Raw genomic sequence first — 57,671 nt, forward strand, 5'->3', positions numbered from 1 at the left:
ACGGATGATATCCAAGTAGGAAAGGGCTGGTTTGACAATCAGGAAATCCGCTCCTTCTTCGATGTCGGATTGAGCTTCACGAAGTGCTTCTCTTCTGTTCGCCGGATCCATTTGGTACGTTCTGCGGTCACCAAATTTCGGCGAGCTGTGGGCAGCATCCCTGAATGGTCCGTAGAAGCTGGAAGAGTACTTAACAGCGTAAGACATGATTGGCACATCAATGAAGCCTGCTTCGTCGAGGCCTTTTCTGATAGCTGCGACAAACCCGTCCATCATGTTGGAAGGTGCAATGATATCAGCACCTGCTTCAGCCTGGCTCACAGCAGTTTTGGCAAGAAGGTCGAGTGTCGGATCATTAAGGATCTTTCCGCCTTCCACAATTCCACAGTGCCCATGGCTGGTATACTGGCATAGACAGGTATCCGCCACAACGACCATTTCAGGATAGAGTTCTTTTACCAGGCGGGTTGCCTGCTGAACAATTCCATTTGCATCATAAGCACTTTTCCCAAGTTCATCTTTTTCTGCCGGTACACCGAACAGAATGATGGAGTTGATGCCAAGTCTGTTCAATTCATCCAATTCAGCTTGCAGGTAATCCATGGATATTTGATAGACACCAGGCATGGATGCAACTGGATTTTTTACATTCTCGCCTTCAACAACGAAAAGCGGGTAAATTAAATCTTCCGTCCTCAAGAAGTTTTCGCGGACCATCGCTCTCATGTTTTCTGACTGGCGAAGGCGGCGGTGACGATTGAATTTTAAATCTGTCATGCTTATTCCTCCCTTTTATCTTTTAAAGTAAAGTAGCCGGCTAACCCCTCTATCATCTCTTCAACTGTATACTTTTCTGGTACAATTTGTACAGCCAGACCATATTGGTCCGCTGCCTCCTTGGTTACGGGGCCGATACAAGCGGCTGTCAGGCCTTCAAGGGCATACTCCAGATGGTGTTCCCTGACAATCTTCATGAACCTCTTTACGGTCGAAGGGCTTGTAAACGTAATGGCAGCCAGTTCTCTGTCTTGAAGTAAGGTAATCAATTTTCTTACATGGTCTTTCGGAAAAAAGGTTTCATAGGTGATCCATTCATCAATGGTTATTCCCTTTTCCTTAAAACGAACGGCTATTGTATCCTTCGCCAAATTTCCTTTTGAAAGAAGGACCTTTCCAACTTCACTGACTTGTTCAAGGAACTCTTCAGAAAAGTTGACTGCGGAATACAATTCCGGCACAAAATCCGCTTGTATCCCATACTCTTTTAGTGCATCACAAGTCTTTTCCCCTACTGCAGCAAACTTGGTCCGGCTTCCAGCAAGAGTAAGATGGTGCTCCTTCAATCTATCAAAAAAGAAGTGAACGCCGTTTTTGCTAGTAAAAAAAATCCAGTCATAGGATTTCAGCTTGTCTACATATGTACTTTCCATTTCATCTTCAAAAGGCCTGAATGAAATCAGCGGAACGATTTGGGGGATACCGCCATATTTCCTGATGGTATCCGCCATTATATCCGCAGCCTTTGCTTCTCTAGTCACTAAGATCTCTCTGCCTCTTAGCGGTAAAGAGGGATCCATTACTGATCAAGCTCCTCTTTCACCTTATCAATAAGGGCTTTGGCACCTCTTTCGGTCAAAAGTGCCGCCGCTTCCCGGCCTACCTGTACTGGATCAGCGCCTGTTACGGTCTCTTTATAAATATCTTTTCCGTCAGGTGATGCTACCAGTACAGTAAGTTCTACATCTTCATTCTCAAGGAGCTCAGCGTAGCCTGCAATCGGCACCTGGCATCCGCCTTCCATCTTATGAAGGAACGTACGCTCAGCAGTAACCGTCTTAGTAACCTCTGCAGAAGCAAACTTGCTCAGCAGTCCAAGAAGCTCGTTGTCATCCTCACGGCACTCAATGGATAATGCCCCTTGCCCGACTGCCGGAACGCAGAACTCAGGTGCAAGAAATTCTGTTACGACATTGGATGTCCACCCCATACGGGACAATCCGGCCGCTGCCAAAATGATGGCATCATAATCTTCCGTTTCAAGCTTTGACAGACGTGTATCGATATTTCCCCGAATCCACTTTATCTCCAAGTCAGGTCGCTGGGCGAGGATTTGTGCCCCTCTTCTCAAGCTGCTTGTCCCCACAACCGCTCCTGCAGGAAGGTCGCTTAGCTTGATGTGATTTTTGGAAATGAAAGCATCACGATGGTCTTCCCTTTCAGGAATGCAGCCGATGCACAAACCTTCAGGCAGTACTGCTGGCATATCTTTCATGCTATGTACCGCCATATCGATTTCCTTGTCCAGCATCGCTTGTTCAATTTCTTTTACAAACAATCCTTTTCCTCCGACTTTGGACAGTGTGACATCCAGGATCTGATCTCCTTTGGTGACAATTTCCTTGACTTCGAAATCGAAAGAAGGGTCTAATTCTTTTAATTGACTGATGACCCAATTAGTTTGTGTTAATGCAAGCTTGCTACGACGTGAACCTACTATAATTTTTCGCATTACGAACCTCCTAAGCTTATGAATACCAGAAATGGAATGATGAAAGACGGCTGACAAGAAGAAAGTTAATTAATATAACCAGAAAGGCGCCAGTATTTAAAAACGCCAGGCTCTTACCATAAACCTCTTTACGTATACGCAGATATAAAAAGATGCTGTAAATAATCAACACTATGAATGATCCTATTATCTTCGGATCGTACCAGAGAAAATCAGGCAGTTTGATGTACGCCCATTGCAGGCCGAGTATCAAACTCAACAACAGCATGGCGACACCAATCGCATTTAAAATGTAAGCCATCTTCTCCAGTTTCGACAAATCACTGATCCTCCATAACCTTGGCCCCCATTTTTTCTGTTTGAGGAGCTTATACTGCAAAAGGTAAAGAAGGGAAAATACAAAGGACAATGAAAATGCCCCGTATGAAAGGATGGCCATGGTTATATGAATCAACAGCAGCTCAGAGACAAGCTGCTCAGCCATTGCATTGGATTCTACTTGTACCGGCGCAAATGTATGGATGGCCATGATGATGAATCCAAGCACATTTGTGAAGAATACCGTGAAATCCACACGCAGGACCCGGTTGATCGCCAGAGATAAGGTGATCAACACCCACGCATAAAAATACAGTCCCTCGAAAATGGTGAGGACCGGAAATCTTCCTGTTTTCATCATATAAAGAAACAAAAAGATTGTTTGAAGGACCCAAACAATCGCAAGAAGCCAGAAGGCAAACATATTTGCCTTCCGGTTTTTGTTTAAGAAATCTATGAAATAAAACAGAATGCTGATAGCGTACAGAACAATCATCAGTTCATGCAGCCTTGTCATCGTTAGTTCAAACATAGACAACACCCTCGCTTATGATTGAAAAGAAGGCTGGAGTTTAGGTGCCGGAACTGCCTGCTTTTCTTTCCCCTTACTCTCAAGTGCTTCTGCCGGTGGCTGCAATTGTTCTTCGATATTGAAGATTTTGATGAATAGATCCAGCTTTTCCTGTCCATCAGGCAGTGCCGCTAATTCCTTTGCCTGCAGGATTGGATCTTTCAATAACTGGTTGATGATACTCTTTGTATGTTTGTTCAAAATTTTACGTTCCCGGTCAGACAGATCAGGCATCTTTCTCTCAATGCTCTCCATCGTCTGTCCTTGGATCGTTAATGCTTTCTCTCTAAGCGCTGAAATCACCGGCACGACACCAAGCATATTGAGCCAGTCTTTGAAAGCTACAATTTCAGCTTCAATCATGATTCCAATCGCTTCAGCCGCTTTTTGTCTCTCAGCCATATTCGCCTGGACAATGCCTTCCATGTCATCTATATCGTAAAGGAAGGCACTTTCAAGATTCTCGATTTCAGGATCGATATCCCTTGGTACCGCAATATCCACCATGAACAACGGACGGCCTTTTCTCATGCGTTCAACCAGGACCATCTGATCTTTGGTAATAACATAATCCTTGGCCCCAGTAGAGCTGATCAGAATATCAGCTTCAACTAACGCACATTGAAGCTCTTGCAATGTTTTGGCATTTCCATTGAACTTTTCAGCCAAATCCACGGCTTTTTCAAACGTACGATTGATAACGGTAACCTTTGTGGCACCACTTCCGTGCAAGTTCTTGATTGCAAGCTCTCCCATTTTGCCAGCCCCGAGAATGAGGACATGCTTACCACTTAAGTCACCAAAGATTTTCTTGGCAAGTTCAACAGCTGCGTAGCTGACAGAAACAGCGTTAGAGCCAATCTCTGTTTCCGAGTGGGCTTTCTTAGCCAGCGTAACAGCCTGCTTGAATAAGTGGTTAAAAACCGTTCCCGTTGTTTTGGATTCCTGTGAAGCCAGGAAGCTGGTCCTGATCTGGCCAAGGATCTGCGTCTCCCCGACAACCATGGAATTCAATCCGCAGGTTACATTAAACAAGTGCTCAACAGCACCATCCTGCTCATATATGAACAAATAAGGAGAAAACTCCTCTTTATCAAGCTCAAACCATTGTGATAAAAATTCTTTAATATAATAACGACCTGTATGAAGCTGATCGACGACCGCATATACTTCCGTTCTGTTGCATGTAGAAACGATCACATTCTCAAGGATACTCTTCTTACCCTTCAGTGTTTCCATCGCTGTTTGCAGGTCTGCTTCATTAAAAGATAAACGTTCACGGATCTCGACAGGGGCCGTTTTGTAATTTAAACCGACTACGATAATGTGCATGATAGAAATGACACCCCCAAATTAATCATTGACTCTAGTATAACATGTACGATAAATTTCCTATCCAAATAAATGTGAACATAAGATGAAACCTGTGGTACCATTAAGTGTAAAGACGGCTCTTTCAGGTCCGACAGGCGTTGATTCTTTCACCAGATGAGGACGTTCTTTGTCCTCGGCTGGTGAAAGAATAACGACCCGAGGACCTAGCCGTCTGCACCGGATAGATTAAAAGTGGAGCTGGCTCGTCCAGCCCCGACAGGCGTTGGCAGGCCGGCAGATGAGGATGCACTTTATCCTCAACTGACGGTATGCAACGACCCGAGGGGCTAGCCAGCGGAACTGGATAGCGATTAAGTGTAAAGACGGCTCTTTCAGGCCCGACAGGCGTTGATGCCTTTCCACAGATGAGGACGGTCTTTGTCCTCGGCTGTGGAAAGCATAACGACCCGAGGGACTAGCCGACGGAACTGGATAGTGATTAAGTATTAAGCAGCTCAAAATGAGCCGGAAATCCTATATGTTTTATACCCCATATTCAAACAGTTATATAATATTTTTACATAATCTTATTCTTTTCGACACACTTTCCTATGTTAGATTAACAAATTGAACCCTAATATTCAAGTTTACAATTTGGAGGGACGCATGAAAGGACAACGACTTTTTCCAGGAATGATCCTGATAGGATTCGGTATTTATTTTTATCTTCAACAATCCAGCATTCCAGTTTTCAGAGAGTTTTACACCTGGCCTACTTTACTGATCATAGTTGGAGCTGCTTTTCTGACTCAAGGGTACAAAGGGAGAGATTATGAATCCATTCTTCCCGGTACCATTCTCACCGGTTTCGGCATGCATTTCCATATAAGCAGCAATGTCGCAATCTGGCCGGATCATATAGGTGTATTCATTCTCATTATTTCACTTGGATTTCTGCTTCGTTATCAAAAAACGGGTAATGGCTTGTTTCAAGGAGTCCTCTTCCTTATTCTAGCTATAATCCTTTTATTTTATGATAAAGTTTTGAAGTGGCTTGGCATTCTGCAAGGAGGCGTGGATGTCATAAAGGACTTTTGGCCGCTCATCATTGTCCTGATCGGGATTTATCTGCTATTCATTAAGAAGAAGTAAAAAAGAACCGGGCGTCCGGTTCCTTTTTGTTTACCTATAGAATGGAATCAAGAAATTCTTGAGTTCGCTGCTCTTTGGGATTCCCGAACAACTCTTCGGGAGGACCTACTTCCACGATTTTTCCATCATGCATATATATGACCCAGTCGGCCACTTCACGGGCAAATCCCATTTCGTGTGTGACTACAACCATCGTCATCCCTTCAAGCGCGAGTTCTTTCATAGTGGAAAGGACCTCACCGACCAACTCGGGATCGAGGGCGGAAGTCGGTTCATCAAACAACATGATATCCGGCTTCATCGCAAGTGCCCTGGCAATGGCGACACGCTGCTTCTGTCCACCGGAAAGCTTGGAAGGATAAACATCGGCTTTGTCTTCCAGCCCGACTTTCCTTAACAACATCATTGCTTCTTCTTTTGCCTTGCTTTTCTGTATTTTCTTAACTTGCACAGGAGCTTCCATTACATTTTCCAGAACCGTCTTATGCGGAAAAAGAAAGAAATGCTGAAATACCATTCCTACTTTTGACCTGACTTCATTCAAATCATGGGTACCTCTGTTCACTTCTTCCCCTTCGATGATAATCTTGCCGCTGTCTTTTATTTCAAGGAAGTTAAGGCATCTCAGCAAGGTGCTTTTTCCTGAACCACTGGCACCGATAAGACAAACCACATCGCTCTCTTTTACTTTCATATCTATATCTTTCAGCACGTGAAGATCGCCAAAGGACTTATTCAGTTTTTCAACTTTTATCATTTCCTGACTCAAATTAATCCCTCCATCTGTTTTGGAAGTCAGTTCCTTAATCACTTAAAGACATGCGCTTTTCTACAAGGTTAACCACCATAGTGAAGAAAAGTACTAATACAAGATAGTAAACCGCTACTATTAATAGATACGTCATATAATCAAAGTTGTTTGAACCAAGTGTAGTCGCTACACTGAAGAGTTCGAACATGCCGATGAAAGATGCCAATGAAGAATCCTTCAGGGCAATGATGAATTGATTGCCCAATGGAGGAAGCGCTCGGCGGAAAGCCTGCGGAAGAATGATTCTTCTCATTGTCAGACCGTTCGACATTCCCAGGGAACGTCCCGCTTCCATCTGGCCCTTGTCGATTGACTGGATTGTGCCCCTGAATATCTCAGCAATATAAGCTCCATTATGGAAAGCCAGTCCAAGTACCACCGACCAAAAACCGGAAATTTCTAAATATTCCGTCAGTCCGAAATAAAAGATAAATATTTGAACAATCAGCGGTGTTCCACGCACCACAAATATATAGATATCAGCAATAATTTCCAGAACTTTAACTTTTGATATTTTTAAAAAGGCAAAAAACAAGCCTATGAATATGGCAATGAATACAGATACCACGGTAAGTTGAAATGTCAAGAGCATTCCTTGGAGGAACACGTCTATAGTATCTATGAATGTTTCAAATATAGTCACCTTTTTCCCTCCTATATCTTTATTTATCTGCTTACACTTGATTTTGAAACGAAATTCTTCTGTAAACGGTAATTGGATGCTTCATTCAAACTACTTTTTTGTCTGCTGCTTATGTAAAAGCTTTAACAGGAAAGAGAAATGAATCCCTATGAGGATTTTGTTCAAGAAAACACTACAGCAGTTTTAAAAGAGGTTTTTGAGATAAAAAAAGCGAATGCGCTAAAAAATTGCACATCCGCCCTAAAATTGATGATGCTTATTCTTCTCCCTCAGGGTCAGTTGTAATGTCTTCTCCGAAATATTCTTGACTGATTTCTTCAAGTGTACCGTCTTCTCTAAGTGCCTCCAATGCTTCATTGATGGCTTCAAGAAGCTCCTCATTGTCTTGGGAAACGGCAATCGCTTGTTCACTTCGGCCCAGAAGTTCTCTTGCCTCAATTTCCAAACCTGCACCGATTGCTTCCTTACCTGTAACAAAATCAGTGATGACCGCATCATGCTTCCCTTTGCTCAGGGCTTCAAGTGCCACAACATCACTATCATAAGTTTTTATATTATCCGTTGCTTCACCAGCTGTCTCCGCATAAGTAGAGCCTTTTGATACAGCAACTTCCATTCCTTCCAGATCAGCCATTGTTTCAACATCACTATCCGGACGCACAAAAATCTGTGGACCTGAGTAATAATATGGTGTAGAGAAATCTACCTTCTCAGCTCGTTCATCTGTAATGGTATGACTTGCCACTGCTGCATCAAAACGGCCTGCCTGCACCCCTTCAACTATACCTGCAAACTTAAACTTCTGTTGTTCAGGGTCAAGTCCCAATTCCTCGGCAACCGCTTCAGCGACGTCAATATCAAAGCCTGTCATTTGTCCATCTCCGCCTGTATAACTAAAAGGCTTGAACTCCCCTGATGCGGCAAAGGTAAATTTGCCTTCATCGACTAAATCCAATCCGCTGTCTGATGCACTTCCAGAACCGTTGTCATCGGTTCCGCACCCTGTAATTAAAATGGCTGATAATGATAATGCTGCAAAACTAACTAATTTCTTCATTTTTCTGTAATGGCCCCCTTCAATTCTTTTTAAACTTATGTATTATGCTAACAAACTAATGGATGATTCACAAAATTCAAATTTACTGATAACTCTGCAAAAACCTTTGAATCAAGGGTTTACATCAAGTAAGCCCATCTTTTCATTGAAATCCATAAATTTGCCGGCACATCCTTAGTTTTCCTTTTCCCCTGCTGAATAATTTTAAACATCAGAATAGTAATTTAATTGTTAATCTTGCAATTTAACTTCTTCATCGTTCTATTAATCCTTTAATTAACTGGAAAATCAGGCTGTTTTCATATGAGTTGGTTCCCGCTTCAAATCATATGGAGACTTGGAGGCTTGATTTCCGCTAGTCTTATAAAATGTCTTAAGCATTCCGCTTCAATCGATGCTCCCTACACAAAAGGTTATAAAAGCATTTTTAGAAAAGAGACAAACAGTAGGAGAGCAAGTTTTTTTGAATGAAAACAGTTTTCAACATGCCTTGCAAATCGAGACACTTCTCCTGAACCACTTTTTGCTCCTGAAGTGTCTCTTATAACTCTCCTATGCTACACTTCAACTTCTTTTTGCTCTCGAAGTGTCTCTTACAACTCTCCTATGCTACACTTCAACCTCTTTTGCTCTCGAAGTGTCTCTTACAACTCTCCTATACTACACTTCAACCTCTTTTTGCTCCTGAAGTGTCTCTTACAACTCTCTTATGCTACATTTCAACCTCTTTTGCTCCTGAAGTGTCTCTTACAACTCTCCTTTGCTACACTTCAACCTCTTTTTGCTCCTGAAGTGTCTCTTACAACTCTCCTTTGCTACACTTCAACCTCTTTTGTCTCCTGAAGTGTCTCTTACAACTCTCCTATGCTACACTTCAACCTCTTTTGCTCTCGAAGTATCTTTAGAACTCTCCTATGCTACACTTCAACCTCTTTTTGCTCTCGAAGTATCTTATAGAACTCTCCTATGCTACACTTCAACCTCTTTTTGCTCCTGAAGTGTCTCTTACAACTCTCCTATGCTACACTTCAACCTCTTTTGCTCCTGAAGTGTCTCTTACAACTCTCCTATGCTACACTTCAACCTCTTTTTGCTCCTGAAGTGTCTCTTACAACTCTCCCATATGACACTTTAGCCTGTTTGTTTCTCCCGAAGTGTCTTATAGAAGTGCCTTATGAGATACTTGGACCTCATTTGACGTCCATAAAAACCCATAAAAAAAAGAGAACACCCGGCTTGGCGGATATTCTCAATTCCTATTTACCTTCTTGCATTAAGAGCTGCCCAGACCTGGTCCTTGCCCAAGCCAGTTTCGGATGAGAAGAGTATCACTTCATCTCCCTCTACTATATCCAGCCCTTCTTTTGTCGCTTTCAAATGCTTCTGCCACTTTCCTTTAGGAATCTTATCAGCTTTGGTGGCAATGATGACACAGCGAATCCCGTGATGTTTTAAGAATTCATACATCATAATATCATCCTGTGTTGGAGGATGGCGCAAGTCCACAATTTGAATGACTGCTTTAAGCTGTTCTCTCATTGTGATATACGTCTCAATCATTCTTCCCCATGCTTCACGCTCTGATTTTGATACTTTGGCAAATCCATAACCGGGAACATCCACAAAGTAGATGCTTTCTTCTATCTTATAGAAGTTCAGGGTCTGGGTCTTTCCGGGCTTGGATGAAATCCTTGCCATACTCTTACGGCCGATCATTTTGTTGATAAAGGATGACTTTCCGACGTTGGAGCGGCCTGCCAGAGCAAACTCGGGCAGATAATCTCCCGGGTACTGCTCTGGTCTTACTGCACTGATTACAAGTTCGACATTATTTACTTTCACTTCTCTCACCTACTAAAGCTGTTTCTAATACTTCTTCTATATGGGAAACCAGAACGAACTTCAGATCCTTTCTGACACTCGCCGGTATATCATCTATATCCTTTTCATTGTCTTTCGGTATGATGATTGTTCTTAGGCCGGCACGATGCGCACTAAGGGATTTTTCCTTCAATCCGCCAATTGGGAGAACACGTCCACGCAGGGTGATTTCCCCTGTCATGCCGACTTCACGTTTGATTTTCCGTCCTGTTAAGGCTGAAACCAAAGCTGTGGCAATCGTGATTCCCGCAGAAGGGCCGTCTTTAGGAACTGCTCCTTCCGGCACGTGGATATGAACATCATATTTCTCATGAAAATTTTCTTCTAAATTCAGATCGGCTGCTTGGGACCTTACATAACTGAATGCCGCTTGAGCCGACTCTTTCATGACATCTCCAAGCTTACCTGTCAACACCAGCTTCCCTTTTCCTGGAGACAGAGATACTTCTATTTGCAAGGTATCTCCTCCAACAGATGTATAAGCCAATCCGGTGGCAACGCCTACTTGGTCTTCTGATTCAGCCTGCCCATAACGGAATTTCTTCTTGCCAAGGAAATCTTCAATATTTCTTTCCGTGATGACAACTTTCTTCCTCTCGCCGGAAACGATCACCTTTGCGGTCTTGCGGCATAATGTCGCCAGCTGGCGTTCCAAGCCCCTGACTCCTGCCTCTCTTGTATAATAACGGACAACCGCCTGTACCGCGTCTTCTCTGACTTGCAGCTGTGATTTGGTTAATCCGTTTTCCTTGATTTGCTTTGGAAGCAGATGATCTTTGGCGATGTTGATTTTCTCCAGTTCCGTATACCCTGCAATCGTGATGATTTCCATTCTGTCCCTCAATGGACCCGGAATTGTGGAAAGGTCATTGGCTGTTGCAAGGAACATGACTTTGGAAAGATCATAGGTTTCCTCTATATAGTGGTCGCTGAAATTGGAATTCTGTTCTGGATCCAGTACTTCCAGCATGGCTGAAGATGGATCTCCCCGGAAATCGCTGGACATTTTATCGATTTCATCGAGAAGGAAGACTGGGTTGATGGTCCCCGCTTTCTTCATGCCCTGTATGATTCTGCCCGGCATGGCGCCAACATAAGTCCGTCGATGTCCACGTATTTCTGATTCATCACGCACGCCGCCAAGGGACACTCGCACAAAATGCCTGCCAAGAGATTCTGCGACTGATTTTGCCAGGCTTGTTTTACCCACACCCGGTGGTCCGGCAAGGCAAAGGATCGGTCCGCGGAGAGATTGAGTAAGCTTTTGAACAGCCAAATATTCCAGTACGCGCTCTTTCACTTTTTCCAGTCCGAAATGGTCCCTGTTCAGGATTTCCTCCGCTTTGATAATATCAAGGTCATCCTCAGTCTGGGCAGACCATGGAAGAGAGACCAGCCACTCGATATAGTTTCTGATTACTGCACTTTCAGCAGAGCTTGTAGGGACTTTTTCGTAGCGTCCCAGTTCCTTCAATACCGTCTTTTCAATTGCTTCCGGCATGTCGGCTTCTGCTATCCGCTGGGTCAGTTCTTCAATTTCACCGGTTTTGCCTTCTTTATCACCGAGTTCTTTCTGGATGGCTTTCATCTGCTCTCTCAAATAGTACTCTTTTTGAGTACGTTCCATCGAGCGCTTCACACGCTGTCCGATTTTCTTTTCCAGGTTCAAAACTTCTTTTTCATTATTGATCGTCTGGATGACCAGCTGTAATCTTTCTTTGATATCGAGCGTTTCAAGAACCTTTTGTTTTTCCTTCATTTTCAAAGGAAGATGCGATGCGACTATATCGGCAAGCCTTCCAGGTTCATCAATATCTGAAACAGTTGAATACGTTTCAGCAGAAACTTTCTTGGAAAGCTTTATGTACTGCTCGAAATAGTTCAGGAGCGTCCTCATTAACGCCTCTGTCTCAGATTCTTTATCCTCGATGTCTTCATGGGTGAAGATGTTCACCTCATAGAACTTTTCTTCATTGGTGAAATTATTGATTTCCGCTCTTTGGATTCCTTCCACCAGTACCCGGATCGTCCCATTGGGAAGCTTAAGCATTTGCTTTACCTTGGTCAGCGTTCCCATTTCATAGAAGTCTTCGACGCCTGGTTCATCTATATTCATATCTTTTTGAGTTGTCAAAAATATATATTGGTCATCTACCATGGCTTTTTCAAGCGCCTGGACTGACCGGTCACGCCCTACGTCTAAATGCAGGACCATCGTTGGATAAACAAGCAGACCTCTTAATGGAAGGAGGGGAAGAGTTAATTCTTTTTGTTTTGCCATAAATACACCTCCAAATATTCTTGCCCTTTTAAATCTCATAAGTCTTTGTACAATTCTATCTTATTTATAAATAGGTGTCCATTCTAGAGTGGATGGATCACTTTTAAAGGAAACCCTGTTAATCAAGGGTTCCAGCCTTCCGTTCCCGGTTCCAACGCCCCGGGTTATGGAAAAGGCTCCCTTATCTGGCCGGCAGCCTCAATGCCCTGCTGTGATGGTGAACATGATTATACTCATTCTAAACATATAAAAATCCAAGAGGGCGGGCTGAAACATACCCTCCCTCTTATTGTACAGGTAAGAATGATCACATTCATGAATTATGCTTAAGATATACTCTGCGTATTCCTCTAAGAAGAATAACTTAAACTGATAATTGATCACCTGATTTATACACTTTTTTTGTTCGCTTCTTCATTATATGTTATTTCTTCATCTGTTTTCTCTTTATCAAGCGCAATATTGAAAACTTCTTTCAAATGTTTGACAGGATAGACTTCTATTCCTTCGATTTCCTGAAGGAGTGCACCCATATTTTCATGCGGAATGACAGCAGCGCCTGCCCCTGCCAGTTTGGCCGCTTTCACTTTCGGATAAACTCCTCCAACGGGTTTGACAAAGCCATGGATACTGATTTCACCCGTTAAGGCGATATCCGATCTTACCGGAATCCGATAGATGGCTGAATAGATTCCCGTTGCCATGGCAATACCAGCGGAAGGTCCATCGACAGGAATGCCTCCCGGGAAATTCACATGAATATCAAACTGATCGGCAGGAACGCCCATCGAGCGCAAAACAGTAAGAACATTTTCAATTGATCCTTTTGCCATACTCTTTCTTCTGATGGATTTCCCTTTATCTCCAATGCTTTCTTCTTCAACGATTCCGGTAACATTGATACTGCCTTTTTCTGCTGCAGGAATGACTGAGACCTCGATTTCAAGCAGCGATCCCGTATTAGGTCCAGTAACCGCAAGGCCATTCACGAGACCAATAGCAGATTTTTCGTTGATTTTCCGGTCCATTCTTGGCGAGAGCTGACTGGATTGGATCATCCATTCGATATCTTTATCATCGATGAACTCCCTGTTTTCCGTGATGGCAAGACCCGCGACGATCTGCACCATATTAACCGCTTCACGGCCGTTACGGGCATAAGAAGCAAGAAGTTCCACGCCTTCCTTGCTGATGGAGATATTCACTTTGTCAGATGCATTTTCTGCAACTTTTATAACCTCTTCTTTGTTTAGTTCCCTGAAAAACACTTCCATACACCTTGACCTGATTGCAGGGGGAATTTCACTCGGCGTCCTTGTGGTTGCACCAATCAGCCTGAAGTCTGCCGGCAGGCCATTTTTGAATATATCGTGGATATGTGTAGGTATTTGTGTATTCTCTTCACTATAGTAGGCACTTTCTAAAAAAACTTTACGATCCTCCAGGACTTTCAACAGCTTATTCATTTGGATTGGATGCAGTTCACCTATTTCGTCGATAAATAGGACTCCGCCATGTGCATTGGTGACAGCTCCCTGCTTTGGCTGCGGAATGCCAGCCTGCCCCATAGCTCCTGCTCCCTGGTAAATCGGGTCATGAACAGAGCCGATCAATGGATCAGCAATCCCTCTTTCATCAAACCTTGCCGTCGTGGCATCTAATTCCACAAAAACCGAAGACTTTCTAAATGGTGATTGAAATTGTTCTTTCGCCTCTTGTAAAACAAGGCGTGCCGCTGCCGTCTTCCCGACACCTGGCGGACCATAAATGATCACATGCTGCGGGTTTGGACCGCATAGCGCAGCTTTGAGTGACTTGATTCCATCCTCCTGGCCGACAATATCTTTGAAGCTTTGCGGCCTTACCTTTTCCGAAAGTGGTTCTGAGAGTGAAATGGAACGCATTTTTCTTAGCTGCTCCATTTCTTTTTTTGATTCACGATCAATCGAAACCTTCTGGGTCCGCTGACTTTTTAATAAGTTCCAAAAGTATAAACCGATGACCACCCCGAAAAACAGTTGGATGATCAATGCAATTCCTGTCCAACTCATGCCTTTCCCTCCAGTAATAACTAGTTGTTAAGGGTAGTATCTCCTCGAGTTTGGAGGAATAAACAAGTTTTTCTAGGGTTAGGTAATTTGAAGAGATTACATTTATTGTAAAGGCAGATTCATGAGTGCTTTGATTTTCGATCCAGGGGAACGACTAAGCGGGGGTTCAATTGCCCGATGCTCCCGCAGGTGGTCGATTCCCTTCCACTTCAATCACCATTTATTTTCTTCTTTTTAAAAGACTGCTTTCGCAAAGATTGTTGCTGTTATAAAAGTAATGGATTTCCGCTCCATTCGCGCGACTCCGCGGGGCGGGCGTTGAAGTAAAAGCGGAAGCGGCCGTTCAGCGACGTACAGATTTTAGGACTCTCGCATGAGATAAAGGAATCACGAAGAGCTTAGGCGATTCGATGATGACTTATCGCAAGGAGAGAGACCGAAATAGCCGAGGAGGCTCATCCAGCTCCAGCGGCCAGCGACTAGCAGGTACGTAACCTTGGTCTCACCTGTCCCGCTAGTCCCGCAGGAGATCGCACGCCTTCCGCTCCAATCCTTATACGTTAAAAGTGGGGGAATTAACTAGCAATCCAAAGCAACAATCTTTTAGAAAGGCTGTTTTTTCATAAATTTTTGCTTTAATAAAATTCCACTTACCGGATCCCCTCTGAGTTCGGAATTTTTCTCTCTAAACAGGCAGATCAGCTCTTTTCTATGTTATTCCCGCTTAATTCTTGCGACCGTTTCCAAAATTTATACGAAATAGCAACAAAGTTTACGAACAGAGCCTTTATCTTAATTAACCAAATAACTTGCTGTTTAATTTATCTCAATCTTAAGTTATAAAGCAGGAGGTAAGGCTTAGCTGAATCATCTCCATCTCCAATGTATATAAATACAAAAAATCCTCCCTGTGCTAACAGGGAGGACCTTTTTTTGCTTATGCGGATGTTTTTTCTTCGTCGTTTCCTTTGATAACTGTACCGTCTTCCAGCAGAAGCTTTGGAGCTTCATTATCGGTAACCGTGCCTGGAGTGATGATACATTTCTTGATATCTTCTCTTGATGGAAGGTCAAACATAACCTCAAGCATGATGGTCTCGATGATTGAACGAAGACCGCGGGCACCTGTTTTGCGCTCAATCGCTTTATTGGCGATTTCTCTAAGTGCATCTTCTTCAAATTCCAATTCCACCTGATCGAGTTCAAGCATTTTTTGATACTGCTTAACCAGTGCGTTCTTTGGTTTTGTCAGGATTTCCACAAGAGCATCCTCATCAAGTGGTGTAAGACTTGAAATAACCGGCAGACGTCCTATGAACTCAGGAATCAAGCCGAATTTCAATAAGTCTTCAGGAACAACCTTTGCCAATAATGCTTTATCATTATCCACATTGACCGTTTTCGGATCGGAACCGAAGCCGATGACTTTTTGTCCCAAACGTCTCTTCACAATTTGTTCGATTCCATCAAATGCTCCGCCGCAGATGAACAGAATATTGGAAGTGTCAATTTGGATGAATTCCTGGTGCGGATGCTTTCTTCCACCTTGAGGGGGAACGCTGGCAACCGTACCTTCCAAAATTTTAAGCAAGGCCTGCTGAACACCTTCACCAGATACATCCCGTGTGATTGAAGGGTTCTCAGATTTTCTGGCCACTTTATCGATTTCATCGATATAGATGATGCCGCGCTCTGCTTTTTCCACATCATAATCAGCAGACTGGATCAATTTCAATAGGATGTTTTCTACGTCTTCTCCGACATATCCGGCTTCTGTCAGTGAAGTAGCATCCGCAATGGCAAATGGTACATTAAGTATGCGCGCCAAAGTCTGGGCAAGGAGCGTTTTACCGCTACCTGTCGGCCCGATCATGGCGATATTACTTTTTGATAATTCAACATCATCCACTTTGCTGTTCGAATTGATACGTTTGTAATGGTTATAAACAGCTACCGCCAGGGATTTCTTCGCCTGTTCCTGGCCGATCACGTATTCATCGAGGATTTCGCGGATTTCCTTTGGTTTCGGAACATCCTTGAATTCAACTTCTTCTTCCGTTCCAAGCTCTTCTTCCACGATCTCGGTACAAAGCTCGATGCATTCATCACATATATAAACACCCGGTCCTGCTACAAGCTTCCGGACCTGATCTTGTGTCTTACCACAAAAAGAACATTTCAATTGTCCTTTTTCATCGTTAAATTTAAACAATGAAATTCACCCCTTATAAAAAGCTATGTCGTTTCAAAAAATCAAGTTATGTATTGCATTTTATCATACTATATGTCCGGAAAGGAAATTAAACGATTTAACCAAATTTACGCCCGCTTATTAAGCTTTATCCAAAAAACGTCCATTCTATTCCTGATTTCGCGATTATGTAAATGGAATGTAAATGTTCCGGCTTTTTACCTAAGGAAAACACCGGTGCCGTTTTTCTTGGATGATACGTTAAAAAGGCTGTTGAATTCCAGTCCATCCATCCTTGCTAAGTTAAGTATAAGCTTCAAAAGAGACAGAGGGAAAAATTTCTTATTTTATAAAACAAGGCACGATTAAACTCGCGCCTTGTTTCTATAATTATTATTATGCAACAGTCTTGCTGTTATCAACAAGAACTTCTACTGCTTTACGGATTTTAAGATCTGTTTTCAGGTTATCAAGACCGCCAAGAGCCTGCTTGATGTTATCTGCAGCCATATTGTACTGCTCAGCTAATTTATTAACTTCCTCTTCAGCTTCCTCATCGGAAATTTCAAGGTTTTCTGCTTCAGCGATAGCTTCAAGAGTCAAGTTAGTGCGCACGCGCTTAGCTGCATCTTCTTTCATTTGACCGCGAAGATCTTCTTCTTTCTGTCCAGAGAACTGGAAGTAAAGGTCAAGGTTCATACCTTGCATTTGCAGGCGCTGTTCGAACTCCTGCATCATGCGGTCAACTTCCGTGTCAATCATTGCATCCGGAACGTCCACTTCTGTATTTTCAGAAGCTTTTTCTACCAATGTGTCACGAAGTGTTTGGTCTGCTTCGTTTTTCTTGGATTCTTCAAGACGCTTCTGGATTTTCTCTTTTAATTCTGCAAGAGTTTCAACTTCTTCATCCGCATCTTTTGCGAATTCATCGTCAAGCTCAGGAAGTTCTTTCGCTTTGATTTCATGAAGCTTCGTTTTGAATACAGCAGGCTTGCCAGCAAGCTCGGCAGCATGGTATTCTTCAGGGAAATTAACTTCGACTTCTTTTTCAGCGCCAGTTTCAAGGCCGATTAGTTGCTCTTCGAAACCTGGGATGAATGATCCTGAACCAAGTTCAAGTGAATAGTTCTCAGCTTTTCCGCCTTCGAAAGCTTCTCCGTCAACGAATCCTTCAAAGTCGATAACGACTGTATCGCCGTTCTCAGCTGCTCCTTCTTCTTTGACAGCAAGCTCAGCTTGTTTTTCCTGAAGTGATTTCAATTCGTTCTCAACATCTTCAGAAGTAACTTCTGTGTCCATTTTCTCTACTTCAAGCCCTTTGTATTCACCAAGTTTAACTTCTGGTTTAACAGTGACTGTAGCAGTGAAAATAAGCTCTTTGCCTTTTTCCATTTGCTCGATGTCAATTTCCGGGCGATCCACTGGCTGGATTCCAGTTTCTTCAACAGCTTTTGCATAAGCTTCAGGAAGAATTACATCCAATGCATCCTGGTAAAGAGATTCCACACCAAAACGTTTTTCGAACATTCCGCGAGGCATTTTCCCTTTACGGAAACCAGGTACGTTAACTTGCTTAACCACTTTCTTGAATGCAGCGTCCAAACCATTGTGCACTGTATCTGCATCTACTTCAATCGTAAGAACCCCTTGGTTCCCTTCTTGCTTTTCCCATTTAGCAGACATACTATTCCCTCCAACAATCTATAATTGATTATAGTTAATACAAAATAAATATTTAGATAGGTTTGCTCATGTATCAAAAGCACTATCTCTTCGAATATGAAAAAACTTCACATTGCAACCATTATATTATAACATATGAAATCCTTCTTTCAACTCATAGCACTAAAAACGAGTTTCCTATATTTGTTTTATAGGACCGGAGAGGAAACCCCTTCCAATTCGATGATGTACTCTTTAATGGATTTCAAATCATTTTCTGCATCAGCCGCTCTGTCTTCCAATCCCATTGCAAAAAGATCTTCTCCATATAGATCCAATCCAAAGGCAAGGTAAGCCAGCGCAGTATTATCAACCGGCCACTCCATTTCCAGTGGGTACAACAGAAAGCTGTGCCGGGTGAATGTTTCAATTACCTGCTGCTGCAGAGAAGGATTTCTCTGCGCAATCAATTCATCTATTTCTTCTGTCACTTCTTTGAATCGGCTGGTCTCAAAAACATCTTCCAAGCTTGCCGGCACACAAGTCATGCTTTGCCCGAATTTTCTGATTCCGACTTCTTCGTTAAAACCATGCTCTCTCAGAACATTGACAATCATTGTCTGGATAAAAGGATGCGCAGTTTCATTATCCAGCACCTCAAGCAGCTCTGTCAGATAAGGACGGATATTTCGGTTTACAAGCTCGGCCAAGATAAGCGTCTGCTCTTGAATTTCTTTTCCTTCCAGAATTTTTTCGTCTGCTGAAGGATGAGAAATCCCGCTGTCTTCATGAGATGGAGCTTCTTTTCCATTCAGCACCCTTCTGCTGAAAGATAATAGCTTGCTGAAGTGCTCTTCTTTCTCAAAAGGCACTTCTTTCTCATCAAACAAGGCACTAATAGTACCCACAACTTCTTTATGTTCATTCAACTGTATAAGGATCATTAAATACAATTCTACAACCTTAAAGTAGTCTCCGATTCCTTCTAAAAGGAGTTCCTTGCAAATTTCTTTCGCCCGCCGGTAGCTTTTGTTCTCATAAAGGGCGAGAACGAATGCGGCACCAACCTCACCGTCTTCCGGATCTATTTCATATGCCTGCCCAAACAAATCTGCTGCCTGGTCCAGCCTGCTGTTCTGGAGCGCATCCAGCCCCTTTTCGAAAAGCCGCTCTTTCAACCGCGGGAATTGAACGATGTTATCATCTTTATTTCCTTTATTCATCAAGGTTACCGCCCTACTCCATTTAATGATTTCAGTTTAGCAAAACTGCAGGGAATAAACAAAGGACAGAGGAGGTTATTTTGAAAAAGATCTTATCCTTGCGCCGCTTTAGGTAACCCTCGCTGACTCTTATTACCTTAATTGGGCAGCTAGACAGTTTCTTGGTTACCTTTTCTGACTCTCCTCACCTTATTTGGACAGCCAGGCTCTTCATTGGTGACCTTATGATTCCAGGAACGGCTGGTTCACCGCTCCCCATAAAATTGTAAACCAGCAGAGGGAGCCGGCTATTCGTTAATGCAGCAAAACAGCACCAAAAGAAACCCCTTCATCCATTTAAGTTTAAGGATCAAGGGGTTTCAAACGACGGTTTCAAAACCGTAATATGTAGTTTAAATGGCGTCCCAGGAGAGATTCGAACTCCCGACCGTACGCTTAGAAGGCGTATGCTCTATCCGGCTGAGCTACTGGGACTTGTTTCAGCGACAATATTTATTATATTTGAATAACAAATGAAAGTCAACACTTTTAAGTAACTTTTATAAAAATTTTATTGCCAGCTTTTTTAAAAATAGAAGGCGGTTCATTGCCGCCTTCTTATTATACAAAGAACGTCTGTGATAAATCAACAACCTCTTGATGATTATGATTGAAAAATTTTACCGAGGTGGATTCTTTTTCTGTTTCAATGAGCGCGTAGGTTCTTTCCTTTCGTCCCCTGGGCAGAAGAATGCTGCCAGGATTCACGAACAGTACATCCTCTATCTTCTCTGCCCCCAACTGATGAGAATGACCAAAAAAGACAATTTTGGCGCCATTTTCCTTCGCTAAATAATTGAGGTTCATCAACGTCATTTTAACGTTGTACAGATGACCATGAGTGGCGAGTATCCTCGTACCGTCAATCTCTTCTATAAGCACTTCCGGATAGGAAGGATCCATATCACAGTTACCGCGTACCGCAAGATATCCCTCCATTGCCGGGTCACTTGCTTTCAGTTCTGAATCTCCGCAATGTACAAATCCATCCACTTTCCCTTTATATGTGCTGTATAAATCCGTAATTTCCGTGTCGGAACCATGGCTGTCACTTACAACAATCAGCCTCAAAGTGAATCACCTGACAATTCTTCCAGATCATCTTCAAATTGTTTCAGCGCTTTTCCTCTGTGGCTGATCGATGACTTCTCTTCTGAGGTTAACTCGGCCATCGCTCTATCTTTCTCTTCCACAAAAAAGATGGGATCATAACCAAATCCATTCGTGCCGCGGCGCTCGTCCAGGATCTTCCCTTCACAAGCCCCTGAGTAGGTCCGCGTTTCTCTGTCAGGGCCGGCTATGGCAAGCACACAGTAAAATCGTGCGGTTCTCTCATTATAAGGAACTCCCTTCAATTCAGTGAGCACTTTATCCATATTGTCATTGTCATCCTTTGCCTCACCTGCATACCGCGCTGAATACACACCAGGACGTCCGTCAAGTGCATCAATGATCAAACCGGAATCATCTGCGATGACGATTTCATTCAAAACCGCAGATGCTTCTTCCGCTTTCAGTACAGCATTCTCTTCAAAGGTCTCACCTGTTTCTTCAATATCCTGGAAATCAGGGAAATCAAGCAAGGTCAGCACATCATACCCCTTTGGGGACAACATCCGCTCAAACTCCTTAGCTTTTCCATTGTTTTTTGTCGCGATTATTACTTTTCTTTTCATCATGAACCACCTCTCACTGTAAGTAGTCTTTTATTTTACAGCAGCAGGACCCAACAAGTTCCATGAGCCCTTTGCTCGCAAAAAGATAAGAGGCAGTCTCGGCTGCCTCTTATCTTGATTACTTATAGTATATCAAAAATTGTTCTATTAAAAACTAATCGTGTTTACATTTTCGGGACGAGTCACCGGTTCACTCAAAGTTTCCCCTTTTTCATTCACCAGTTCACCTTCGCCGTTTACCATGACTGCGACACTCTCAATTCCTTCCTGCTCGGTCAGGGATAAGACCAGAGAGTTCATAAAGTGCTCAGAGACAATTTTCTCTTCGAAGCTGCCATAAACCGCCTCGTTGAAATTAAGCGTCACTTGCCCATCATCCTTTACGGAAGGCTCATCCAATAAGGCTACCCCCGTAAAATCGCTGAGAAGATTCTTCTGATAACCCGGACCCTCGATAAGCTGCTGGACGACTGCTTCCACTTTATTATCCACTTTATTGCTGACCCGTTTAGTTACTGGCACATAATAGGTGTTATCGTCTTTTTGAGAGACAAAGTAGACAGTTACCGGATGGGTGTCGGTTAAGTCGGCAATCCCCGATGTGTCGACATTGATGCCTACTTTTCTGGATAATCCTTTCTCATCGATCGGAGTCCCGTTGACCGGCATCTCTGTCAACTCATATCCATTCACGCGGAGTTCAACTTTTTCAACTGACTCGAATTGTGTAAGTGTCCAGGTAACCGACTGGAGGATTTTCATCTCATCTTCAGGCTGATAATTTTGGAACTCGCTTGAAAAGTCGGCAACAGCCGTTCCGTCTTTAATGTTCACACTGATTTCAGTGCCTGCTGGCAGCACAGGACGAAAACCGTTAGGAAGCAAGTTTTGGACAGGTCCATCCGCTACAAGATAATCCAATGCCTGCTTAGCGACACTTTCTGTTTTCGGAAGAGCTAACGTCTGAGACACAACGTATCCGTCAGAATCAATCAAATATAATTCTGTCATAACATTTTCCGCTGCTTCCTCAGTTGAAGTGGAAGAAGTTACTTCGCCTTCAGCATTCTCTTCAGCCACATCCACTTTCTCGCCTTCTTCTAAGTACGATACATCAGATGGCGGATCAATCTTCGCTTTTTCGTCTCCACCTAATAATCCGCACCCTGACAGGTAAACGGACGAAGCTACCACTGTAAGCACAATCGCTGCTTTTGATTTCTTTGACATGGGGGAACCCTCCTCAGACAGTTTGTACTATATGTATACGAGCCCTTTTTGAAAATAGACCGAAAAAAAGGATAGAAATTTACAAGCCCGATATTTTTGAGAAGGGTTCGGTTACATATTTTACAGATGAGGAAGCGGGCTTTTCACGTTACCATCCGATACACCCATCAGCTGTCTGGATTCCTAGTTTTATGCTGTTTAAATCGCACTTTTACTGCATCAACTTCTTCATTTCTTTTTTCATGCTGTTTAACCCGCCTGTTTACTGCATCAACCTCTCCCACCTCTGCTTTTCATGCTGTTTAACTCCTCTGTTTACTGCATCAACCTTTCCCATCTCTGCTTTTCATGCTGTTTAAAACGTCCTTTTACTGCATCAACCTCTCCCATCTCTGCTTTTCATGCTGTTTAAAACGCCCTTTTACTGCATCAACCTCTCCCACTTCTGCTTTTCATGCTGTTTAACTCCTCTGTTTACTGCATCAACCTTTCCCATCTCTGCTTTTCATGCTGTTTAACTCCTCTGTTTACTGCATCAACCTCTCCCACCTCTGCATTTCATGCTGTTTAACCTGACCTTTTACTGCATCAGCTTCTCAGACCCCTAAACTACATGCTGCTTAAATCACTTTTTCAACGCACAAACCAATCCAATTTCTAATCCCATGCTGTATAGCCTCAGTTTTACACCGGAAAGTCAGAGTACTTATCTTCTAAGCTATCAGCCAACAAAAAAACCACCCTTCATGGGATCAGTTTCCCAAAAGGATGGTCTTCGTATCAATATGGTCGAGCTGCAGCCAGTCTTGAGCGATTTTTGAAAATATACGAGATGAACCCGTGGTGAAAAATGTATGCTGTGGAGCCTTCTTCTGTTTATTTAGCATCCCCTGATAATCCAGGATGGCACTCACTTCACTTGCTGTTTCATCTCCTGAATTGATGACTTTTACGTCTTGTCCCATCACGATTTGGATGATTTTTTGCAGGAGGGGGTAATGGGTGCATCCAAGGATTAGTGTATCGATTGGTTCTTCTTTTATCCCTGCGAGCGTTTCATATACGATATCCACTGCCCACTTGCTGTCATACTCACCGCTCTCAACTAGCGGAACAAATTTGGGACATGCAAGGGATGTCACTTGCATAGAGTCGTTGATTGAATGGATCGCCTTGTCATATGCTTTACTGTTCACAGTCCCAACAGTTCCCAGCACACCGATCCTGCCATTTTGGCTGTGTCTTAAGGCAGCTCTCGCCCCAGGCTGTATAACGCCGACCACAGGGATAGGAAGCATGTCCTGGAGTTCTTCCAGCACTACAGCTGTGGCCGTGTTGCAAGCGATAACAAGCATTTTGATGTTGTAGTTCATCAAAAAAGCAGACATCTCCCAGGTGAACTTTTTTACTTCTTCTGCTGTCCTCGGTCCATAGGGGCAGCGGGCGGTATCTCCTAAATAAAAAATCGTCTCATTAGGGAGCTGGCGCATGACTTCCTTAGCTACCGTCAATCCTCCGACACCTGAGTCAATGATTCCTATAGGTTGATTCACAAAAATTTTCCCTCATTTTCATTTCATTTCTTGATGCAGTTTAGAAAGATTCCCATTCAAAGCTTTGATTTCATCACTGGAGAAGTTTTTAAGAATCTGCTGCAAGTATTGCTGCCTTTTCTCAATTACCTCTTCGATGATCCTTTCTCCTTCATGGAGCAGGTGGATTCTCACAACACGCCGGTCTTTATTATCCTTAACTCTTTCTACCAGCTCTGTTTTTTCCATCCTGTCAACCAGGTCGGTAGTAGTGCTGCATGCCAGGAACATTTTGGTGGAAAGTTCCCCGATTGTCATGTCGCCGCCTTCGAACAGCCATTGCAATGCAACGAATTGCGGAGGTGTAATCGTGTATTGGCTGAGGATCTCTCTTCCTTTTTGCTTGATAATAGATGATATGTAACGCAAATCCTTCTCAATATCGGCAAAGACTTCCATATCCTGCGGTTTGTTATTCATTATTGACACTCCTATCAATACCATTTCGTACGAAGTTATATACTTAGCATTGTCCCTGTTTTTTCGACATTTATCAAGTAACTTTTTCAGGTAAATACCTTTCCTTGCTTTTGTTGCTGTTTTAGACAAATATTTAATGAATGCTCTAAGGGCAAGAAAAGATATCTGAACCTAATTAAAACCGGCTGTCCAGTAAGGGCAGCCGGCTAATTTTAAAGCTTGAGTTCCCCCATGCGAAGAAGCTCTACAACAGCTTGAGAACGCCCCTTCACTCCAAGCTTTTGCATGGCGTTGGAAATGTGGTTTCGAACTGTCTTCTCGCTAATGAAAAGTTCACCAGCGATATCTTTAGTCGTTTTGTCCTGGACTAGCAGCTCGAACACTTCTTTTTCTCTTTTGGTAAGCAACGGTTTGTGTGCAAATTCATTGTCCTTCAATTATGGTAACCCTCCTTGCCTTCGCCAGCTTTAAACCGCGGGGATGGGTATTGTCGGTCGTCACGATATCATATGTGAACCATTGGTGTAGAGTGACATAGAGGAGGCTTTAATTAGCAAAAATAGGCAAGGTTATTTTTCAAGTAGAGACATGGGGTTTCCACTATTATTCACACCGTCTGACCGCTTCTATCAATCAACAGCTTTTGGATAAATGATTGGTGTTTGATAATTTCGCCTTCATCTCATCTGTCCAAGGTACTCCCTTTCCTGTCCCCTTGGATATCTGCACCATCGTTCCTCTGCCAGTAAAGCATACCCTGTCACGTTCATCCATTCCCATATAATGAAGATCAACCGAGGATGATCCAATCTTATTAGCATTCACATATACCCGTATCGTTTGATCAAAGTATACCTGTCTTAAGAAATCGCATTGAAGATCTGCTACTACCGGAATTGTGTCATTCTCCGGCTTTACCCAGTCCTGCATGAATCCTTTACTCTTAAAAAATTCAATCCTTGCTTCTTCAAAATAAGTGAATGGAACCGTATTATTTAAGTGGCCAAACATATCAGTTTCTGAGAATCTGACTTTTATCTCATTAAAAAATTCAAATTGGCCTTTCCACTGCTCCATATCTTCAATATATGTAATTCTCATGGTTTTGCCCCTCCTATACTTTGATTGTTTCCAATTAGTAAAACATAGTCTATTTGCTTAAATAAAGCAAAAATGAATGAATGTTCATTCTTTTCTTACTATTATATATTTTTCTGCTTCAAGAAAAAAGATTTTTGTTCCATTTTTACCATATAAGATCACTTCCACAGATGAATCTATTGATCTTGCAGAACAAGGGACATTCCTAGTGAAACTTTAAAACCATTCACTTCTGACCGCCAGCAGGGTACATCTAAATCACTAAAAATATAAATGATGTACCTCGAATAGTGAGCGAGGTACATCAAATGCATTAAAAAAGCGGCCGCTCCCCCCTCCGCCTTCCCTGGTCTCGTCCACTTTAAGGCTATTTCATCTACTGAAAGAAATACACAAAGCCCCTGGTACATTTCACCCAGGGATGCTGGATTTTCAACATAAAAACCCCCGCAAGCTCTATGCCTGCAGGGGTTGGGTTGATCGATAATTAAACCATATTGTCGCTTCCGAAGAAGTTCTTGAACATTTGGAAAGATGTATCACGGTTTAATGCTGCGATGGAAGTTGTCAAAGGAATTCCTTTAGGACAGGATTGCACACAGTTTTGTGAGTTTCCACAGTTCGCAAGCCCTCCATCTCCCATGATACTTTCCAGGCGCTCGTCCTTGTTCATTGCACCCGTTGGATGGGCATTGAACAGGCGGACCTGTGAAAGTGGTGCCGGTCCAATGAAATCTGATTTCGAGTTCACGTTAGGACAAGCCTCCAGGCAGACACCGCAAGTCATACATTTTGAAAGTTCGTACGCCCATTGACGTTTCTTCTCAGGCATACGAGGTCCAGGACCAAGATCGTATGTTCCATCAATCGGCACCCAGGCCTTGACCTTTTTCAGTGAATCGAACATTCTGCTTCGGTCGACCACAAGGTCACGAACAACAGGGAATGTTTTCATTGGCGCCAGACGGATCGGCTGTTCCAGCTTGTCGACAAGCGCAGTACAAGATTGGCGCGGCTTGCCATTGATGACCATTGAACATGCTCCGCATACTTCCTCAAGGCAGTTCATGTCCCAGTTGATCGGAGTCGTCATTTCGCCTTTTACGTTCACAGGATTTCTGCGGATTTCCATCAAAGCGGAAATGACGTTCATGTTCGGGCGGTAAGCCAGTTCGAATTCTTCTGTATAAGATTCAGTATCAGGGCTGTCTTGACGAGTAATGATAAAGCGTACTGTTTTATTTTCACTCATCTTTATTTACCCCCTTTTTCTTAGTGTAGTCGCGCTTACGCGGCGGAATCAACGATGTGTCTACCTCTTCGTAATGGAATTCTGGTGAGTTGGCTTCTGCATTGTATTTCGCCATAGTCGTTTTCAGGAATTTTTCATCATTTCGGTCCGGGAAGTCCGGTTTATAATGGGCTCCACGGCTTTCATCACGCTGAAGGGCACCAATCGTAATGACACGTGCAAGCTGAAGCATATTGTGCAGCTGGCGGGTGAACATTGCACCTTGGTTACTCCATTTTTGGGTATCATTGATATTGATGTTTTTATAGCGCTCCATCAATTCAAGGATTTTTTCATCCGTTTCTTTCAGTTTATCATTGTAACGGACCACTGTAACGTTATCAGTCATCCACTCACCAAGTTCTTTGTGGATCACATAAGCATTTTCAGTTCCATCCAAGGAAAGGATATCGTTCCATTTTTCTTCTTCCTGCTGAACATGTCTTTCAAATAAGGAAGAAGGAAGTTCATCCACACTCTTCTCCAGGCCGCTCATATATTTGATTGCGTTAGGTCCTGCAACCATTCCGCCAAAGATGGCAGAAAGAAGGGAGTTTGCCCCAAGACGGTTTCCACCGTGCTGTGAATAATCACATTCGCCGGCAGCGAACAATCCAGGAATATTAGTCATTTGATCATAATCTACCCACAGGCCGCCCATTGAATAATGTACGGCAGGGAAAATTTTCATAGGGACTTTGCGTGGATCGTCTCCCATGAATTTCTCATAGATTTCAATGATGCCGCCAAGTTTAATGTCCAGTTCTTTAGGGTCTTTATGGGAAAGATCCAGGTAAACCATGTTCTCTCCGTTAATGCCCAGCTTCTGGTTCACGCAGACATCAAAGATTTCACGCGTCGCGATGTCACGAGGGACAAGGTTTCCGTAAGCAGGATATTTTTCCTCAAGGAAGTACCATGGCTTGCCGTCCTTATAAGTCCAAACCCTGCCGCCTTCACCACGGGCAGATTCACTCATGAGGCGAAGCTTGTCATCCCCTGGAATGGCTGTCGGGTGAATTTGGATGAATTCTCCGTTTGCATAATATGCACCCTGCTGATAAACGATCGACGCAGCAGATCCTGTGTTGATGACAGAGTTAGTGGATTTACCGAAGATAATCCCAGGACCTCCCGTTGCCATGATCACTGCATCTGCAGGGAATGATTTAATTTCCATTGTCTTAAGATCCTGTGCAACTATTCCGCGGGCCACTCCTTCGTCATCAATGATGACACCAAGGAACTCCCAGCCTTCGTACTTATTGACAAGTCCAGCCACTTCATGGCGTCGAACCTGTTCATCCAGAGCATATAACAACTGCTGTCCTGTTGTCGCACCAGCGAAAGCTGTTCGGTGATGCTGTGTCCCTCCGAAGCGGCGGAAGTCCAAGAGTCCTTCCGGCGTACGGTTGAACATAACGCCCATACGGTCAAGCAGGTGAATGATTCCCGGTGCAGCTTCCGTCATAGCTTTGACTGGAGGCTGGTTAGCAAGGAAATCTCCTCCGTAAACGGTGTCATCGAAATGTTCCCAAGGAGAATCTCCTTCACCTTTCGTATTTACCGCTCCGTTGATTCCGCCCTGTGCGCAGACAGAGTGAGAACGCTTCACTGGCACTAATGAAAATAAATCGACCGGCGCTCCTGCTTCTGCTGCTTTTATTGTAGCCATCAAGCCGGCTAAACCGCCGCCGACTACAATGATTTTTCCTTTACTCATCTAGACTCACTCCTTCTCCTACAAAAATACCAATATCCGAGTCTTGTAAAATCTGAATCCAAGTTACCTTATTAATGAATTAAACGAACGCATATAGTGATCTGATTCCCACATAGGAAAGAGCAAAGAAAATCCCGATTGTAACATAAGTAGCGATTACTTGGGAACGAGGAGAAACTGTGATTCCCCAGCTCACAAGGAAAGACCACAAACCGTTAGCAAAGTGGAAAATAGTAGAGATGACACCAATAATGTAGAAGCCCATCATAAATGGGTTGGATAGGATGTTCTCCATCATTTGAAAGTTAACTTCTGCTCCGAATGCAGCTGCAACCCTTGTTTCCCATACATGCCACGTTATGAATACCAGCGTGATGACGCCCGATATCCGTTGAAGCAGGAACATCCAGTTACGGAAATAACCGTATTTGCTCACATTGTTCTTTGCTGTGAACGCTATATATAAACCATAAATAGCATGAAACAGCAATGGAAGAAAAATGATGAATGTTTCAAGTACGTACCGGAAAGGTAAACTCTCCATAAAGTGTGCTGCATTATTAAATGCTTCTGCGCCCCGTGTGGCAAAATGGTTTACTACTAAGTGCTGAATCAAGAATATCCCTACTGGAATGACACCTAGCAAAGAGTGAAGCCTGCGTAAATTATACTCACGATTTCCAGCCATGATATACCCCCCTTAATGATGAAAAAATGCATAAAATAAAATCTTGCCAATACTATTAAAGGTATGAACCTTCTGCAAATTTTCATATTATAACAAAAATGTGACATGTTCATTTTACTCCCATGTTAGAGGTGCGTCAAGAAAACGTATACATAAAATTCAGTGATATCGCAAAAATATTTTTAATATATTGATAATATTACTTTGTTGATAAATCTGGCTGAACAGGTACCTTATATAGGGTGAGCAAACTGCGGAAAAATGAAAAAGATGAATAATCATTATGCCGGTAAAACATTCCATCTATACTATTTTTGCTTTAGCGATTTATATTTTACCCTCACCTTGTTTATAATAGATTAATAGAAGATTGTTGATGCACTGGAATTTTTTAAAAATCGACAGAAACAGCAGGAATACTTTTACTATTCAGTGGAAAATAATCAGATAATAACTCTCTTAATTTGAGCAGGTAGAGAGCCTTATAGAAAGAGGGGATAATTTTGGAAAGCAGCAATGAACAAAAAAGCGGGGAAATGGAAGACGTTCCCTTGTTTGGGTACGAATTGATGAGGGATATCCTTCTTCCTGAGATTTTGGGCAAACATACGACAGACATCCTCTACTGGGGCGGCAAAAGCCTTGCAAGGAGATTTCCTCTTGTCTCATTGGAAGAAACCGAAGCATTCTTCCGGGAAGCAGGATGGGGCAAGCTGAGCCTTGCTGATGATAAAAAAGACGAACAAATTTTCACTTTATCCGGACCATTCGTTGAAAGAAGGCTGTCACTCAAAACGGATGTTTCCTTCAAGATGGAAGCAGGCTTTCTAGCAGAACAAGTTCAGTCACAAAAGAAGGCTGTCACTGAAGCGGCTGAAGAAATCCATAAGAGATCCAAAACGGTCAAATTTATCGTCCGGACTGATTCCAAGGATAAAATAGAATAGTTTAAGAGTGATAAAAGAGGCTGGGACAAAACCTTATAAAAAGCTCTTCAAAAGAATGTGTCTGAGTATAAAGAAAGGATTTCCGCTCCAGGTGCACGACTCCGCGGGGCGGGCGCTGAGCCTCCTCGGCTTTGCCTGTGGGGTCTCACCTGTCCCGCTAGTCCCGCAGGAGGTCGCACACCTTCCGCTCCAATCCGCCTACGATCAGGAACTGGCGGATAACCTAATCTAAAAAATAACATCTTTAAGGTAAGAGCCTAATAACAAAAATGAACCGCATGAGATCAAGTATATAACCTTAATCTCATGCGGTTTTATTTTCGATGATTTCTACTTGCATCATTTAGTTTTCTACTTTTGTCCCAGCCTCTTTTTGTGATTTATTTGATTGAAACCTTCTGCGGCTCTTGTGCTTTATCAAGATTAAATTCGGTATGAAGCACCTCCGCAGCTGTCAGCATCTGCGCTTCGTCGACCACAGCTGAAACCTTGATCTCGGATGTACTTACCATTTTGATTGGAATCTGATTGTTGGCCAATACTTCAAACATCTGAGCAGCTACACCCGGATTGGATATCATACCAGAACCCACGATGGACACTTTAGCCAGGCCGCTTTCATGTTCAATGCTGCTGAAACCAAGTTCCTCGCGATTATTTTGAAGCACTTCGATTGTGTCCTCCAAGGATTCCCTTTTAATGGAGAAAGAGAGATTGATTCTGCCTGTTTCTGTTTTGCTCTGTATAATGATATCCACATTGATGTGATTTTTGGCAAGAGTGGTAAAAATGGAAGACAGGCCTGTGATTTCATTCTGCAGCCCTAATACAGTCACCCTGATAATTTCTTCTTCAAATGCTACTCCTCGAACTATCAATCCTGTTTCCATTGAAACTTCCTCCTCAATAATTGTACCTTCTTGTTTATCCATGCTTGATCTCACTACCAGCGGAACACCATGATTCTTGGCAAATTCAACTGCCCTCGGATGCAGGACTCCCGCCCCAAGATTAGCAAGCTCCAGCATTTCGTCATAAGCTACGGATGAAAGCTTACGGGCATTCTTCAGATATCGCGGATCCGAAGTGTAAACTCCATCCACATCTGTATAAATATCGCATCGATCTGCATTTAATGCAGCGGCAAGAGCTACAGCTGTCGTATCGGAACCGCCGCGTCCCAAGGTAGTAATCTCCTTGTTCTCTGCCATTCCCTGAAATCCTGCTGCCACCACAATACGATTGTCTCTAAGGTTTTTGCGGACTCTGTCTGTATTTATGTTTGTAATCCGGGCATTACCATGGATGCTTTCCGTTTCGATGCCGGCCTGCCAGCCTGTCATAGAGACTGCCTCATACCCTGATTCAAGCAGCACCATGGTCAGCAAAGAAATGGTGATTTGTTCCCCGGTAGTAAGGAGCATATCCATTTCACGTTTGCTCGGCTTTGCAGAAGCCTGATAAGCCAAATGAACAAGCCCATCCGTCGTTTTCCCCATAGCTGACACCACAACTACAACATCGTTGCCCTTGTTTTTCTCTTCGATCACACGGAGTGCTGCATTTTTGATTCTATCCATATCACCGACGGAAGTTCCTCCAAATTTCTGAACAATCAGTCCCACAATTCTCGTCCTCTTTTCTTAAGTAATTTTTGCTCTAAGTATAAGTTCAAGAATAACGGTCCATCACGAAAAACAAACCTCAATAAAAAAGGCAATGAGATATTTATCTCATTGCCTGTGAAATCGCAAGAATATGCAGGTTCCACGTGAGATAGCTCTCCAAGACTGTTAATCTTGACAATCCTGCATCTCTTAAATACAGAACCAGCGGAAACAGCCATGAGCCTGCTTTCACTTCGGCGAATTTCCCTTTCAATGTTCGTCATAAGAGCCCATACTCTTCGAAACATCTACTGATGAAAGTCCGCACCTCTATCACCACTTGTATAAAAGTGATAATTTTATAAAATTTTCATTTATTCTAACATAGAATACAAATGATGACAATCTATTTTTCTTCTCTTTAACGGCGTTTATTCTTATGCGGGATGGCTTCTTGGGTACATCTTCTCGATCTTGCTTCTGTTTTGATGTACCCAAGCTGACTCCTTGGGGGCATCTTCTCGACCATGTACCTGTTTTGTTGTACCCAAGCTGGCTTCTTGGGGGCATCTTCTCGACCATGTACCTGTTTTGTTGTACCCAAGCTGGCTTCTTGGGGGCATCTTCTCCACCTTGTACCTGTATTGTTGTACCCAAGCTGGCTTCTTGGGGGCATCTTCTCCACCTTGTGCCTGTATTGTTGTACCCAAGCTGGCTTCCTGGGGACATCTTCTCGACTATGTACCTGTTTTGATGTACTCAAGCTGGCTCCTTGGGGGCATCTTCTCGACCATGTATCTTGTTTTATGTTCTCAAGCTGTGATCTTTAACTCATTTTTATGACTTCAATACAGCCCCCCGGAGATCTTATCCTCGGGCTGTATCATTTTTTATCCATTCCAACTAGTCCTTTTAACACACACCTTTCCGTTAAGACAAAAAACACCCCGCCATCTCATCATGGCAGAGTGTTCCTTAGCTATTCCTTCAATTTCTCCATCAATTCTTCAGCAGCCGATTTTGGAAGGCCCGCATCGATCAGTTCCTCCATCGAAGCTTCTCTCATTTTCTTCATGGATCCAAATGTTTTCAGGAGATGTTTTTTCTTTTTGGCCCAATGCCGCTCACTTCATCCAGCATTGAAGAAAAGGCGGTTTTGCCTCTTAGCTGGCGGTGGAAGGTGATGGCAAATCTGTGCACTTCATCCTGAATTCTTTGCAGCAGATAAAATTCCTGGCTCCTCTTTTCCAGCGGTACGATTTCAAGCGGATTTCCATAAAGCAATTCTGAAGTCTGATGCTTATCGTCCTTGGCCAGTCCGGCTACAGGAATATCGAGATTCAATTCCAATTCCAGCACTTCTTTTGCAGCACCAATCTGGCCTTTCCCGCCATCAATGACGATTAAATCTGGGAGCGGAAGTCCTTCTTTCAGCACTCTGGAATACCTTCTTCTCACTACTTCACGCATGGAGTCATAGTCATCAGGCCCTTTTACCGACTTGATCTTATATTTACGGTACTCTTTCTTTTCCGGTTTGCCGTCAATAAAGACGATCATCGCTGAGACGGGGTCAGTGCCCTGGATATTGGAGTTATCGAAGGCTTCGATCCGGTGAGGAGTATAGATGCCCATCGCCTCACCCAATTTATCAATCGCCATGATCGTCCTTTCCTCGTCCCGCTCAATCAAGGAAAACTTTTCTTTTAAAGCAACTTCGGCATTCTTGCCCGCCAAATGGACCAGACTTTTTTTCTGTCCTCTCTTTGGCTGTGTCGTCCTGACATCCAGAAGTTCTGATACGATTGATTCGTCGATCCCTTCAGGAAGATTGATTTCCTTCGGTTTAAAATGATTGGCCTTGGTATAGAACTGGCCGATATAGGTCAGGAACTCCTCTGCCGGTTCATCATAGATGGGGAACATGGAAACATCACGTTCAATCAGCTTCCCTTGCCTGATAAAAAACACCTGGACACACATCCAGCCTTTATCGACCGCATACCCAAAAATGTCACGGTCCGTGAAGTCAGTCATGGTCATGGTCTGCTTTTCCATCGTCGCCTCAATATGCTGAATCTGATCCCGAAACTCTTTCGCGCGCTCAAACTCGAGGTTCTCTGCAGCCTCGCCCATCTTTTCGTTGAGTTCTTTTTTAATTTCCTTATAACCGCCATTTAAAAAGCGGGCAATCTCATTTGTCAGCTCTTTATACGTTTCAGATTCCACATTATGGACACACGGTGCCAGACACTGCCCCAAATGGTAGTACAGGCATACCCGGTCGGGAAGGTTATCGCATTTTCTCAGAGGATAGATCCTGTCGAGAAGCTTTTTCGTTTCATTTGCTGCCCCTGCATTTGGATATGGACCGAAATACTTTCCCTTATCTTTCTTTACATTGCGTGTGATGATGAGTCGTGGATGCCTTTCTGCAGTCAGCTTGATAAAAGGATAACTCTTATCATCTTTCAGCATGACATTATATTTAGGGTCATGTTTTTTGATCAAGTTCAACTCAAGAATCAGCGCCTCCAAATTGGAAGACGTTATAATATATTCAAAGTCTTCGATCTCTCCGACCAGCCTTTGCGTTTTACCATCATGAGAACCGGTGAAATAGGATCTCACTCGATTCTTCAGCACCTTTGCCTTCCCAACATAAATAATGGTCCCCTGTCTGTCTTTCATCAGGTAGCACCCCGGCTGGTCCGGCAGAAATGCCAATTTATTTGAAATATTTTCGTTCATTTATCCTCACCCCCTGCGGCTTACCATTAAGCATAGCTGTTTCCGCAGGACCTTATTGAAGACCCGCTGCGAAAAACTCTTATAAAAATGAACGGAAAACAGTAAAGTTCCTTCAATAATCATAGGCAATCAGCCCGCCAAGGTCAACTGGCGGGCTTCTGGCAAAAGAATACAGTGATACTGATCATAAATTGATTCCCTTCAGGCAAGGAAATCTGTGCGAGGAGCAGACATCTTTACTTCGTGCCAGCTTCGTCACATCAGCTGTAAAAAAGAAACGAGCCGGACGGCTCGTTTCTTTTACATCCTTACTTCATTAAGCATGTTTGTTCAATAATTCAGCAAGAGCTTCTTTAGGCTGGAAGCCGATGACTTTGTCAACTACTTCTCCATCTTTAAGGACAACCAATGTAGGGATACTCATAACTCCGTAATTCCCTGCAGTTTCTTGATTTTCGTCAACGTCAACTTTGACGATTTTCACTTTATCGCCCATTTCGGTATCCAACTCTTCAAGAACTGGTGCAATCATTTTACAAGGTCCGCACCATGGCGCCCAGAAATCAGCCAGTACTAAACCTGAACTTACTTCGTTTTTGAAATTTTGATCTGTTGCATTTGTGATAGCCATTTATATTCGCCTCCAAATATGTTTCAAAGTTACCGTCAGTATATCATCGTTTTTTTATTGATGCTATAAATATGCTCGCAGGTAATTTACCCTGTTTTGCCTTCTTTATTCATCATAGGCGCTGGTGACGGATTGCGGTCTTTCTGCCTCAAGCCTTCTGTGGAAGGTACATCTTTTTCAAATTATATGGCCAGTATAGACATTTAGTTCTTACCATATGAATCAAGTGTGTAATTTCAAACAGCTGAAAAAACTGTGTGAACTTCTTTATCCGAATACATCTCTTTCAATCTCCTTCATTTCAAAGAAGTACCCCTGTATTGCCATCAATTCATCAAATGTTCCGCTTTCCACAACCTGTCCTTTGTCCATCACAATTATTCTGTCCATTTTTTCCAGTCCCGTTAAGCGGTGGCTGACCAACACGAGTGTATCATTGGCTGCTTGTTCAAAAAGCTGCTTATAGATGAAATCCTCAGTCAGTGCATCAATTGAAGATGTGGGTTCGTCCAAAATCCATAAACGGCCTCCCTTTAACATGGCTCGGGCAATGGCAAGCCGCTGCTTTTCACCGCCAGACAAATTTTCACCACGCTCGAGAACTTCGCTATCCAGATTAAAATGGGCTAACTGAACATTTTCAAGGACCCTCATTAGTTCTTCATCTGTCCTATCAGCCCCTGCCAATTCAAGGTTTTCCCGGATAGTTCCGTAAAAGAAATGATTATCCTGTAAGACAACATTTGCTTTCGACCAGAGGTCTTCCCCATCCAAATGATTAAGCGGAAGGTTTCCAATCCTGATCTCTCCTTCGGCTGCATGGAGCACTTTAAGCAGCAGCATTAATACCGTTGATTTACCAGATCCGCTGGGACCGACAATAGCCGTTTTCGAACCCTCCGGCAGATGGAAGCTCACCTCATTTACTGCCCTGCTGCTTTCTTCCTCGAAGCGGTAAGAAAGTTCCTGGAATTCCACAGATAACGCTTGTGAATCGGGCAGCTTTTCGATCGTACCAGAGGGTTGGACCGGCTCCTCCTTCACCACAGAATATAATCGTTTAGAGGCTGCACGGCTCTCCTCCAGATGGCCGGGCAGTGCTGCCATCGGAGCCGCATTTTCAAAAACAGTCAGCGAAACCATGACAAGCATTGCCAGGAACAAACCATCAAGCTGGCCTTGTGTCACTAAATAGGCTCCCAAGGCAAGAACAGTCCATGAAATCATAAGAGAAACTGCTGTATTGACAGACTGATTGAACATTAATTGAACGGATTCACGTTCCTGCTCATCGATATATTCTCCTGAAGAGGCTTTCAACATTTTTTCTTTTTCATCTAGACGCTGATACAGCTTCAGTTCCCTGAATCCATATAAAATCTCTGTCGCTTCTGTAGAAAGCTTCCCTCTCCTCTCGCGCAATCGGAAATCAATCCTGCGCTTGCTGTATGAGAATATCAAAGGCACAACCAGCGAAGTCAGTATCAGCCCGATAATCAATACGAGAGCGATGTATACAGAGAAAAACATCATAAACACCACTGTACTTAAAAACACGATGATCAGGACGATGGGAGGATAATACACACGCAGAAAAAAGTTCTGCAGACTCTCTACATCCCCCACAATGCGTGATAGCAAATCTCCGCTCCGGTATTTCTGATAAATACCAGGAGCAAGAGGCTCCAGCCTTTTAAAGAAATCAACTCTCAGGTTGCTTAAAATGGAAAAGGTGGCACGATGGGAATAAAGACGTTCCCCATAGCGGCTGCCTGCACGTGCCAACCCAAAAAGTTTCAACAGTGCAATCATGACAGTTAAAGCATACAAAGGGGGAACGAAAGCAGCCTTTGAAATCAAGTATCCGCTGGATGCAAACAGGCCAACCGCTGTTATACCGGCTAAAACTCCGAAGAAGATGGAAAGTAAGATGTCTTTTCTTTCACGTCCGACTTCCTTCATAACAAGCATCAAATCTTTCATCCTGCATCACCCCTCTGTTGAATTGAAACCATGCTGATATAATCCCGCACTGTTCTAATCAATTCTTCATGTGTACCGCCGGCTTTTAACTCTCCATCCTCCATAAACAAGATCAAATCTGCACCTTTGATAGTGTGCAGTCTATGAGCAACGGTGATGACCGTCGATTGATTTGAAAGCTCTTCGATGGAAGCTTGTAAAATTCGTTCTGTTTTTAAATCAAGACCTGTTGTCGGCTCATCAAATAAGATGATGCTTGGCTTCTTCAAAAAAGCCCGGGCAATGGCTAAACGCTGTTTCTCTCCACCCGATAAGCCCCGTCCGCCTTCTCCAACCCGTGTATCGTAACCCTCTTCAAGTGACTCAGCCATTTCTGACAGACCAGCTTTTTCAGCAGCATGTATAATCTCCTGCCGGCTGGCCGCTTTCATTGCTCCTATCGCAATATTTTCCGCTATAGTACCAGAAAATATATACGGGTTCTGGGAAATATAGCTGACTTCATTAAACCATGATTCTTCCGTATAAGAAGAAAGAGGCTGATGATCAACCTCAATCGTGCCCTTGGAGGGAGCTGCAAGTCCCGCAAGCAAATGAAGAAGAGTTGTCTTGCCTGAACCGCTTCTCCCAACAATCGCTGTTTTGGTATAGGGTTTTATGTCGGCGGAGAAGCCTTTTAATTCAAATCCCCCTTCCTCATATTTAAAACCAATATTCTTAATGCTGATTGACGGTGGAGCTGAAACAGCCAGTTCCTTCTCTCCCCATATGACAGGGAGATCTTGTTTATCAAGCTCCTCCTTTATTTTATTTGCAGCGCCCAAACTGCCTCTTCCCGTGTGAAAGGCACTGCCAAGTTCTTTGATTGCAGCATAAAACTCCGGTGCCAGCACCAACAGGAAAAATGCGGTGAAAAATGTTACACTTTCAAACACAACAAGCCGGAGACCAAGTTCAAGGGCAATCAGGCCGATACCGAGCATCGAGATATATTCCAGCATTAAAGAAGAAATAAAAGCAACCTTCAGAACTTCCATGGTTGCATCCCTGAAACCGTGGCTGCTTTCTCGAATGGCCTCTTTTTGCCTCGCGGATTGTCCGAATAATTTTAAAGTCGTCAAGCCTTGAAGCGTGTCCAGAAACTTCCCAGAGAAGGCTGTCATTTGTTCCAATTGCTCCTCTGATTTTTTCTGCGTCTTCATTCCGATAATGATAAAGAACAAGGGAATGAACGGTGCTGTAATGATCATCAGCAAGCCAGTTGAAATATGCTGGGTAAAGGCCGCAATAAGAATCATAAGCGGAACAATCGAAGTCTGGATAACCTGGGGAATATAACGGCTGAAATAACTGTCGATTCCATCAACCGCATCCAGCATGATGCTCACCTTGTGTCCAGACTGGCCTTTGAGAGAAGATCTTAGTGGATTTTGAGTGTATTTAGCCAGAAGCCTTTCCCGAAGGCTGCTCTTTACTTTGGAAGCCATCCTTGCCCCTGCACGTCCGCTGCCAAAGTTCAATAAGACCCTGAATATCAGCACAAGGGCCAGCCAGCCAAGCAAATGTACAACGTCCCCAAAAGAATGCCCCTGCAGAAACACCCGATCAACTACAGACACAATCAAATATGCCTGGGCAATGATACTTAAACCTGTAAAGACGGCTGTGGCTCCAAGATATAACAACGTTCCTCTATGATGTTTCAAAAATGGATTTAAAATATTCATATTGAAAATCTCCTATCTTAAAAGAAGAATCTGAATGACTACTTCGCTTGTGAACATATTCACAATATTATAGTTTCATTATACATAACTATAAGGAGAAATTCATCTGAAAGGCTCAAGAGGCGGCAAACCTCTCTAATTATGTAAATTTATAATATGGCTTGCTGCCTAATTATTGGTTTCTTATAGCTTTGCAGACCTTTTTCCTGGGACATCTCTTTTCATTGGCCCGTATTCTCACTTTACGGTCCGTTATCCTGGCGCTTCTCCCTTTTCAAGGGTCCGTATTCTCACTTTTTTATAAACAAACTTTATAAAATTGACAATCAACAATAGAGCCTGCCTAGCGTTAAGATTGTCTTTGAATCAGAAAACTTCAAGAAACCCAAGTAGAGCTCTGCTTCTTCCTATTCCTCTTTAACACAAATGAAAAACCCAAATATAAAAAGAAAGCACCCGTCTAATTAACGGATGCTTTCTAACTGAGTAATTCAAACTTTTTCCAAAAGATATTTCAATAATCCAGCCTGCACTTTAAGAAGAGGAAACTTTTAATTTCTTAAACTCTTCCGTCAACATAGGAACCACTTCGAATAAGTCTCCAACGATTCCGTAATCAGCTACATTGAAGATACTTGCTTCAGGGTCTTTGTTGATAGCAACAATGACCTTGGAGTTAGACATACCGGCCAAATGCTGGATTGCGCCTGAGATACCGCAGGCAATATACAAGTCTGGAGTGACTACTTTACCCGTTTGCCCGATTTGAAGGGAGTAATCGCAATAGTCCGCATCACATGCACCACGTGAAGCTCCTACAGCGCCGCCTAATACATCGGCAAGCTCTTTAAGCGGTCCGAAACCGTCTGTGCTTTTCACACCGCGTCCTCCTGCGATGACGACTTTCGCTTCAGAAAGATCTACACCATCTGTTGCTTTTCTTACAACATCTTTAATAATTGCACGAAGGTCTTTAATCTCCACGGATACTGAGCTAACATCCCCGCTTCTGGAATCATCTTTTTCAAGCGGGTCAATATTGTTAGGACGGATTGTCGCGAAAATCAGACCGTCTGTCACAATTTTCTTTTCAAATGCTTTACCAGAATAGATAGGGCGTGTGAAAACAAGGTTTCCGCCTGCCTCTTCAAGAGCAGTGGCATCAGAAATCAATCCTGAACCTAATTTGCTCGCAATCTTAGGAGCCAGATCTTTTCCAAGAGCTGTGTGGCCAAAGATGATTCCCTCTGGGCTTTCCTGATCAAGGACAGCCATCAATGCTTGAGAATATCCATCAGAAGTATACTGCTCCAGCTTTTCATCCTCTACCACAATGACACGGTCCGCTCCGTATTGAATCAGTTCATTTCCTAAAGCGCTTACAGAACTGCCCAATAAAACTCCTATTACTTCTCCGCCCTCGGCAACTGTCTTACCTGCGGCAATTGCTTCGAAAGAAACGTTTCTCAATGCGTTGTCACGCGCTTCTCCAAGTACCAATACTTTTCTTGCCATGTTCGATTACCTCCTGAGTGAATGATCTGTTGATTGTATATTAGGCTCGTTCGCATATACTGCTTTAAAATCCATAAAGTGAATACTAGTTGATTTCCGCTCCAATCGATTTTCAACTTGGATCTTTTATACAGCTCCACTGTTGGAATCCTGCAGAAAATCAATTCGTTCAGCAGCTAGCGATTTCTGCCGTAGATTAAACGACTTTGGCTTGTGTATGAAGCAGCCCGACCAGTTCTTTCACTTGGTCATCAAGCTCACCTTCAAGGATTTTGCCCGCTTCTTTCTCTGGCGGCATGAAGATTTCAATCGTTTTAGTCTTCGCCTCAACATCTTCTTCTTCAAGATCTAAATCATCAATTTCGATTTCATCTAAAGGTTTTTTCTTTGCTTTCATGATACCAGGCAAAGAAGGGTATCTAGGCTCATTCAATCCCTGCTGCGCTGTAACGAGTAAAGGAAGTGATGTTTCGATTGTTTCAGAATCACCCTCTACATCGCGGACAACTGTTACAGTTCCTCCATTGATTTCAAGGCTTGTGATAGTAGTCACATAAGGGATATCCAGCTGTTCCGCTACACGTGGTCCAACCTGGCCCGATCCCCCGTCAATGGCAACGTTCCCCGCAAGGATTAGATCCGCTTCCTTGTCTTTAAGATACTCTGCAAGGATTTTGGCTGTTGTGAATTGGTCACCATTTTCAACATCATCTTCTATGTTGATGAGTACCGCTTTATCGGCTCCCATTGCCAAAGCAGTTCGAAGCTGCTTTTCTCCTTCTTCGCCGCCGACAGACACAACAGTGATTTCCCCGCCGTGCTCGTCACGCACCTGGATCGCTTCCTCTATCGCGTACTCATCGTAAGGATTGATGATGAATTCGGCACCATCCTCACTGATTTGGCCATTTGAAATACTGATTTTCTCTTCAGTATCGAAAGTTCTTTTCATTAGTACGTAGATGTTCATATCTTGTTCCCTCCTAAAATTTCAAACTTTCAATTGGTTAAAAAGATTGAGAATATTTAAAGTAAAAATTTTTCACCTGGGATTCAGGAGATAAGCCGGGATTCCGGCTTATCTGCCCTTGAATTCAGGTGCGCGCTTTTCAATGAAAGCCTTGATGCCTTCCTGGCCATCCTCGGACACAAAGACGTCTCCGAATAATTCCGCTTCCCGTCTGACTCCCTCATAAAAGCGTTCGTGCTTAGAAAAACTTAGAAGTTCTAAAGCGGCTTTCATTGCCACTGGACTCTTCTTGGCAATACTGAACGCCATTTCTTTCGCTTGTTGAAGGACTTCTTCATCTGGGTATGCTCTATTTGCCAAACCCCATTGAACTGCTTCCTTACCGGAAATTGGTTCACTTGTAAGCAGCATTTCCGCCGCTTTCGCTGACCCGACAAATTTAGCAAGCCTTTGGGAGCCGGCAAATCCAGGGACCAGTCCTAATTGCAGTTCCGGTAGACCAAGCTTCGCATTTTCGCCTACAAGGCGGATATGGCATCCCATTGCCAGTTCCAGGCCGCCTCCCAATGCAGCGCCATGAATGGCGGCAATAATCGGTTTCGGGAAATTCTCCATTCGTTCAAAGAGATCCTGGCCCCTTTTGGAAAGTTTAGAGAAGTCCTCTCCGCTTTCCACTTTGGTGAACTCCTTAATGTCTGCACCGGCAGAGAAGAATCTGCCTTCACCGTGGAGCAGGATGACCCTTGCTTCTTCTTTCTTCTCGAGCTCATCCATCAGCCCATCCAGTTCGATGATTAAGTCACTGGCAAGGGCGTTGGCCGGCGGACGCTGAATCGTTACGAGCGCTGCCTGATTTTCTATCTTGTAACTCAAATACTGCATTTGGACATCCTCCCTTACACAATACTTCAGTTCCTTGAACCGCAGCCGTTGAGCAGCAGTTTATGAATTTCAGGAACTTGTGCCGACAGGTCATACTTTTGTTCATTCATGACCCAATTGGTAAGCATCTCATCGATCGTGCCAAAAACCATTTGGCGTGCAAGGCGTATATCAAGGTCCTCCGAAAATTCCCCGGACTCGATGCCTTCAATCAGAATCTTATCTATGACTGTCAGGTATCCTTTAAGGACCTCATTGATTTTCAATCGGATATCCTTATTGGACTGCCTGAGCTCCAGCTGGGTTACTATGGCAAGATGGTGATCTTCCGACAAGATTTTACAATGATTTTCAATCATCACTAATAACTTCTCCGCTGCTGTTCGTTTTCCTGCTATAACTTCTTCAATTTTTTCGACAAACATTCCCATCTTTTCACGAAAAAGCGAAATCAGGATATCTTCTTTGTTTTTGAAGTAGAGATATATGGTTCCATCTGCGACCCCTGCCTGTTTGGCTATCCTTGAAACTTGAGCCTGATGGTATCCATTTTCAGCAATTACTATTACAGCGGCATCAATAATTTGTTTATACTTCGGTTTGTCTCTTTTCATATCATGCCCGCCTTTATAAATAATGAATGACTATTCATTCATAAATTCATCATAAAATGTGCGAGAAAAAATGTCAAGAAGAATATCCTTGTCCCATTCCCTTTCAAAAAGAAAGGCCTGATCGCAGCCTCGATGTCTTTTCCCATTTACTATACTAGTATGAAGTTTTGTATTTTCCAACTATCTCTAACCGAGCTTTTCTTCATTATCCTTCAATTTTTGTTTCTCTTCATCAACAAGTGCCCTTCTCAGGATCTTTCCTACAGCCGTTTTCGGAAGTTCATCCCGGAATTCATAAATCCTCGGAACTTTGTAAGCAGCAAGGTGCTTCCTCGCAAATGAATCAAGGTCTTTCTCTGTGAGATTCGAGCTCTCCTTCAGCACAACATATGCTTTTACAGTTTCCCCGCGATAAGGATCAGGAATACCCGCAGCGACAACTTCTAGAACATCCGGGTGTTCATACAGCACTTCTTCAATTTCCCTTGGATAAATGTTAAATCCTCCGGCAATAATCATATCCTTCTTACGGTCCACTACATAGAAGTAGCCTCTTTCATCCATATAGCCCAGATCACCTGTAAGCAGCCAGCCATCTTTCAGGGTCATTTCAGTTTCTTCCGGACGGTTCCAATAGCCTTTCATCACTTGAGGGCCTTTGACACAAATTTCGCCAATTTCATTCGGAGGAAGCTTTTCGCCTGTTTCCATTGAAAAAACAGCAGCGTCTGTATCCGGCCATGGTATTCCGATGCTTCCCTTCACTCTTTCCCTGTCCCAAAGGAAATTGGAATGCGTCACTGGCGAAGATTCAGTCAGGCCGTAGCCTTCCACTAACTTGCCGCCAGTTACTTCTTCAAATTTCTGCTGTACTTCTACAGGAAGCGGGGCCGAGCCGCTGATACAGGAATCGATGGAAGACAAGTCATATTTTTTCAAGTCAGGATGGTTGAGTAACCCAATGTAAATGGTCGGTGCACCCGGAAACAAAGTAGGCTTCTGTTTTTGAATCGTTTTCAACGTGGTTTCTGCATCAAACTTAGGAAGCAGTACCATTTTATATCCTTGCATGACAGATAAAATCATTACGGTGGTCATCCCGTACACATGGAAGAATGGGAGAATGCCCAATACGATTTCTTCCCCTTTTTTACATTTATATAGCCAGGTGTCACACATCATAGCATTGGAAACAAGATTTTTGTGAGTCAGCATGACTCCTTTTGGAAAACCTGTTGTCCCGCCTGTATATTGAAGCAGGGCCAGGTCATTTTCAAAATCAAGCGGGATATCGATAGGACTGTTATCCGCCGATTTCATAATATCTGTAAAAAGATGATTCTTCTCTGAAGGTTCCACCTTAACGACAATGTTATACTGCTTCTTTTGAATAAAAGGATAGATTAAATTCTTCGGAAACGGTAGATAGTCTTTGATAGCGGTTACAATTACATGCTGAAGTGACGTTTCCTTCATTACTTTTGTCACCTTTGGAAAAAGGATATCCATTGTAAGGATGACTTTTGCCCCAGAATCCTTCATCTGATACTCTATTTCCCTCTCCATATAGAGCGGGTTTGTTTGAACAACGACTCCTCCGGCATAGAGAATTCCATAATAGCCAATGACGGATTGCGGTGTATTCGGCAGCATGATTGCCACCCGGTCCCCTTTTTCAACACCCAGTGTCTTAAGATAATTGGCAAACTTCAATGCAGAGTTATAAAGGTCGCGGTAATTGATTTCTTTCCCCATGAAATGGATAGCAGACTTATCGGGATAAAGTTCTGCTGCTTTTGTCAGGTAGTCCTGCAGCGGCTTGGGTGTATAATCCAGTTCCTTTTTTACTTCATCCGGATATAATTCGAGCCACGGTTTTTCCATAATGCTTCCCCCCTTTTAATTTTTAGAAAATTTTAATTCTTTATGCTATTATAGTATATCTTTACTATTGATACAATTCGAATTCATTCAATACAGTATGTATATTTTCGGCAAATGAAAAAGAGAACGGCAATAACCGTTCCCTTTCTTGTCCTTAAACGAAGAATACCATATAAAGGATCCCCACAATTATAAACACGGCACAAAGTCCCAATAATACTTTTGCTAATGTTTCCATTTTTCTCTCCTTATGAAATGCCTGCTCCTATAACATAAGACAGGCCGACTGATATGACCAGGGAAATAAAACCTACTGCCCGATTGTCTTTCTCGATTTCTTCATCGATCTTAAACTTAGGTGTCATAAACTCATAGATGAAGTACCCGGACAAAAGCAGGAAGAAACCAAAAACTCCCCAGCCGATGGTCGTCATCAACGTATCATTTTCGGCAATCGAGTGCCGGAAGATATTGGCGATTCCAAAAATTTTTCCACCAGTGGCCATCGCTACTGCTAAATTCCCCTTTTTGATTTCGTCCCAGTTATTGTATTTCGTAACCAGTTCGAAAATGGAAAGAAACAGCACAAGAAACAGCACGACGACACTGTAATAACCTGCAGTCTGAATAAATTCATTTTCCCAAAAGTCCATCCCTAAACACCCTTAAATGATTTAATAAATACTCTTTTTAAGCTCTTTCGTAAAAGGTTGCTGCTGTCTTTTAATAAATGGATTTCCGCTCCAGTCGTACAACTCCGCGGGGCGGACGGTGAAACAAAAGCGGAAGCGGCCGTTCAGCGACGTACAGATTTTAGGGCTCTCGTATGAGATAAAGGAATCACGAAGAGAGTAAGCGATTCGATGATGACTTATCGCAAGGAGAGAGACCGAAATCTGCTAGGCGCTGGCCGCTGGAGCTGGATGAGCCTCCTCGGCTTCGCCTGTATATAAAGTGGAAGCGCCCTGATCAGCCCCGACAGGCAAATGTTCTCTAGAGGTTATTTGACCCCGAGGGGCTAGGCGCTGGAACTAGATTGGGGGTTACGTTCCAGTGGGTACGTAACCTTGGTCTCACCTGTCCCGCTAGTCCCGCAGGAGATCGCACGCCTGCAGCGAAGATCCTCTTAGATAACGTACTGTAGGATAAAAATGCATTACAAAGCAAAAACCTTTTAGAAAAGAGATTCTCGTGATAATTGTTTCTTTTTAAAAGTAGTTGATTTCTGTTCTAAATCCGTAACTCCTTAAGGCCACCTTCCACTGGATACATAACTTTGATCTGACTTGTTATAAAGCGGCCCTACTGCCCCTAGAAATAAATGTTCAAGAGAAAGTTAAGTTAATTAGATAAGGAACCAAGGCTTTACTTAAATTCTACTACACTGACACCGGTTCCGCCTTCTCCTGCTTCACCAAGACGCACTCTTTTGACAGAGCGGTGGTTTTTTAAGTATTCCTGAACACCCTGCCTGAGGGCACCTGTCCCTTTGCCATGAATGATGGAAACCCGAGGGTATCCTGCTAATAAGGCATCGTCAATATATTTTTCGACTCTGGACAGGGCATTTTCGAACCTTTCACCCCGAAGGTCCAGTTCCAATCCAACATGAAAATCTTTACCTTTTACAGTGGCCATCGGTTTGGTTTCAACCTTTTTCTCTGCCTGGATGAACTGAAGATCGGATTCCTTGACCTTCATCTTCATGATTCCCATTTGGACCTGCCATTCTTTAGAGGATACTTTTTCAATCAGGTGGCCCTTCTGGTCGAATGTAAGGACCTTCACTTCATCCCCTGGCTTAAGTTCCCGCTGGCCTGTGCTGGCTTTTTTCGGTTTGCTTCTGTCCAGGTTCGGTGCAGCGCCTTCAATCCGTTTCTTGGCATCGATCAGTTCATGCTCTTTAACATCGGCACTTTTTTCAAGCCTCATTTTCCTGAGGTCCCTGATCACTTCTTCCGCTTCTTCTTTTGCTTTCTCAACGACTTGAGAGGCTTTTAATTCAGCTTTTTCATATAAGCTGTCACGCTTATCATAAAACTCCATCATTTGTTTCTGCATATCTTTATGCATCATATCTGCCTGCTTCAGTAGTTCATGCGCTTCATCATAATCTGATTCAGCATCTTTCCTGCTTTTCTCAAGTGATGCAATCATATTTTCAATTTCTTTGCTGTCTGTTCCAATATGCGATTTGGCGCGGTTAATGACCCTGTCGGCCAGCCCAAGCCGTTTGGATATTTCAAATGCATTGCTTCGGCCCGGGACACCAATCAAAAGCTTATATGTTGGACTCAGGGTCTCTACATCAAATTCCACACTGGCATTGATGACACCATCCCGATTATAACCATAAGCCTTCAGTTCAGGATAGTGGGTAGTAGCAACGACCTTCGCACCTCTTTGATGTACCTCATCCAGGATGGAAATCGCCAGCGCTGCACCTTCCTGCGGATCTGTTCCAGCGCCAAGCTCATCAAAAAGAACGAGGCTTTCATGATCGACTTTGCCGAGAATATCCACAATATTCACCATGTGTGAAGAGAAGGTACTCAAACTTTGCTCTATCGACTGTTCATCACCTATATCAGCATATACATTCTGGAATACTCCCATTTTAGAGCCATCCAATGCAGGAATCTGCAGCCCTGCCTGCCCCATCAATGTCAGCAGCCCGACAGTTTTCAAAGTAACGGTTTTACCGCCTGTATTCGGTCCGGTGATGACAATCGAACTGAAATCTTTGCCCAATTCAATGTCATTGGCAACTGCTTCTTCAATAGGAAGCATAGGATGCCGCGCCCTGTTCAATTTCAGCACTTGCTCTCCATTGATCTCAGGCTTAGTTCCTTTGATAGACTTTCCGTACTTTGCTTTAGTGAACATGAAATCTATATCAGCCAGGATGGCGACAATCGTTAATAGGTCCTCAGAATACCCGCTGACTTCTACCGTCAATTCGGTAAGAATCCTTTCGATTTCCAGTCCTTCTTTCAGCTTTAATTCACGCAGTGCATTATTAAGCGTGACAATGACTTCAGGTTCAATGAAGAGAGTCTGGCCGGAAGATGACTGGTCATGGATGATCCCCCCATAATTTCCCCGGTACTCCTGCTTAACCGGAATAACATACCGGTCATTCCGGATAGTGATAATCGCATCGGAAAGCATCTTTTGTGCATTGCTGGAACGGATCATCCTTTCAAGCTTTTCCCTGATCCGCCCTTCATTTGCCCTGATTTGCGATCGGATCTGTCTTAGTGGATCACTTGCCGAATCCAGAATTGCTCCATTTTCATCGACAACCGCCCTGATTTTATGCTCCAGAGGGGTTAATACCATCATCTCGCTGACTTTTTCCGAGAGAATCAGCAGATCTATATCTTCCTCCTCCAGATCCTCCATGAACAGCCTGATCTGTCTGCTCGCATAAATCGTGCTCGCTACCTGTACAAATTCCTGAGGACTCAGCATGCCGCCGATTGTGGCACGTTTGACAGCAGGACGGATATCAAAGATCCCTCCAAGCGGCGCATGTCCTTTTAGTCTCAGGATGCCTGCCGCTTCATCTGTCTCTTCTTGTATTCTGATTACTTCTTCCAGGGATGTTGAAGGCTGTAGGGCTTCAACCCTTGCTCTTCCAAGCGCAGAAGCCGCAAATCCTGCAAGCAGTTCTTTCACCTTGTTAAATTCCAGCGTCCTTAATACTTTATCATTCATGGAGTACACTCCTCCCTAACTATCCATCATTTCTATTTAAAAATTCCAACAGGTCATCAGTTTCATAGGTATTGATGACTGAACTTGCTTTTACCCAGCCTCTTCTTGCAGCACCGACGCCAACTTCCATGAATTCGAGATGGTCAATGCTGTGGGCATCTGTATTGATGACAATCCTGACTCCTGCTTCCTCTGCCTTTTTGATATTGTCAGAAGACAAGTCCAGACGGTTTGGATTGGCATTGAGTTCAAGGGCAGTGCCTGTTTCTTTTGCCAGTTCGATAAGCATATCCACATCGACATCATAGCCTTCCCTCCTGCCGATGATCCTTCCAGTAGGATGGGCGATAATATCCACATGGGCACTCTTTAGTGCTGTTTTCAAACGGTCCATTATTTTATCACGTGATTGTGTAAAACTGGAGTGGATGGAAGCAATCACGAGATCCATCTGTTCGAGTACCTCGTCCTCATAATCAAGGGTTCCATCAGGGAGAATATCCATTTCAATACCCGACAAAATCGTAATATCATCATATTTATCATTCAATTCCCGGATTTCATCCCGTTGTTTCAACAGTCTTTCGGCAGTCAATCCGTTTGCGACTTTGAGGTATTGCGAGTGGTCGGTGAATGCCATGTATTTATATCCTTTTTCTCTGCAGGCTTCAACCATTTCTTCCAATGAATGGGCACCATCCGTCCAGGTGGAGTGCATATGAAGATCCCCTTGAATGTCCTTCAACTCAATCAGTCCGTGGTCTTTGGAGTAGCTGTCGATTTCCCTGCCATCCTCCCTAAGTTCAGGCGGTATCCAAGGCAGGCCGAAATGGCTGAAGAATTCCTCTTCAGAACGAAATGTCGCAACATCTCCCGTTTCTGCATTCTCTACTCCATATTCGCTGATCTTTTCGCCTCTTTCCTTGGCAATCTGTCTCATTCGAACATTATGATCCTTTGAACCGGTAAAGTGATGAAGCGCCGTTGCATATTCATCTGGCTCTACCAGCCTGAAATCAACGGATACCTCCCATTCATAAAGGAAGGTCAGAGATATCTTTGTATCTCCCGCTGCAACAGAATCTTTAATATCCGGAAGAGCCATGATCTGCTCTTTCACTGTCTGGACATCCTCCACAGCAATGATGAAATCCAAGTCTTTAACCGTCTCCCTCATCCGTCTTAAACTTCCCGCACGAGAAAATTCTTTGATCCCCTTCATTTCTGACAGAGCCTTTTCAATCTTCTCTGCAACCGGCAGCATATAAGCAATCGGAAGTCTGTCCGGCTGCGATCCTGCACTTTCAATTGCTTGAAGGATCTTTTCTTCCGTCTTTTTGCCGAAGCCGGATAATGCTGAAACCTTCCCCGCCTCACAGACATCTTTCAAGTCTTCTATATTCGTAACGTTCAGTTCCTGATACAACTTGGCAATCTTCTTCCCGCCAAGGCCAGGTAATTTCAACAGGGGCACAAGCCCTTCTGGAACATCTTGCTGCAGCTCCTCCAGAACGCTCGATTTCCCGTCAGTGATGTATTCTTCGATAACAGAGGCTGTGCCCTTTCCAATTCCATTTATATCTGTGAAGGATTGAATTTCACTCAAGCTTCTATCGTCGATTTCAAGCGCATTGGCCGCTTTTCTGAAAGCGGATACCTTGAACGTGTTCTCGCCTTTCAATTCCATATATATAGCAATTGTTTCAAGTAATTTAATAATATTCTTTTTATTGACAGCCATTCGATCACCCTCTTATTAAATTTGTCAGAGTAATGTCCAGTTCTTTTGAGACTCTTTTTTCAGCCTCCAATACTAATACTATCAGAATACTGCCTCAAAAGGAAAAAGAGATACCTTGGATAGGGGAGAAAGGTGTGGCGGGTCGTGCGTTCGTTTGAAGATGGGGGCTGCTTTTAGTGTGGAATGTGCAGGGGAGATGTGTTCTTTTTTAGTGACTTGGGGTTTAGTAGTGACAGTTGCGGCTGCTCGTGCCGTCTTCATTTGGTACCGGATTTTCGTGAAGCGTTTCCCAGCTGACCATGCTTGTGGCTTGCCAGAATGTCCACCTAGGGGTTTACGCTCTTCCATCAGAGTGCTTTGCCCGTCTAAAACACACATCTAGCGTGATGCTTCAGCTTTTATGTTTGATGGCCCCTTACCTTAATCTTTTTAGGATGGTTGGTGTTTCCCTAATCACCTTGCTACTTTCGGGGGTTCCGCTTTTTAGCAGGGGGTTTTTCTTTTAAACACCATGCTAGTTGCAGGATTTCTGCTTTTTAGCAGAGTGTTTTTCCTTTAATCACCATGCTAGTTTCAGGGTTTCCGCTTTTTAGCAGTGTGTTTTTCCTTTAATCACCATGCTAGTTGCAGGATTTCCGCTTTTTAGCAGGGTGTTTTTTCCCTAATCACCATGCTAGTTTCGGGGATTACGTCTTTTAGCAGGGTGTTTTCACCCTAATCACCTTGCTAGTTACAGTGTTTCTGCTTTTTAGCATAGTAATAAATCCTAATCACCATCCTAGTTTACGTGTTTCCGCTTTTTAGCATAGTGTTTTCTCTACTAATATTAGGATTAGAGACACAAAGAGGGCCAGCCGAATCGAACCGGCCAGCCCTCATAGTAAGAATTATTCAGATACGTAGTTAATCCACCATTCCTGAACCTGATCAGATAAGAACGGTGTATTGGTTATCATGAATTCAGCAAGGACAGAATCGTTCAACAGTGTCTGAATCATGGAAATCGGCAGCATTGCCGCGATATATAAAAGAATAAAAACCATGATATAGGTTTCAATGAACCCCAATACTCCTCCGCCCAAGACATTTAATTGTTTCAGGATCGGCAGGTGCGCAACAAAATCAAGCATGGATCCAATGATTTGAAACACAATCCTTACGGCAAAAAATATGATAGCAAAAGCGATGACCCTATAATAGGATTGGTCTAAATTTGTTGCTTCAAACAGCATATTTAAAGTAGATTCTTCATCCAGCACCGGAAATGGAATCCATAATATTAACTTTGGTGCCAGCTGATCATAATAGATATAAGCAATGATAAACGAAATGATAAAACCTGTCATATGTACAAGCTGAAGGATGAACCCTCTCCTCAATCCGACAAAGAATCCGAAAATGAGGATAATCAATAGTGCTAAATCAAGCATAATATTTTCAATCCTTTAATTTTTTAATTCTTCTTCCAGACTTTCACAGTACTCTTTCAGCTTAAGATTGTCATGAAGAGTATTCACTGCAGTGAGTACCGCGAGCTTGCTCTTATCCAGGGAAGGATTCATGGAGTTAATCTCTCTCATCTTTTCGTCGACCATGGAAGCAACCTGACGGATATGACTGGTTGATTCTGTACCGACAATAACATATTGCGTCCCATATATATCCACAGTTGTACGGTTTTTTTGTTCTTGAGACAACATGAAAGCCCCCCATCATAAGAATCCTAAACATTATCATAACATGAATGTATTAAATTTGGGAAAGAAAATGTCATTTTACGTCTGATTTTGTTCGTAATTCTAAAAGCAACAGAAGTTTGATATGATTTAAGTTCAACCTTACATATGAAACATTTTTTCAAGAAGGGAATGGACTATGTGGCTAACACTGTTTTACATTGCTCCGCATCACAAATCAATGAAATGAAAGCTTATTATAAAAATAATCTGCAAAGCAAACTGCCTCCTGGTTCGGTTTTCACAGCAAAGGTACCGGGATGCACGATTACAGCTTACCGGTCAGGGAAGGTTCTCTTCCAGGGAGGAAGCGGCCAGGAAGAAGCAGGAAAATGGGACTCAGCGCAAGCAGCTGCCCCTGCCAAAAGCGGCAAACCCAAAACGAATCCCAAGCTTCCAGCCAACATCGCCGACATGTCGATTCTTGGTTCGGATGAAGTCGGAACAGGAGACTTCTTCGGTCCCATCACTGTCGTGGCGGCTTATGTAAAAAAGAACAGATTCCGCTTTTGAAGGAGCTTGGCGTAAGGGATTCCAAGAACCTGACAGACGATAAAATTATTGCCATTGCGAAAGACTTGCTTTCTGTCGTGCCATACAGCCTTCTCATTTGTCATAATGATAAATATAATGACCTTCAGGAAAAGGGAATGTCACAAGGTAAAATAAAAGCGCTGCTTCATAACAGGGCCATATTGAATCTCCTCCAAAAAATAGAGCCGGAAAAGCCTGAGGCCATCCTGATCGATCAATTCGCAGAGGAAAACACCTATTATAAATATCTGGCAGGTCAAAAAGAAATTCACCGGGAAAATGTATTATTCAGTACCAAGGGCGAAAGCATCCACTTATCCGTTGCCGCCGCTTCAATCCTGGCCAGATACGCTTTTGTGAAAGAGATGGATAAACTCAGCGCAGCTGCAGGATTTAAAATTCCCAAGGGTGCAGGGAGCCAGGTAGATGTTGCTGCCGCCAAAATCATCCGCCAATCCGGTACTGATGAATTAAAAAAATAACGAAGTGGCATTTTGCCAATAGTGATAAGGCGCAAAAACTTGCAAGGAAGTAAGTTTGCTTTTTAGTTACCCATGAGTAGTCTACCGGCCATGTGCCCTAACCGGAATCTACAAAAATAAACGCACCATGATAAGCAGTCCATTCGGATCAACGATTGGACTGCTCTTTTTAATAAAAGGCTGTTTTAAAAGTATGGATTTCCGCTCCAGGCGCGCGACTCCGCGGGGCGGGCGTTGAGCCTCCTCGGCTTCATAAAAAGCGGAAGCGGCCGTTCAGCACCGTACGGATTTAAGGGCTCCTGCATGAGATAAAGGAATCACGAAGAGCGACAGCGATTCGATGATGACTTATCGCAAGGAAGGAGACCGAAATCCGCTAGGTGCTGGCCGCTGGAACTGGACGACCGCTAGTCCCGCAGGAGGTCGCACGCCTTCCGCTCCAATCCTTCTAAGTAAAAGAGAGAGAAGGATAAATTAGCATATAAAAGCAACAATTTTTAGAATGTCTGTTTTGACAAAAAATGTTGAATTTAGAGATATCCCCTAGAGCCGGAATTCCCCCTAGTTTTCATTATTTAACATGGAGGGAGCAGTTTTTTGCTTGCAGGGATTTTTCCATAGAATAATGACATCCTCTTACCAAATTAATATCAAATAGCAACAAAGTTTACGAAAAGAGCCTATTAAAAAAGAAAAAAGCAGTTAAGGTATTCCACCAATAACCAATTTGAAAGTATCACGATTGCTAAGTATTGTTCCGGTTAGACAATAATAACACCTGTGAGATAACTGCCAGAATGGGTAACTCCAATAAAGGACCAATCACTAAAGTCAATGCAATCAAAGGCTCGCCTGGGAAGGCAGTCATCGCAATTGCCAAAGCAATAGGCGAATTTCTGGCTAAAGTCGTCAAGCTCAAACTGGTTCTGTCAGATGACGGGAACCCCATAACCCTTCCAATTTTTTGCCCCGCAACAAAGTTTATAATAAAGAACAACAAAATCGGGATGATGATTTGCCAAATCAAACTTAAATTCTCCAGCAGCAGTTCCCCTTGTGATGCAAACATAGCAGCAATCGCCAGACTCAGGAAGATCACCGGAAACACGGCAAGTTTGGTTAAAAGATCTTCCCTCCATTTAGGCCTGTTTCTCAAAATGGTCTTGGTTACAATCGCTAGAAATAAAGGAAGAATCAAAACCTGCAGAATGCTCTCAGCCAGGAAATCCATCTCGATGACGCCGGTGGTTCCCTCAAAAATAAGAAGATAGACCGGCAGCAGCAAAACCTGCAGAATCAAATTCAATGGCAGGATGGCAGCAGAGAGTGCAACATTGCCTTTTGCAATCCCAGTGAAAATTAAATACCAATCCGTGCAGGGTGTAACCATCAGCATGATGAACCCGATGTATACATTAGGATTTCCACCTAAGAAAAGCATCGCCAGCAACCATGCCAGGAGAGGCGTCCAGACAAAATTGATGAGAAGTGATGTATAGGTAAACTTTCTATTCTTAAAAGCTTTCTTTATCTCCTCTAAAGGAATTTGCAAGAAAGTGATATAAAGCATCGCAATCAGTAAAGGGACAATGAATCGTTCTGCATGAATTTTCACAGACTCAATTTGACCAATTAAAATTCCGATGACTACCGCCATAAAGATTATTAGGGTATATAGTTTTTCAAATAAATTCATCATGCCTCACAACCTGATTTCTGTATTTTAGGTTATTCGTGAAAATTGTTTCCACGTCCTAGCTGTTTTAAGAGTAATGGATTTCCACTCCAGTCGCGCGACTCCGCGGGGCGGGCGTTGAGCCTCCTCGGCTTCGCCTGCGGGGTCTCACCTGTCCCGCTAGTCCCGCAGGAGGTCGCACGCCTTCCGCTCCAATCCTTCTTCGTCAAAAGGGGGGGGAGAATAAAATAGCATTCAAAAGCAACCATCCTTTAGATAGGCTCTTTTCGTAAACTTTGCTGCTATTTAATACTAATTCCAAAAAGATAATCATAGTACGAAGGAATAATTTAGTATTAATGAAAAGAAAAGAAAAGAGCTGCTCTTCCCCGATTAGAGAAAAACTCATAGTATCCGGGGAAAAATCCTGCTCTTGGGATTTTTCCGAAAGCAACAATATGTGCGAAAACAGCCTTTAGAAAATAGCCTTATCATAAGAATAGCAAAGGCTTATTTAAGAAGAAACGCTCCGGAATATGGTATCCGGAACGTTTCTGGTTAGCTGAATAGCACTAAGCCATTACTTCTTCATTTCAGCCTCTCAGCTCAGCCCCGGCTTTTTCTTTTACAGCGTCGAGAACTTTGTTGTGAGCTTTAACGACTTCATCGTCAGTCAATGTCCGCGATGGATCAAAGTATTTCAGTGAATACGCAAGGGATTTTTTGCCTGGCTCCATGTGCTCACCTTGATAGAGATCAAAGACAGAAACCTCTTTCAGAAGCTTGCCGCCGGCTTCTTTGATGATGGACTGCAGTTCACCGGCTTTGATATTCTGCTCTACCACAAGAGCAATATCTCTTGAAATCGATGGATATCTAGGAATCGGTGAATACTGCAGTGCCGGCAAATTGAAGTTGTATAGAGGTGCCGCTTCAATTTCGAATACATAGGTCTCATTCAAGTCCATATCTTTTTGAACCCCAGGATGCACCTGTCCAGCAAATCCAATGACCTTTTCATCTAAAAGGATTTCCGCTGTACGGCCTGGATGCATTCCATCCAATTCTTCAGCCTGGCGGAAGCGGATATGTTCGGAAACACCCAACTCATCAAACAGGCCTTGAAGAATTCCTTTTACAACGAAGAAATCAACAGGCTTCTTTTCACCCTGCCATGGATGGCTGTTCCATAATCCAGTGACAGCACCGGCAATATGCTCATGTTCAGAAGGAAGCTCCTGTCCCTCTTCTTTCAGGAATACAGATCCTGTTTCATAAAAAGCAAGACTGTCATTTTGGCGGGCTGTATTGTAAGACAGCACTTCAAGCAATTGCGGGATGATACTCAGACGCAGGTTGCTGCGCTCTTCACTCATAGGCATGATCAAGCGGATCGGCTCGCGCTTATCGATGGCATACTGACCTGCTTTTGCATCATTAGTCAGAGAGTATGTTATAGCTTGCTGCAGCCCGGAGCCTTCCAGGTTGCTGCGTGTAGCACGGCGCTTGATCTGGAATGAAGTCAGGCTTCCTGCTGTCGCATCTCCTTCTGGAAGAGTCAATGGCAGGTTATCGTACCCATACAATCTTGCCACTTCTTCAAGCAGATCTTCAGGAATAGTAATATCCCCTCTTCGTGTCGGAACCGTGACCTGGAATTCTTCCCCTTTAACAGCTGTATCAAATCCAAGGCGGGTAAAGACTTCTTCCACTTCCCCGGCGCTGATTTCCGTTCCAAGTACAGAGTTGATTTTATCCAGAGTAATCGTCACGACTGCAGGCTCCACTTTCAGATTATCAACTGTGACAGAGCCTTCCAGCACTTCTCCGCCCGCATATTGAGCCATTAAGGATACAGCTCTTTCCGCCGCTTCTCTTACACGGTTTGGGTCGACTCCTTTTTCATAACGTGTACTCGCTTCACTTCTAAGACCGTGATCTTTCGAAGCAGTCCGGACCGTACCGCCTGCAAAGTAAGCAGATTCCAGTAATACAGTCGTTGTTTCCCTGCCGACTTCAGAGTTCGCGCCGCCCATGACACCCGCTAAAGCAATCGGCTCTGTGCCATTGGTGATAACTAAGTGGTTGTCATTCAGCTTTCTTTCTTCATCATCTAGCGTGACAATCACTTCATCCTGTTTGGCTTTTCTTACAAGGATTTCCTTTGACCCAAGACGGTTATAATCAAAAGCATGAAGAGGCTGGCCGTATTCCAGCAAAATATAGTTAGTAATGTCGACCACATTGTTATGCGGACGGATACCTGAAGCGATCAGGCGGTTTTGCATCCACATTGGAGATGGACCGATTTTGATGTTTTTGATCACTTTTGCTACATAAAGCGGATTATCTTCTGCAGCTTCAACATTTAACGTGATATAATCCTCTGCTTTTTCAGTGGATACTTCTGTATTAATTTCAGGCTTTTTCACAGAACGGCCGAGGATCGCGGCTACTTCATAAGCTACACCCAACATGCTGAGAGCATCTGATCTATTTGGCGTTAAACCAAGTTCAAGAATGGCATCATCCAAGTTCAGCTCTGCTACTGCATCAGCCCCGACTTCAGTGTCTTGTGAGAAAACATAAATACCTTCTGCATGCTCTTTCGGTACAAGCTTGCCTTCGACACCAAGCTCCTGCAGAGAACAGATCATTCCGTTAGACTGCTGTCCGCGAAGCTTTGCTTTTTTGATTTTAAAATTGCCAGGAAGCACAGCTCCCACTTTTGCAACGGGAACCTTCTGGCCTTTGGCGACATTAGGTGCACCACAGATGATTTGAACAGGCTCTTCTTCTCCGACGTCCACCTGGCATCTGTTCAATTTATCTGCATCCGGATGAGGCT

Annotated in this window: 44 protein-coding genes, 1 tRNA gene, 2 pseudogenes and 1 riboswitch (2 of these 48 cut by a window edge); of the genes and pseudogenes, 4 read left to right on the top strand and 43 right to left on the bottom strand. The window is 43.3% G+C overall.

The window, feature by feature from the left end; translation table 11 throughout:
* The 5 genes in view from hemB to hemA are tightly spaced (at most 16 nt apart) and all read right to left on the bottom strand, a layout consistent with a single transcriptional unit that may run on beyond the window.
* On the bottom strand, nt 1-777 hold the 5' portion of the coding sequence (gene hemB, locus B9Z54_RS20220) for a porphobilinogen synthase (RefSeq protein ID WP_113930188.1). The gene continues 204 nt to the left of window position 1, outside the view; 777 of the gene's 981 nt are visible here — the first part of the coding sequence; the start codon lies at nt 775-777; the stop codon falls past the left edge of the window.
* A 2-nt stretch (nt 778-779) separates the two neighbouring features.
* Complete coding sequence (locus tag B9Z54_RS20225; RefSeq protein WP_113930189.1) at nt 780-1,577, bottom strand: uroporphyrinogen-III synthase; 798 nt, start codon at nt 1,575-1,577, stop codon at nt 780-782.
* A complete protein-coding gene (gene hemC / locus B9Z54_RS20230; protein WP_113930190.1) occupies nt 1,577-2,509 on the bottom strand; it encodes a hydroxymethylbilane synthase in 933 nt (310 codons plus the stop codon). Before hemC ends, B9Z54_RS20225 begins: the two co-directional genes overlap by 1 nt.
* A gap of 16 nt (nt 2,510-2,525) precedes the next feature.
* Nucleotides 2,526-3,359, bottom strand: coding sequence for a cytochrome c biogenesis protein (locus B9Z54_RS20235; protein WP_113930191.1), 834 nt, complete (start codon nt 3,357-3,359; stop codon nt 2,526-2,528).
* 15 nt (nt 3,360-3,374) lie between these two features.
* The gene (hemA, locus tag B9Z54_RS20240) at nt 3,375-4,730 is read right to left on the bottom strand and encodes a glutamyl-tRNA reductase (RefSeq protein WP_113930192.1); all 1,356 of its coding nucleotides are present in this window, start codon (nt 4,728-4,730) and stop codon (nt 3,375-3,377) included.
* A 648-nt stretch (nt 4,731-5,378) separates the two neighbouring features.
* Here hemA and B9Z54_RS20245 point away from each other — a divergent pair.
* Nucleotides 5,379-5,864, top strand: coding sequence for a LiaI-LiaF-like domain-containing protein (locus tag B9Z54_RS20245; protein ID WP_113930193.1), 486 nt, complete (start codon nt 5,379-5,381; stop codon nt 5,862-5,864).
* A 34-nt stretch (nt 5,865-5,898) separates the two neighbouring features.
* Here the strand turns inward: B9Z54_RS20245 and B9Z54_RS20250 are convergent, their stop codons facing one another.
* The 20 genes from B9Z54_RS20250 to B9Z54_RS20350 form a co-directional block, all read right to left on the bottom strand.
* The gene (locus B9Z54_RS20250) at nt 5,899-6,621 is read right to left on the bottom strand and encodes an amino acid ABC transporter ATP-binding protein (protein WP_162785307.1); all 723 of its coding nucleotides are present in this window, start codon (nt 6,619-6,621) and stop codon (nt 5,899-5,901) included.
* Nucleotides 6,622-6,667: 46 nt separating this feature from the next.
* Nucleotides 6,668-7,318 (bottom strand): amino acid ABC transporter permease, encoded by a 651-nt coding sequence (locus B9Z54_RS20255; RefSeq protein WP_113930194.1) that lies wholly within the window; start codon nt 7,316-7,318, stop codon nt 6,668-6,670.
* 256 nt (nt 7,319-7,574) lie between these two features.
* Entirely contained in the window at nt 7,575-8,375 is an 801-nt protein-coding gene (locus tag B9Z54_RS20260; RefSeq protein ID WP_113930195.1) for a transporter substrate-binding domain-containing protein, read from the bottom strand.
* 1,260 nt (nt 8,376-9,635) lie between these two features.
* Entirely contained in the window at nt 9,636-10,217 is a 582-nt protein-coding gene (yihA, locus tag B9Z54_RS20265) for a ribosome biogenesis GTP-binding protein YihA/YsxC (RefSeq protein WP_113930196.1), read from the bottom strand.
* On the bottom strand, nt 10,204-12,537 hold the full coding sequence (lon, locus tag B9Z54_RS20270) for an endopeptidase La (RefSeq protein ID WP_113930197.1): 2,334 nt from the start codon (nt 12,535-12,537) through the stop codon (nt 10,204-10,206). The genes yihA and lon overlap by 14 nt, the downstream gene beginning before the upstream one ends.
* 389 nt (nt 12,538-12,926) lie before the next feature.
* A complete protein-coding gene (gene lonB / locus B9Z54_RS20275) occupies nt 12,927-14,588 on the bottom strand; it encodes an ATP-dependent protease LonB (protein WP_113930198.1) in 1,662 nt (553 codons plus the stop codon).
* Between the two features lie 937 nt (nt 14,589-15,525).
* Nucleotides 15,526-16,800 (bottom strand): ATP-dependent protease ATP-binding subunit ClpX, encoded by a 1,275-nt coding sequence (gene clpX, locus B9Z54_RS20280; protein WP_113930199.1) that lies wholly within the window; start codon nt 16,798-16,800, stop codon nt 15,526-15,528.
* A 375-nt stretch (nt 16,801-17,175) separates the two neighbouring features.
* Nucleotides 17,176-18,462 carry a trigger factor gene (tig, locus tag B9Z54_RS20285; protein ID WP_113930200.1) on the bottom strand — a complete coding sequence of 429 codons (1,287 nt, stop codon included), beginning with the start codon at nt 18,460-18,462 and terminating at the stop codon, nt 17,176-17,178.
* A gap of 188 nt (nt 18,463-18,650) precedes the next feature.
* Entirely contained in the window at nt 18,651-19,664 is a 1,014-nt protein-coding gene (locus B9Z54_RS20290; RefSeq protein WP_113930201.1) for a tetratricopeptide repeat protein, read from the bottom strand.
* A 397-nt stretch (nt 19,665-20,061) separates the two neighbouring features.
* A tRNA-Arg gene (locus B9Z54_RS20295) sits at nt 20,062-20,138 on the bottom strand.
* 126 nt (nt 20,139-20,264) lie between these two features.
* A complete protein-coding gene (locus B9Z54_RS20300) occupies nt 20,265-20,774 on the bottom strand; it encodes a metallophosphoesterase (RefSeq protein WP_113930202.1) in 510 nt (169 codons plus the stop codon).
* Nucleotides 20,771-21,379 carry an XTP/dITP diphosphatase gene (locus B9Z54_RS20305; protein ID WP_113930203.1) on the bottom strand — a complete coding sequence of 203 codons (609 nt, stop codon included), beginning with the start codon at nt 21,377-21,379 and terminating at the stop codon, nt 20,771-20,773. The genes B9Z54_RS20300 and B9Z54_RS20305 overlap by 4 nt, the downstream gene beginning before the upstream one ends.
* Before the next feature lie 147 nt (nt 21,380-21,526).
* Complete coding sequence (locus tag B9Z54_RS20310; protein ID WP_113930204.1) at nt 21,527-22,609, bottom strand: GerMN domain-containing protein; 1,083 nt, start codon at nt 22,607-22,609, stop codon at nt 21,527-21,529.
* Between the two features lie 752 nt (nt 22,610-23,361).
* On the bottom strand, nt 23,362-24,162 hold the full coding sequence (gene racE, locus B9Z54_RS20315) for a glutamate racemase (RefSeq protein WP_113930205.1): 801 nt from the start codon (nt 24,160-24,162) through the stop codon (nt 23,362-23,364).
* 18 nt (nt 24,163-24,180) lie between these two features.
* On the bottom strand, nt 24,181-24,621 hold the full coding sequence (locus B9Z54_RS20320) for a MarR family winged helix-turn-helix transcriptional regulator (RefSeq protein WP_113930206.1): 441 nt from the start codon (nt 24,619-24,621) through the stop codon (nt 24,181-24,183).
* A 212-nt stretch (nt 24,622-24,833) separates the two neighbouring features.
* On the bottom strand, nt 24,834-25,058 hold the full coding sequence (locus B9Z54_RS20325) for a helix-turn-helix domain-containing protein (protein ID WP_113930207.1): 225 nt from the start codon (nt 25,056-25,058) through the stop codon (nt 24,834-24,836).
* A gap of 196 nt (nt 25,059-25,254) precedes the next feature.
* Nucleotides 25,255-25,722 carry an acyl-CoA thioesterase gene (locus B9Z54_RS20330; RefSeq protein ID WP_113930208.1) on the bottom strand — a complete coding sequence of 156 codons (468 nt, stop codon included), beginning with the start codon at nt 25,720-25,722 and terminating at the stop codon, nt 25,255-25,257.
* Nucleotides 25,723-26,209: 487 nt separating this feature from the next.
* Nucleotides 26,210-26,974, bottom strand: coding sequence for a succinate dehydrogenase iron-sulfur subunit (sdhB, locus tag B9Z54_RS20340; protein ID WP_113930210.1), 765 nt, complete (start codon nt 26,972-26,974; stop codon nt 26,210-26,212).
* Entirely contained in the window at nt 26,967-28,736 is a 1,770-nt protein-coding gene (gene sdhA, locus B9Z54_RS20345) for a succinate dehydrogenase flavoprotein subunit (RefSeq protein ID WP_113930211.1), read from the bottom strand. The genes sdhB and sdhA overlap by 8 nt, the downstream gene beginning before the upstream one ends.
* A gap of 79 nt (nt 28,737-28,815) precedes the next feature.
* A complete protein-coding gene (locus B9Z54_RS20350) occupies nt 28,816-29,424 on the bottom strand; it encodes a succinate dehydrogenase cytochrome b558 subunit (RefSeq protein ID WP_113930212.1) in 609 nt (202 codons plus the stop codon).
* Between the two features lie 503 nt (nt 29,425-29,927).
* On the opposite strand from B9Z54_RS20350, the gene B9Z54_RS20355 reads away from it, so the two are divergent.
* On the top strand, nt 29,928-30,371 hold the full coding sequence (locus tag B9Z54_RS20355) for a YslB family protein (RefSeq protein WP_113930213.1): 444 nt from the start codon (nt 29,928-29,930) through the stop codon (nt 30,369-30,371).
* A gap of 380 nt (nt 30,372-30,751) precedes the next feature.
* Here the strand turns inward: B9Z54_RS20355 and B9Z54_RS20365 are convergent, their stop codons facing one another.
* The 16 genes and pseudogenes from B9Z54_RS20365 to zapA form a co-directional block, all read right to left on the bottom strand.
* On the bottom strand, nt 30,752-31,996 hold the full coding sequence (locus B9Z54_RS20365; protein WP_113930215.1) for an aspartate kinase: 1,245 nt from the start codon (nt 31,994-31,996) through the stop codon (nt 30,752-30,754).
* Nucleotides 31,997-32,140: 144 nt separating this feature from the next.
* Nucleotides 32,141-32,319: riboswitch (Lysine riboswitch) on the bottom strand.
* On the bottom strand, nt 32,312-32,635 hold the full coding sequence (locus tag B9Z54_RS20375; protein WP_162785306.1) for a hypothetical protein: 324 nt from the start codon (nt 32,633-32,635) through the stop codon (nt 32,312-32,314). (Overlaps the previous riboswitch by 8 nt.)
* Nucleotides 32,636-32,957: 322 nt before the next feature.
* Nucleotides 32,958-34,729: pseudogene (gene uvrC / locus B9Z54_RS20380) on the bottom strand (excinuclease ABC subunit UvrC).
* Between the two features lie 316 nt (nt 34,730-35,045).
* Nucleotides 35,046-35,360, bottom strand: coding sequence for a thioredoxin (trxA, locus tag B9Z54_RS20385; protein ID WP_113930218.1), 315 nt, complete (start codon nt 35,358-35,360; stop codon nt 35,046-35,048).
* Between the two features lie 267 nt (nt 35,361-35,627).
* Nucleotides 35,628-37,343: a thiol reductant ABC exporter subunit CydC gene (gene cydC, locus B9Z54_RS20390; protein WP_113930219.1), complete on the bottom strand. Its 1,716-nt coding sequence runs from the start codon at nt 37,341-37,343 to the stop codon at nt 35,628-35,630.
* The gene (gene cydD / locus B9Z54_RS20395; protein ID WP_113930220.1) at nt 37,340-39,070 is read right to left on the bottom strand and encodes a thiol reductant ABC exporter subunit CydD; all 1,731 of its coding nucleotides are present in this window, start codon (nt 39,068-39,070) and stop codon (nt 37,340-37,342) included. Before cydD ends, cydC begins: the two co-directional genes overlap by 4 nt.
* Nucleotides 39,071-39,604: 534 nt before the next feature.
* Nucleotides 39,605-40,585, bottom strand: coding sequence for an electron transfer flavoprotein subunit alpha/FixB family protein (locus tag B9Z54_RS20400; RefSeq protein WP_113930221.1), 981 nt, complete (start codon nt 40,583-40,585; stop codon nt 39,605-39,607).
* 196 nt (nt 40,586-40,781) lie between these two features.
* Nucleotides 40,782-41,555 carry an electron transfer flavoprotein subunit beta/FixA family protein gene (locus B9Z54_RS20405; protein WP_113930222.1) on the bottom strand — a complete coding sequence of 258 codons (774 nt, stop codon included), beginning with the start codon at nt 41,553-41,555 and terminating at the stop codon, nt 40,782-40,784.
* 108 nt (nt 41,556-41,663) lie between these two features.
* Nucleotides 41,664-42,437: an enoyl-CoA hydratase gene (locus tag B9Z54_RS20410; protein ID WP_113930223.1), complete on the bottom strand. Its 774-nt coding sequence runs from the start codon at nt 42,435-42,437 to the stop codon at nt 41,664-41,666.
* Nucleotides 42,438-42,463: 26 nt separating this feature from the next.
* Nucleotides 42,464-43,051: a TetR/AcrR family transcriptional regulator gene (locus B9Z54_RS20415; protein ID WP_113930224.1), complete on the bottom strand. Its 588-nt coding sequence runs from the start codon at nt 43,049-43,051 to the stop codon at nt 42,464-42,466.
* 186 nt (nt 43,052-43,237) lie between these two features.
* Nucleotides 43,238-44,935, bottom strand: coding sequence for a long-chain-fatty-acid--CoA ligase (locus tag B9Z54_RS20420; RefSeq protein ID WP_113930225.1), 1,698 nt, complete (start codon nt 44,933-44,935; stop codon nt 43,238-43,240).
* 248 nt (nt 44,936-45,183) lie between these two features.
* The gene (locus B9Z54_RS20425; RefSeq protein WP_113930226.1) at nt 45,184-45,588 is read right to left on the bottom strand and encodes a DUF350 domain-containing protein; all 405 of its coding nucleotides are present in this window, start codon (nt 45,586-45,588) and stop codon (nt 45,184-45,186) included.
* Nucleotides 45,589-46,300: 712 nt separating this feature from the next.
* Nucleotides 46,301-48,655, bottom strand: coding sequence for an endonuclease MutS2 (locus tag B9Z54_RS20430; protein WP_113930227.1), 2,355 nt, complete (start codon nt 48,653-48,655; stop codon nt 46,301-46,303).
* Nucleotides 48,656-48,674: 19 nt separating this feature from the next.
* Entirely contained in the window at nt 48,675-50,396 is a 1,722-nt protein-coding gene (polX, locus tag B9Z54_RS20435; RefSeq protein ID WP_113930228.1) for a DNA polymerase/3'-5' exonuclease PolX, read from the bottom strand.
* An 887-nt stretch (nt 50,397-51,283) separates the two neighbouring features.
* Nucleotides 51,284-51,826 (bottom strand): CvpA family protein, encoded by a 543-nt coding sequence (locus tag B9Z54_RS20445; protein WP_113930230.1) that lies wholly within the window; start codon nt 51,824-51,826, stop codon nt 51,284-51,286.
* Between the two features lie 15 nt (nt 51,827-51,841).
* Nucleotides 51,842-52,093 carry a cell division protein ZapA gene (gene zapA, locus B9Z54_RS20450; protein WP_113930242.1) on the bottom strand — a complete coding sequence of 84 codons (252 nt, stop codon included), beginning with the start codon at nt 52,091-52,093 and terminating at the stop codon, nt 51,842-51,844.
* Between the two features lie 225 nt (nt 52,094-52,318).
* Here zapA and B9Z54_RS25900 point away from each other — a divergent pair, with 225 nt between their 5' ends.
* The gene (locus B9Z54_RS25900; RefSeq protein WP_240190032.1) at nt 52,319-52,645 is read left to right on the top strand and encodes a DUF3378 domain-containing protein; all 327 of its coding nucleotides are present in this window, start codon (nt 52,319-52,321) and stop codon (nt 52,643-52,645) included.
* Nucleotides 52,616-53,148: pseudogene (rnhC, locus tag B9Z54_RS25905) on the top strand (ribonuclease HIII); the annotation flags it as partial. The gene B9Z54_RS25900 and the pseudogene rnhC, both read left to right, overlap by 30 nt.
* A 745-nt stretch (nt 53,149-53,893) precedes the next feature.
* On the opposite strand, the gene B9Z54_RS20460 reads toward rnhC, so the two are convergent.
* Both B9Z54_RS20460 and pheT read right to left on the bottom strand, forming a co-directional pair.
* Entirely contained in the window at nt 53,894-54,844 is a 951-nt protein-coding gene (locus tag B9Z54_RS20460; protein ID WP_113930243.1) for an arsenic resistance protein, read from the bottom strand.
* Nucleotides 54,845-55,416: 572 nt separating this feature from the next.
* Nucleotides 55,417-57,671, bottom strand: partial view of a phenylalanine--tRNA ligase subunit beta gene (pheT, locus tag B9Z54_RS20470; RefSeq protein WP_113930232.1) — the 3' portion only. 163 nt of this gene lie beyond the right edge of the window; only the last 2,255 of its 2,418 coding nucleotides appear in the window; its start codon lies off the right edge, out of view; it ends in the stop codon at nt 55,417-55,419.

Origin of the sequence: Bacillus sp. P14.5, from assembly GCF_003316765.1 — a bacterium.
GTDB lineage: Bacteria > Bacillota > Bacilli > Bacillales > Bacillaceae_B > Rossellomorea.

Coding starts and splice junctions, on each gene's coding strand:
- B9Z54_RS20330 (WP_113930208.1), bottom strand. CDS start 25,722: ATGAGAATTACATATATTGAAGATATGGAGCAGTGGAAAGGCCAATTT.
- B9Z54_RS20415 (WP_113930224.1), bottom strand. CDS start 43,051: ATGAAAAGAGACAAACCGAAGTATAAACAAATTATTGATGCCGCTGTA.
- B9Z54_RS20225 (WP_113930189.1), bottom strand. CDS start 1,577: ATGGATCCCTCTTTACCGCTAAGAGGCAGAGAGATCTTAGTGACTAGA.
- B9Z54_RS20250 (WP_162785307.1), bottom strand. CDS start 6,621: ATGATAAAAGTTGAAAAACTGAATAAGTCCTTTGGCGATCTTCACGTG.
- B9Z54_RS20460 (WP_113930243.1), bottom strand. CDS start 54,844: ATGAATTTATTTGAAAAACTATATACCCTAATAATCTTTATGGCGGTA.
- hemC (WP_113930190.1), bottom strand. CDS start 2,509: ATGCGAAAAATTATAGTAGGTTCACGTCGTAGCAAGCTTGCATTAACA.
- B9Z54_RS20310 (WP_113930204.1), bottom strand. CDS start 22,609: ATGTCAAAGAAATCAAAAGCAGCGATTGTGCTTACAGTGGTAGCTTCG.
- B9Z54_RS20430 (WP_113930227.1), bottom strand. CDS start 48,655: ATGAATGATAAAGTATTAAGGACGCTGGAATTTAACAAGGTGAAAGAA.
- B9Z54_RS20290 (WP_113930201.1), bottom strand. CDS start 19,664: ATGAATAAAGGAAATAAAGATGATAACATCGTTCAATTCCCGCGGTTG.
- polX (WP_113930228.1), bottom strand. CDS start 50,396: ATGGCTGTCAATAAAAAGAATATTATTAAATTACTTGAAACAATTGCT.
- B9Z54_RS20350 (WP_113930212.1), bottom strand. CDS start 29,424: ATGGCTGGAAATCGTGAGTATAATTTACGCAGGCTTCACTCTTTGCTA.
- B9Z54_RS20420 (WP_113930225.1), bottom strand. CDS start 44,935: ATGGAAAAACCGTGGCTCGAATTATATCCGGATGAAGTAAAAAAGGAA.
- B9Z54_RS20260 (WP_113930195.1), bottom strand. CDS start 8,375: ATGAAGAAATTAGTTAGTTTTGCAGCATTATCATTATCAGCCATTTTA.
- cydD (WP_113930220.1), bottom strand. CDS start 39,070: ATGAATATTTTAAATCCATTTTTGAAACATCATAGAGGAACGTTGTTA.
- sdhB (WP_113930210.1), bottom strand. CDS start 26,974: ATGAGTGAAAATAAAACAGTACGCTTTATCATTACTCGTCAAGACAGC.
- B9Z54_RS20425 (WP_113930226.1), bottom strand. CDS start 45,588: ATGGACTTTTGGGAAAATGAATTTATTCAGACTGCAGGTTATTACAGT.
- B9Z54_RS20305 (WP_113930203.1), bottom strand. CDS start 21,379: ATGAAAAGAAAAGTAATAATCGCGACAAAAAACAATGGAAAAGCTAAG.
- B9Z54_RS25900 (WP_240190032.1), top strand. CDS start 52,319: ATGAAAGCTTATTATAAAAATAATCTGCAAAGCAAACTGCCTCCTGGT.
- tig (WP_113930200.1), bottom strand. CDS start 18,462: ATGTCTGCTAAATGGGAAAAGCAAGAAGGGAACCAAGGGGTTCTTACG.
- B9Z54_RS20245 (WP_113930193.1), top strand. CDS start 5,379: ATGAAAGGACAACGACTTTTTCCAGGAATGATCCTGATAGGATTCGGT.
- B9Z54_RS20400 (WP_113930221.1), bottom strand. CDS start 40,585: ATGGCAAGAAAAGTATTGGTACTTGGAGAAGCGCGTGACAACGCATTG.
- hemA (WP_113930192.1), bottom strand. CDS start 4,730: ATGCACATTATCGTAGTCGGTTTAAATTACAAAACGGCCCCTGTCGAG.
- lonB (WP_113930198.1), bottom strand. CDS start 14,588: ATGAGTTGGACAGGAATTGCATTGATCATCCAACTGTTTTTCGGGGTG.
- B9Z54_RS20320 (WP_113930206.1), bottom strand. CDS start 24,621: ATGAATAACAAACCGCAGGATATGGAAGTCTTTGCCGATATTGAGAAG.
- lon (WP_113930197.1), bottom strand. CDS start 12,537: ATGGCAAAACAAAAAGAATTAACTCTTCCCCTCCTTCCATTAAGAGGT.
- sdhA (WP_113930211.1), bottom strand. CDS start 28,736: ATGAGTAAAGGAAAAATCATTGTAGTCGGCGGCGGTTTAGCCGGCTTG.
- B9Z54_RS20405 (WP_113930222.1), bottom strand. CDS start 41,555: ATGAACATCTACGTACTAATGAAAAGAACTTTCGATACTGAAGAGAAA.
- B9Z54_RS20410 (WP_113930223.1), bottom strand. CDS start 42,437: ATGCAGTATTTGAGTTACAAGATAGAAAATCAGGCAGCGCTCGTAACG.
- B9Z54_RS20235 (WP_113930191.1), bottom strand. CDS start 3,359: ATGTTTGAACTAACGATGACAAGGCTGCATGAACTGATGATTGTTCTG.
- trxA (WP_113930218.1), bottom strand. CDS start 35,360: ATGGCTATCACAAATGCAACAGATCAAAATTTCAAAAACGAAGTAAGT.
- cydC (WP_113930219.1), bottom strand. CDS start 37,343: ATGAAAGATTTGATGCTTGTTATGAAGGAAGTCGGACGTGAAAGAAAA.
- B9Z54_RS20445 (WP_113930230.1), bottom strand. CDS start 51,826: ATGCTTGATTTAGCACTATTGATTATCCTCATTTTCGGATTCTTTGTC.